At 66.1% G+C, this 55,811-nt stretch carries 54 protein-coding genes (2 of these 54 only partly in view); 11 read left to right on the top strand and 43 right to left on the bottom strand.

The genetic code is table 11. The features are described from left to right. From livM to IB275_RS27260, 5 genes are all read left to right on the top strand, one after another. On the top strand, positions 1-807 hold the 3' portion of the coding sequence (gene livM / locus IB275_RS27280; RefSeq protein ID WP_405307243.1) for a high-affinity branched-chain amino acid ABC transporter permease LivM. It extends 498 nt beyond the left edge of the window; 807 of the gene's 1,305 nt are visible here — the last part of the coding sequence; the start codon falls outside the window, past its left edge; its stop codon occupies positions 805-807. Continuing rightward, entirely contained in the window at positions 804-1,679 is an 876-nt protein-coding gene (locus tag IB275_RS27275) for an ABC transporter ATP-binding protein (protein ID WP_138524199.1), read from the top strand. Before livM ends, IB275_RS27275 begins: the two co-directional genes overlap by 4 nt. After that, positions 1,676-2,392, top strand: a complete 717-nt coding sequence (locus tag IB275_RS27270) for an ABC transporter ATP-binding protein (RefSeq protein WP_192225246.1) — start codon at positions 1,676-1,678, stop codon at positions 2,390-2,392. Before IB275_RS27275 ends, IB275_RS27270 begins: the two co-directional genes overlap by 4 nt. Before the next feature lie 206 nt (positions 2,393-2,598). After that, complete coding sequence (gene lhpI / locus IB275_RS27265) at positions 2,599-3,528, top strand: bifunctional Delta(1)-pyrroline-2-carboxylate/Delta(1)-piperideine-2-carboxylate reductase (RefSeq protein WP_192292916.1); 930 nt, start codon at positions 2,599-2,601, stop codon at positions 3,526-3,528. A 511-nt stretch (positions 3,529-4,039) separates the two neighbouring features. Then, entirely contained in the window at positions 4,040-4,804 is a 765-nt protein-coding gene (locus IB275_RS27260) for an SDR family oxidoreductase (RefSeq protein ID WP_045216306.1), read from the top strand. A 264-nt stretch (positions 4,805-5,068) separates the two neighbouring features. On the opposite strand, the gene IB275_RS27255 is transcribed toward IB275_RS27260, so the two are convergent. The 5 genes from IB275_RS27255 to IB275_RS27235 all read right to left on the bottom strand — a co-directional run bounded on the left by IB275_RS27255 (position 5,069) and on the right by IB275_RS27235 (position 8,360). Continuing rightward, positions 5,069-5,641: a HupE/UreJ family protein gene (locus IB275_RS27255; RefSeq protein WP_192292914.1), complete on the bottom strand. Its 573-nt coding sequence runs from the start codon at positions 5,639-5,641 to the stop codon at positions 5,069-5,071. A gap of 73 nt (positions 5,642-5,714) precedes the next feature. Further along, positions 5,715-6,329 carry an urease accessory protein UreG gene (ureG, locus tag IB275_RS27250; protein WP_045216312.1) on the bottom strand — a complete coding sequence of 205 codons (615 nt, stop codon included), beginning with the start codon at positions 6,327-6,329 and terminating at the stop codon, positions 5,715-5,717. A gap of 10 nt (positions 6,330-6,339) precedes the next feature. Continuing rightward, complete coding sequence (locus tag IB275_RS27245) at positions 6,340-7,008, bottom strand: urease accessory protein UreF (protein WP_192292912.1); 669 nt, start codon at positions 7,006-7,008, stop codon at positions 6,340-6,342. Next, positions 7,005-7,505 (bottom strand): urease accessory protein UreE, encoded by a 501-nt coding sequence (ureE, locus tag IB275_RS27240; RefSeq protein ID WP_192292911.1) that lies wholly within the window; start codon positions 7,503-7,505, stop codon positions 7,005-7,007. Before ureE ends, IB275_RS27245 begins: the two co-directional genes overlap by 4 nt. Before the next feature lie 219 nt (positions 7,506-7,724). Next, positions 7,725-8,360, bottom strand: a complete 636-nt coding sequence (locus IB275_RS27235; protein WP_081515573.1) for a TetR family transcriptional regulator — start codon at positions 8,358-8,360, stop codon at positions 7,725-7,727. A 154-nt stretch (positions 8,361-8,514) separates the two neighbouring features. Between IB275_RS27235 and IB275_RS27230 the strand changes: the two genes are divergently transcribed. Beyond that, on the top strand, positions 8,515-9,615 hold the full coding sequence (locus tag IB275_RS27230) for a flavin reductase family protein (protein ID WP_192292909.1): 1,101 nt from the start codon (positions 8,515-8,517) through the stop codon (positions 9,613-9,615). Positions 9,616-9,632: 17 nt separating this feature from the next. Continuing rightward, a complete protein-coding gene (locus IB275_RS27225) occupies positions 9,633-10,709 on the top strand; it encodes a fatty acid desaturase family protein (protein WP_192292907.1) in 1,077 nt (358 codons plus the stop codon). A 6-nt stretch (positions 10,710-10,715) separates the two neighbouring features. On the opposite strand, the gene IB275_RS27220 is transcribed toward IB275_RS27225, so the two are convergent. Together IB275_RS27220 and IB275_RS27215 are read right to left on the bottom strand one after the other, a co-directional pair. Continuing rightward, positions 10,716-10,931 (bottom strand): hypothetical protein, encoded by a 216-nt coding sequence (locus IB275_RS27220; protein ID WP_192225251.1) that lies wholly within the window; start codon positions 10,929-10,931, stop codon positions 10,716-10,718. Between the two features lie 112 nt (positions 10,932-11,043). Continuing rightward, positions 11,044-11,286, bottom strand: coding sequence for a DUF6868 family protein (locus IB275_RS27215; protein WP_192292905.1), 243 nt, complete (start codon positions 11,284-11,286; stop codon positions 11,044-11,046). Between the two features lie 219 nt (positions 11,287-11,505). On the opposite strand from IB275_RS27215, the gene IB275_RS27210 reads away from it, so the two are divergent. Further along, the gene (locus IB275_RS27210; protein WP_045216334.1) at positions 11,506-12,816 is read left to right on the top strand and encodes an MFS transporter; all 1,311 of its coding nucleotides are present in this window, start codon (positions 11,506-11,508) and stop codon (positions 12,814-12,816) included. A gap of 81 nt (positions 12,817-12,897) precedes the next feature. Here the strand turns inward: IB275_RS27210 and IB275_RS27205 are convergent, their stop codons facing one another. From IB275_RS27205 to IB275_RS27195, 3 genes are all read right to left on the bottom strand, one after another. Next, the gene (locus IB275_RS27205) at positions 12,898-13,404 is read right to left on the bottom strand and encodes a phage infection protein (protein ID WP_192292903.1); all 507 of its coding nucleotides are present in this window, start codon (positions 13,402-13,404) and stop codon (positions 12,898-12,900) included. A 331-nt stretch (positions 13,405-13,735) separates the two neighbouring features. Next, positions 13,736-14,449: a hypothetical protein gene (locus IB275_RS27200; protein WP_192292901.1), complete on the bottom strand. Its 714-nt coding sequence runs from the start codon at positions 14,447-14,449 to the stop codon at positions 13,736-13,738. A 334-nt stretch (positions 14,450-14,783) separates the two neighbouring features. Next, positions 14,784-15,317, bottom strand: a complete 534-nt coding sequence (locus IB275_RS27195) for a ferritin-like domain-containing protein (RefSeq protein ID WP_192292899.1) — start codon at positions 15,315-15,317, stop codon at positions 14,784-14,786. Between the two features lie 284 nt (positions 15,318-15,601). Here IB275_RS27195 and IB275_RS27190 point away from each other — a divergent pair, with 284 nt between their 5' ends. After that, entirely contained in the window at positions 15,602-17,686 is a 2,085-nt protein-coding gene (locus IB275_RS27190) for an AsmA family protein (RefSeq protein ID WP_192292897.1), read from the top strand. 101 nt (positions 17,687-17,787) lie between these two features. Here IB275_RS27190 and IB275_RS27185 read toward each other — a convergent pair whose 3' ends face one another. From IB275_RS27185 to IB275_RS27170, 4 genes are all read right to left on the bottom strand, one after another. Next, complete coding sequence (locus IB275_RS27185; protein WP_192292895.1) at positions 17,788-18,243, bottom strand: GyrI-like domain-containing protein; 456 nt, start codon at positions 18,241-18,243, stop codon at positions 17,788-17,790. 154 nt (positions 18,244-18,397) lie between these two features. Then, complete coding sequence (osmE, locus tag IB275_RS27180; RefSeq protein ID WP_138214086.1) at positions 18,398-18,742, bottom strand: osmotically-inducible lipoprotein OsmE; 345 nt, start codon at positions 18,740-18,742, stop codon at positions 18,398-18,400. Positions 18,743-18,829: 87 nt separating this feature from the next. Further along, the gene (locus IB275_RS27175; RefSeq protein WP_192292893.1) at positions 18,830-19,048 is read right to left on the bottom strand and encodes a hypothetical protein; all 219 of its coding nucleotides are present in this window, start codon (positions 19,046-19,048) and stop codon (positions 18,830-18,832) included. 72 nt (positions 19,049-19,120) lie between these two features. Next, the gene (locus tag IB275_RS27170; RefSeq protein WP_192292891.1) at positions 19,121-20,386 is read right to left on the bottom strand and encodes an Hsp70 family protein; all 1,266 of its coding nucleotides are present in this window, start codon (positions 20,384-20,386) and stop codon (positions 19,121-19,123) included. 209 nt (positions 20,387-20,595) lie between these two features. Between IB275_RS27170 and IB275_RS27165 the strand changes: the two genes are divergently transcribed. Next, on the top strand, positions 20,596-21,459 hold the full coding sequence (locus IB275_RS27165) for an isocitrate lyase/PEP mutase family protein (protein ID WP_017518216.1): 864 nt from the start codon (positions 20,596-20,598) through the stop codon (positions 21,457-21,459). 25 nt (positions 21,460-21,484) lie between these two features. Here IB275_RS27165 and IB275_RS27160 read toward each other — a convergent pair whose 3' ends face one another. After that, positions 21,485-22,129, bottom strand: coding sequence for a hypothetical protein (locus tag IB275_RS27160; RefSeq protein WP_192292889.1), 645 nt, complete (start codon positions 22,127-22,129; stop codon positions 21,485-21,487). Between the two features lie 176 nt (positions 22,130-22,305). Here IB275_RS27160 and IB275_RS27155 point away from each other — a divergent pair, with 176 nt between their 5' ends. Next, positions 22,306-22,572, top strand: coding sequence for a DksA/TraR family C4-type zinc finger protein (locus IB275_RS27155; RefSeq protein WP_192292887.1), 267 nt, complete (start codon positions 22,306-22,308; stop codon positions 22,570-22,572). A 71-nt stretch (positions 22,573-22,643) separates the two neighbouring features. Here the strand turns inward: IB275_RS27155 and IB275_RS27150 are convergent, their stop codons facing one another. The 28 genes from IB275_RS27150 to IB275_RS27015 form a co-directional block, all read right to left on the bottom strand. After that, complete coding sequence (locus IB275_RS27150) at positions 22,644-24,803, bottom strand: GAF domain-containing protein (RefSeq protein WP_192292886.1); 2,160 nt, start codon at positions 24,801-24,803, stop codon at positions 22,644-22,646. After that, positions 24,800-25,405, bottom strand: coding sequence for a biliverdin-producing heme oxygenase (locus tag IB275_RS27145; RefSeq protein WP_192292884.1), 606 nt, complete (start codon positions 25,403-25,405; stop codon positions 24,800-24,802). Before IB275_RS27145 ends, IB275_RS27150 begins: the two co-directional genes overlap by 4 nt. A 180-nt stretch (positions 25,406-25,585) precedes the next feature. Further along, complete coding sequence (locus IB275_RS27140; protein ID WP_494514451.1) at positions 25,586-27,145, bottom strand: autotransporter outer membrane beta-barrel domain-containing protein; 1,560 nt, start codon at positions 27,143-27,145, stop codon at positions 25,586-25,588. Positions 27,146-28,626: 1,481 nt separating this feature from the next. Beyond that, positions 28,627-28,953, bottom strand: a complete 327-nt coding sequence (locus IB275_RS27135) for a hypothetical protein (RefSeq protein WP_081515591.1) — start codon at positions 28,951-28,953, stop codon at positions 28,627-28,629. 113 nt (positions 28,954-29,066) lie between these two features. Then, entirely contained in the window at positions 29,067-30,767 is a 1,701-nt protein-coding gene (gene ureC / locus IB275_RS27130) for an urease subunit alpha (RefSeq protein WP_192292880.1), read from the bottom strand. 32 nt (positions 30,768-30,799) lie between these two features. Beyond that, positions 30,800-31,105, bottom strand: a complete 306-nt coding sequence (locus tag IB275_RS27125; protein ID WP_192292878.1) for an urease subunit beta — start codon at positions 31,103-31,105, stop codon at positions 30,800-30,802. Further along, positions 31,102-31,608: a GNAT family N-acetyltransferase gene (locus tag IB275_RS27120; protein WP_192292876.1), complete on the bottom strand. Its 507-nt coding sequence runs from the start codon at positions 31,606-31,608 to the stop codon at positions 31,102-31,104. Before IB275_RS27120 ends, IB275_RS27125 begins: the two co-directional genes overlap by 4 nt. Positions 31,609-31,681: 73 nt before the next feature. After that, entirely contained in the window at positions 31,682-31,984 is a 303-nt protein-coding gene (locus tag IB275_RS27115; protein ID WP_192292874.1) for an urease subunit gamma, read from the bottom strand. Between the two features lies 1 nt (position 31,985). Then, positions 31,986-32,819, bottom strand: a complete 834-nt coding sequence (locus IB275_RS27110) for an urease accessory protein UreD (protein ID WP_192292872.1) — start codon at positions 32,817-32,819, stop codon at positions 31,986-31,988. Between the two features lie 234 nt (positions 32,820-33,053). Next, entirely contained in the window at positions 33,054-33,506 is a 453-nt protein-coding gene (locus IB275_RS27105; protein ID WP_138214098.1) for a GNAT family N-acetyltransferase, read from the bottom strand. A gap of 77 nt (positions 33,507-33,583) precedes the next feature. Next, positions 33,584-34,282: an urea ABC transporter ATP-binding subunit UrtE gene (gene urtE / locus IB275_RS27100; protein ID WP_138214099.1), complete on the bottom strand. Its 699-nt coding sequence runs from the start codon at positions 34,280-34,282 to the stop codon at positions 33,584-33,586. 108 nt (positions 34,283-34,390) lie between these two features. Next, positions 34,391-35,245: an urea ABC transporter ATP-binding protein UrtD gene (gene urtD, locus IB275_RS27095; RefSeq protein ID WP_192292870.1), complete on the bottom strand. Its 855-nt coding sequence runs from the start codon at positions 35,243-35,245 to the stop codon at positions 34,391-34,393. Continuing rightward, positions 35,242-36,321, bottom strand: a complete 1,080-nt coding sequence (gene urtC, locus IB275_RS27090) for an urea ABC transporter permease subunit UrtC (RefSeq protein ID WP_192292868.1) — start codon at positions 36,319-36,321, stop codon at positions 35,242-35,244. Before urtC ends, urtD begins: the two co-directional genes overlap by 4 nt. After that, positions 36,318-37,904 (bottom strand): urea ABC transporter permease subunit UrtB, encoded by a 1,587-nt coding sequence (urtB, locus tag IB275_RS27085; RefSeq protein WP_192292866.1) that lies wholly within the window; start codon positions 37,902-37,904, stop codon positions 36,318-36,320. Before urtB ends, urtC begins: the two co-directional genes overlap by 4 nt. Positions 37,905-38,089: 185 nt before the next feature. Next, complete coding sequence (urtA, locus tag IB275_RS27080) at positions 38,090-39,358, bottom strand: urea ABC transporter substrate-binding protein (protein WP_138214103.1); 1,269 nt, start codon at positions 39,356-39,358, stop codon at positions 38,090-38,092. A gap of 236 nt (positions 39,359-39,594) precedes the next feature. Continuing rightward, positions 39,595-40,188: a MarC family protein gene (locus IB275_RS27075; RefSeq protein ID WP_192292864.1), complete on the bottom strand. Its 594-nt coding sequence runs from the start codon at positions 40,186-40,188 to the stop codon at positions 39,595-39,597. A 430-nt stretch (positions 40,189-40,618) separates the two neighbouring features. Continuing rightward, the gene (locus IB275_RS27070) at positions 40,619-43,414 is read right to left on the bottom strand and encodes a hybrid sensor histidine kinase/response regulator (RefSeq protein WP_192292862.1); all 2,796 of its coding nucleotides are present in this window, start codon (positions 43,412-43,414) and stop codon (positions 40,619-40,621) included. A 125-nt stretch (positions 43,415-43,539) separates the two neighbouring features. Continuing rightward, a complete protein-coding gene (gene purD, locus IB275_RS27065; RefSeq protein WP_192292860.1) occupies positions 43,540-44,829 on the bottom strand; it encodes a phosphoribosylamine--glycine ligase in 1,290 nt (429 codons plus the stop codon). A gap of 232 nt (positions 44,830-45,061) precedes the next feature. After that, complete coding sequence (gene purH / locus IB275_RS27060) at positions 45,062-46,669, bottom strand: bifunctional phosphoribosylaminoimidazolecarboxamide formyltransferase/IMP cyclohydrolase (RefSeq protein WP_192292858.1); 1,608 nt, start codon at positions 46,667-46,669, stop codon at positions 45,062-45,064. 87 nt (positions 46,670-46,756) lie between these two features. Next, a complete protein-coding gene (fis, locus tag IB275_RS27055; protein WP_024766365.1) occupies positions 46,757-47,077 on the bottom strand; it encodes a DNA-binding transcriptional regulator Fis in 321 nt (106 codons plus the stop codon). Then, positions 47,074-48,081, bottom strand: coding sequence for a tRNA dihydrouridine synthase DusB (gene dusB, locus IB275_RS27050; RefSeq protein WP_081515606.1), 1,008 nt, complete (start codon positions 48,079-48,081; stop codon positions 47,074-47,076). Before dusB ends, fis begins: the two co-directional genes overlap by 4 nt. Positions 48,082-48,302: 221 nt before the next feature. Further along, entirely contained in the window at positions 48,303-49,913 is a 1,611-nt protein-coding gene (locus tag IB275_RS27045) for a DUF3426 domain-containing protein (RefSeq protein WP_192292856.1), read from the bottom strand. A gap of 33 nt (positions 49,914-49,946) precedes the next feature. Then, positions 49,947-50,852, bottom strand: coding sequence for a 50S ribosomal protein L11 methyltransferase (prmA, locus tag IB275_RS27040; protein WP_192292854.1), 906 nt, complete (start codon positions 50,850-50,852; stop codon positions 49,947-49,949). 183 nt (positions 50,853-51,035) lie between these two features. Next, complete coding sequence (accC, locus tag IB275_RS27035) at positions 51,036-52,385, bottom strand: acetyl-CoA carboxylase biotin carboxylase subunit (protein ID WP_045216407.1); 1,350 nt, start codon at positions 52,383-52,385, stop codon at positions 51,036-51,038. 17 nt (positions 52,386-52,402) lie between these two features. After that, positions 52,403-52,867: an acetyl-CoA carboxylase biotin carboxyl carrier protein gene (accB, locus tag IB275_RS27030; RefSeq protein WP_192292852.1), complete on the bottom strand. Its 465-nt coding sequence runs from the start codon at positions 52,865-52,867 to the stop codon at positions 52,403-52,405. A 24-nt stretch (positions 52,868-52,891) separates the two neighbouring features. Further along, entirely contained in the window at positions 52,892-53,335 is a 444-nt protein-coding gene (aroQ, locus tag IB275_RS27025) for a type II 3-dehydroquinate dehydratase (RefSeq protein WP_015479055.1), read from the bottom strand. A 149-nt stretch (positions 53,336-53,484) separates the two neighbouring features. Beyond that, on the bottom strand, positions 53,485-55,338 hold the full coding sequence (locus IB275_RS27020; RefSeq protein ID WP_192292850.1) for a protein-disulfide reductase DsbD: 1,854 nt from the start codon (positions 55,336-55,338) through the stop codon (positions 53,485-53,487). A 145-nt stretch (positions 55,339-55,483) separates the two neighbouring features. Then, positions 55,484-55,811: the 3' end of a LysR family transcriptional regulator gene (locus IB275_RS27015; protein ID WP_192292848.1), read on the bottom strand. It continues 581 nt past the right edge of the window; 328 of the gene's 909 nt are visible here — the last part of the coding sequence; its start codon lies beyond the right edge, outside the window — the gene reads right to left on this strand; its stop codon occupies positions 55,484-55,486.

Here is a 55,811-nt window from a genome sequence, read left to right as displayed (position 1 = left end):
GGCCTCGCGCTGGGCTACCAGTACCTGGGCCTGGGCTTCTGGACGGTGCTGCCGCTGGCGGCCATCGTCGCCGCGCTGGCGGGGGCGCTACTGGGCTTCCCGGTGTTGCGGATGCACGGTGACTACCTGGCCATCGTGACCCTGGGCTTCGGCGAGATCATCCGCCTGATCCTCAACAACTGGCTGTCCTTCACCGGCGGCCCGAACGGCATGCCGGTGCCGTCGCCGACCTTCTTCGGCCTCGAGTTCGGGCGCCGGGCGAAAGAGGGCGGCACGCCGATCCACGAGTTCCTCGGCATCGATTACAACCAGAACTTCAAGTTCCTGTTCATCTACGTGGTGCTCTTCCTGGTGGTGCTGCTGGTGCTCTACATCAAGCACCGGCTGACCCGCATGCCGGTCGGCCGCGCCTGGGAAGCGCTGCGCGAGGACGAGATCGCCTGCCGCGCCATGGGCCTGAACCACGTGCTGGTGAAGCTCTCGGCGTTCATGCTCGGCGCCTCCACCGCAGGCCTGGCCGGGGTGTTCTTCGCCAGCTACCAGGGCTTCGTCAACCCGTCGTCGTTCACCTTCTTCGAGTCCGCGCTGATCCTCGCTATCGTGGTGCTGGGCGGCATGGGCTCGACGGTGGGAGTGGTGATCGCCGCCTTCGTCCTCACTGTGGCGCCGGAACTGCTGCGCAGCTTCGCCGATTACCGCGTGCTGCTGTTCGGTATCCTCATGGTGCTGATGATGATCTGGCGTCCGCGCGGGCTGATCCGCATCAGCCGCTCGGGCTTCGCCGTCCGCAAGGGGGTGGCGCCATGAGCGGTGACAAGATCCTCAGCGTCGAGCACCTGATGATGCACTTCGGCGGCATCAAGGCGCTCAACGACGTCAACCTCGACGTGGAGCGCGGCTCCATCACCGCGTTGATCGGCCCCAACGGCGCCGGCAAGACCACCGTGTTCAACTGCCTTACCGGCTTCTACAAGGCCACCGGCGGCAACATCCTGCTCAACACCCAGGGCGGCACCACCGACGTCATCAAGGTGCTCGGCCAGCCGTTCCAGGGCGGCGATTTCGTCAACCCGGCGCAGTTTGGTAACCGCCTTTACTACAAGATGTTCGGCGGCACCCACCTGGTGAACCGTGCCGGGCTGGCGCGCACCTTCCAGAACATCCGGCTGTTCCGCGAGATGTCAGTGGTGGAGAACCTGCTGGTGGCCCAGCACATGTTCGTCAACCGCAACCTCATCGCCGGCGTGCTCAACACCCCCGGCTACCGCCGCGCGGAAAGCGAGGCGCTGGACCACGCCTTCTACTGGCTGGAAGTGGTGGACCTGGTGGACTGCGCTAACCGCCTGGCCGGCGAGATGTCCTACGGGCAGCAGCGCCGCCTGGAGATCGCCCGCGCCATGTGCACCCGGCCCGAGCTGATCTGCCTCGACGAACCCGCCGCCGGCCTGAACCCGGCCGAAACCCAGGCGCTGGCGCGCATCGTGCGCTACCTGCGCGACCACCACGGCATCACCGTGCTGCTGATCGAACACGACATGGGCATGGTGATGAACATCTCCGACCACATCATCGTGCTCGACCACGGTGTGGTCATCGCCCGTGGCGCGCCGGACGAGATCCGCCACAACGAGAAAGTGATCGCCGCCTATCTCGGCGCAGACGAAGAGGAGCTGGCATGACGGCGCCGATGTTGGAATTCCGTGAGGTCGATGTGTTCTACGGGCCGATCCAGGCGCTGAAGAAAGTCTCGCTGACCGTCAACGAAGGGGAAACCGTGGCGCTGATCGGCGCCAACGGCGCAGGCAAGTCGACGCTGCTGATGTCGATCTTCGGCCAGCCGCGCGCAGCCGGCGGCGCGATCCTCTACAAGGGCCAGGACATCCGCCACAAGTCCGCGCACTACGTGGCCTCCAACGGCATCGCGCAGTCGCCGGAAGGGCGACGGGTGTTCCCCGACATGACGGTGGAGGAGAACCTGCTGATGGGCACCATTCCCGTCGGCATGGACCACGCCCAGGAGGACATGCAGCGCATGTTCGACCTCTTCCCGCGCCTGAAGGAGCGGCGCAACCAGCGCGCCATGACCATGTCCGGCGGCGAGCAGCAGATGCTCGCCATCGCCCGCGCGCTGATGAGCCGGCCCAAGCTGCTGCTGCTCGACGAACCCTCGCTGGGCCTCGCGCCCATCGTGGTCAAGCAGATCTTCCAGACCCTGCGCGAGCTGGCCAAGAGCGGGATGACGCTGTTCCTTGTGGAGCAGAACGCCAACCACGCGCTGAAGCTGTCCGACCGTGGCTACGTGATGGTCAACGGCGAGATCCGCCTGAGCGGCACCGGCGCCGAGCTGCTGGGTAACCAGGAGGTTCGCAACGCGTATCTGGGTGGGCACTGACGCGCCGCTGAGAATGGCGTCGGGTTCGCTCCTGATCGACAAGGGAGCGCTGCTCGCCTTCCGCCCTCTCCCTAACCCTCTCCCTGAAGGGAGAGGGGACCGTTCGGTGCAGGCTGAAACCGTGATGTCAGCCGGCACGGATAGCTCCCTCTCCCTTCAGGGAGAGGGCGGGGGAGAGGGGCTCTCAATTTGCGTACGAGGTCTCCATGCACGACCTTAAGTTCCTCACCAACGCCGACGTCGCCGCACGCCTGAGTTATCCCCAGTTGATCGAAGCCCTGCGCATCGGCCTCGCCGGACCCTGCGAAGCCCCGGTTCGCGGCTGCCATGAATTGCCCGGCAACGCCTCGCTGCTGACCATGCCGGTGTGGCGGCCGGGGCAGGACATCGGCGTGAAGCTGGTCACCGTGTTCCCCGGCAACGGCGCGAAGAACCTGCCAGCCGTGGCCGCGCTGTTCTGCCTGTTCGACGGCGAGACGGGGCACCCGCTGGCGATGCTCGAAGCCTCGGAAATGACCGCCCGGCGCACTGCCTGCACCTCTGCGCTGGCCGCCGATTACCTGGTGCGCCGCGATGCCCGCCGGCTGCTGGTGGTCGGCAGCGGCACCCTGGCGCCGCACATGGTCCGCGCCCACTGTTCGGTGCGCGAATACGAGGACGTCGCCGTCTGGGGCCGACACGAAGACAAGGTGCATGCGCTGGTGAAGCAGCTGCAGGACGAAGGCTATCCCGTCCATGCCTGCGTCGATCTGCGCGGCGGCGTGGCGGCGGCGGACTGCATCAGCTGTGTCACCACCTCGCGCGAACCCATCGTCCATGGCGCCTGGCTGCGCTCGGGCTGCCACCTCGACCTGGTCGGCGCCTTCCTGCCGTCCATGCGCGAGACCGACAGCGAAGCCGTGCGCCGTGCGCGCATCGTGGTCGATACCCGCGAAGGCGCGCTGGAAGAGGCGGGCGACCTGCTGATCCCGATAAGCGAAGGCGTAATCGACGAGAGCGCGATCCTTTGCCAGTTGGCCGACCTCCTGCGCGGTCGCGGCGCACGCCAGGACGACAGCGAGATCACCCTGTTCAAGTCCGTGGGTTATGCACTGGAAGACCTGATCGCCGCGCGCCTGCTGCTGTCGGTGAATTAATCCAGTAAATCTGTGGGCCGGCCTGTGGATAACGTCTGGGAGAACCTCGCCAGGCCCCGTGGCCGCAGGCGCCGCTCGAGGCGGTCGTTTTCTGTTCGATCACCCCGCAACCCCTGTATGGATGGACAGGTACGGCTTCGCGGAAAAGTTCCGCAGCTCCGATAGTTGTCCCCGCCAGCCGTTGAAAGACTTGTGGATAACCTTGGGAAGAACTTCTCCAGCGCAGCGGTGGCGCGGCCTGCGGCGGGGCGCTTGAAAAACGTCCAGGAGGAAATCGGCGTTCAGCTTGCCCACAGAATCCGTGGAACAGCCTGTGGACAAGGTGGGCGCAACCTGCGGCAGGCCAGTGGCGGTGGGGCTTTCAAGCGGCTGTTCGGGTTTTATCCAGTGCGGCTGTAACGCAACGCGGCGGGTTCGGGCTGTTATGCTCGGCCGACCGACAAGAACGCGCACCGTACGATTCCCCGGCATGTATCGGCGACGGCAGTGCCCAGCATGAGGATTTTCAGTGATGACCACTCCCACTCTGTTCATTACCGGCGCCACCTCCGGCTTCGGCGAAGCCTGCGCGCGGCGTTTCGCCCGTGACGGCTGGTCGCTGGTGATCACCGGCCGTCGCGAGGAGCGCCTGAATGCGCTGGCCCAGGAGCTTTCCGCCGAGACCGACGTGCTGCCGCTGGTGCTCGACGTGCGCGACCGCGCGGCGATGACCGCCGCCGTGGACAGCCTGCCGGAGAAGTTCGCCAAGCTGCGTGGCCTGATCAACAACGCCGGCCTCGCCCTGGGTACCGACCCGGCGCAGAACTGCGAGCTGGATGACTGGGACACCATGGTGGACACCAACATCAAGGGCCTGATGTACGCCACCCGCCTGCTGCTGCCGCGCCTGATCGCCCATGGCCCGGGCGCGAGCATCCTCAACCTGGGTTCGGTGGCCGGCCACTGGCCCTATCCGGGCGGTCACGTGTATGGCGCGACCAAGGCCTTCGTCGAGCAGTTCTCGCTGAACCTGCGTTGCGACCTGCAGGGCACCGGCGTGCGCGTCACCAACCTCGAGCCGGGCATGTGCGAGAGCGAGTTCTCCCTGGTGCGCTTCGGCGGTGACCAGGCGAAGTACGACAAGACCTACGCGGGCGCCGAGCCGATCCAGTCCGCGGACATTGCCGAGACCATCCACTGGATCATGAACCAGCCGCCGCACATCAACATCAACACCCTGGAAATCATGCCGGTGAGCCAGGCGTGGGCAGGGTTTGCGGTGCATCGCAAGGGGTGATGTGCGGTCGGCTAACCGTCGTACTCCGGGGTGTCCGTGCCGGGACTTCTCCCTCACCCCAGCCCTCTCCCAGAGGGAGAGGGGGCCGTCCGAGCCGGCTGACATCGAGGCTTCATCCTGCACCAAACTGCCTTCTCTCCCTCTGGGAGAGGAGCCGTCCGTACCGGCTGACGCCGAGGCTTCAACTCGCGCCGAACGATCCCCTCTCCCGCTTGCGGGAGAGGGTTAGGGTGAGGGGCTGTTGATCTTGTAGAAACGAGCAGGTCAGCCCGCGAGCAGCCAGGCACCGGCACCCGCCGAAGCCAGCCCGGCGAAACGCACCAGCGGTGCGGCAGCCTGCGGCAGCAGGCGAACGATCCCGTAACCCGCCGCATGCAGCGCCGCAGTCGCGCCGACGAAGCCGGCGGCGTACAGCCACGGGCTGCTCAGCTCCGGCAGTTCCAGCCCGTGGGCCACGCCATGGGCGAGGGCGAACAGGGCGGTCGCGCCCATCGCCAGGAACAGCGGCGGACGCACCGCCAGTGCAACGCACAGGCCCAGCGCCAGCACGGAAGCGGCGATGCCGGTCTCCATGAACGGCATCTCCAGCCCCTCGAAGCCCAGCAGCCCGCCGATCAGCATGGTTACGACGAAGGTGCACGGCAGTGCCAGCCGCGCCGCACCTTTCTGCTGCGCGGCCCAGAGCCCGACGGCAAACATTGCCAGCAGGTGGTCGAGGCCGGTGAGGGGATGGGTGATGCCGGCAATCAGGCCGTGGTCGCCGTGGCCTGGATGAGCGAAGGCCACGGCCGGGGTGAGGAACAGCGCCAGGCTGTAGAAGGCTTTGCGCAGCTGCATGGAAAACTCCCTGGTTCTTGTGATGGAGCGTCTGGTCATGGAACGGCCGGCATCCGCGGCCGCGGAGAAGGCATCAGGCTGCGCTCAGCAGGCCCTGGCGTTCGATGAAGGTGATGATCTCGGCCAGGCCCTGGCCGGTCTTCTGGTTGCTGAAGACGAAGGGCTTGTCGCCGCGCATGCGCGAGGCGTCCTGGTCCATCACTTCCAGCGAGGCGCCCACCAGCGGGGCGAGGTCGATCTTGTTGATCACCAGCAGGTCGGACTTGCAGATGCCCGGCCCGCCCTTGCGCGGGATCTTGTCGCCAGCGGAGACGTCGATCACGTAGAGGGTCAGGTCCGACAGCTCGGGGCTGAAGGTGGCCGAGAGGTTGTCGCCGCCGGATTCCACCAGGATCAGGTCGAGGCCGGGGAAGCGGCGGTTGAGCTGGTCCACGGCCTCGAGGTTGATCGAGGCGTCCTCGCGGATCGCCGTGTGCGGGCAGCCGCCGGTTTCCACGCCGATGATCCGCTCCGGCTCCAGCGCCTCGTTGCGCACCAGGAACTGCGCGTCCTCCTGGGTGTAGATGTCGTTGGTGACCACAGCGATGTTGTAGCGCTGGCGCAGGGCGCGGCACAGCGCCAGGGTCAGGGCGGTCTTGCCGGAGCCCACCGGGCCGCCGATGCCGACGCGAAGAGGTTGAGAGTTCATGGCAGTTCTCCTAGGAGCGGAACAGACGGCTGTATTGGGTTTCGTGGGTCATGCAGGCCAGCGCGAGGCCGAAGGGCGCGCCGCCGTGGGGATCGTTTTCCAGCGCGGCCCGGCAGGCGGCGTCGAGGTCGGGGAGCAGTTGCGAGGTGAGCTTCTGCGCGGCCATCTGGCCCAGCGGCAGGGTCTTCATCAGCACCGCCAACTGGTTCTCCAGCCAGCTCCACAGCCAGGCGCCGAGTGCCTGCTCCGGGGAGAGCCCCCAGGCGCGGGCGGCCAGGGCCCAGGCGGCGGCGAAGGAGGGCTCGCCTTGCCCTGCAAGCCACTGGCGGGCGGGCTCGTCCAGCTCGGGCAGGGCCTCGAGCAACTGGCCGAGGGAGAAGCCCATCTGCCGGTTCTCCAGGCCCAGCTCACGGGTTTCGCGGCTGGCACGATGACGCTCGGCGGCGTCGCGCAGGGCGTCCCAGTCAGCGACTTGTGCGGCACGCAACAGTTCGGCCAGCAGCGGGCCTTCGAAGCGTGCGAGGTTCAGCTGCAACTGGTCGGCGAGCCAGGTACGGGCACCGTCGGCATCCCCCACCTGGCCCTGGTCGATGGCGCTTTCCAGGCCCTGGGAATAGCTGTAGCCGCCGATGGGCAACTGCGGACTGGCCAGGCGCAACAGCGACCAGATGGCACTCACCGGCGCACTCCGAACTGGTGCAGCTTCGGTGCGTAGTTGAATTCTTCCTCGCCGTGGTGCGAGTGGTGGTGGCCGCCGCCGTAGGCGCCGTGTTCGGGCTGGAAGGGCGCTTCGATGGCCTCCACCGTGGCGCCGAGCTGATCGAGCATGGCCTTGAGCACGTAGTCGTCGAGCAGGCGCAGCCAGCCATCGCCGACCTGCAGGGCGACGTGGCGGTTACCCAGGTGATAGGCCGCGCGGTTGAGCTCGCGGGCGTTGGTGCAGGTGACGTGGAGGAGTTTTTCCGGCGCGGCGCAGACGCGCACCACGCGGCCATCGTTGGCCAGCAGGCACTCGCCATCGGTCAGCGGCGACTGGCCGCGCTCGAGGAACAGGCCGACGTCTTCACCGGTGCTGGTGAAGCAGCGCAGGCGGCTCTTGCTGCGCGCCTCGTAATTCAGGCGCAGCTCGGCGTCCCAGTGTTCGCGGGGTTCGATTCGTTGGTGGATGACCAGCATGGCAGCGTCCGGCAGTAGCAATGGCGGTGCTACAGCAAGGGGCTTGCCAGCGCGGGGCTGCGTCAGCGCTGGCGCGGGCTGCAGCGCTTGTCCGAACGGTCAGCAATGGTGCGTGCGCGCAAGGATGGTGCGCACGAAAACGGTGCGCACCAAGGCGGGGCGCTGCGCAGGGTGCATAACCCGGAACGGGTTATCCGCCTTACGGTTTGCGAAGCCCCGTCAGGGCCGCGAACCGATCCCGGTCCAGTGCTTGGCGCCGATCATGATGAAGCGCAGCTGCTGGGTGATCTTCGCCTGGGGCGAGAGGTGAGTCGGCAGGCTGTCGGCCGGCGGGTCGATCAGCTCGGGCAGGGTGGCGAACACCGTCTTCACCACGAGGTCGGCGATCACGTCGATGTCCTGGGTGGTGAGGTGCGGCAGCTTGTTGAGCAGCGCGAGGTCGGCGGCGAGGTCGTCGGTGATGCGCTGGCGCAGGGCACCCACGGCCTGGCGGATCGGGTGCGAGCCGCCGTACTGCTCGCGGGCGAGGAAGAGGAACTGGGTGCGGTTGGCGGTGACGGCGTCGAGGAAGATGCGCACCGAGGCCTCGATCACGCCGCCAAGCTCGAACTCGTTGCGACGCACCACGCGCAGGGTCTCGCGGAAAGTCTCGTCGACATCGGCGACCAGGGCCAGGCCGAGCTGGTCCATGTCGGTGAAGTGCCGGTAGAAGCCCGCCGGCACGATGCCCGCCGTCTTCGCCACTTCCCGCAGGCTCAGGCTGCCGAAGCCGCGGCCGCTGTCCATCAGGCCGCGCGCGGCATCCATCAGGGCCAGGCGGGTCTGTTGTTTCTGTTCGGCGCGGGGAGTGGCCATACGGCAGTGCTATCCAGGGCAAAGGCGCAGGCACTCTAGCAAATGCCGGTCGGCGCGGGGGAAGTTCCTGTGGAAAATAGTGAACGAGTGTTGACTGAAAACTCCTGCTCGTGAGATTTTAAGTGAACACATGTTTACTGTTCGGTGTTCTCCCATGTCCCTGCTTCCCTTTGCCGGCCTGCGTTTCCTCTCGCCGCTGTTGTCGCCGCTGCGCGCCCTGGTGCGCGGCCAGTGGCTGCGCGAGTCGGATGTCGATGTCGCGTTGCGCGCCTGCAACCGTGGCTGGTCGCTGCGCCGCGTGTTCGCGCGGGTCGAGGCGCGGCAGTGGGTGGCGGACGACATGCTCGAACTGCGCCTGCGCCCCAACGCGCACTGGCGCGGCGCGCGGCCCGGCCAGCACCTGCAACTGTTCGTCGAGCGCGACGGTGTGCGCCACAGCCGCAGCTACAGCCTGACCCGCGTCGCCGAGGACGGCTGCCTGGAGTTCGCCGTGAAGCTGCAGCCGGGCGGGCGGATATCCACCTTCCTGCTGCAGCAGTTGTGCGTCGGTGAAGTGCTGGAGCTGGGCCTGCCGGACGGTGACCTGAGCTGGCCGGCCGATGACCGGGGCGTGTTGCTGCTGGCTGCGGGCAGTGGACTGACACCCTTGCTCGGCCTGCTGCGCGAGGCGCTGGCGCGTGGCTACGGCGGCCCGGTAACGCTGCTGCATTACGTTCGCCAGCGCGGCCAGAAGGCCTTCGTCGATGGACTTCAGGCGCTGGCGCGGCAGTACCCGAATCTCGAACTGCGCTGGGCGCTGAGTGGCGACGCTGCGCTGGACGGCGAGTTGTCCGGGCGCTTCCAGCGCAATCACGTGGCCGACCTGGATGGCCGCCACGTGCTGGCCTGCGGCCCTGGCGGCTTCGTCGAAACGGTACGCCAGGCGCTGGGCGCGAGCAGCCGCAGCCTGCAGGTGGAAAGCTTCAGCCCGCCGGCCTGGGACGAACAAGAGCCGGCAAAGGCCGTGAGCCTGCGCTTCGCCCGTAGCGCGCTGCAGGTGACTGGTGATAGCCGCCGCAGCCTGTTGGAGCAGGCCGAATCCCACGGCCTGCGCCCGGTGCACGGCTGCCGCCAGGGCGTCTGCACCAGTTGCACCTGCACGCTGGTCAGCGGCTGCGTGCGCGACTTGCGCAGCGGCGAGCTGTTCAGCGAACCGGGCCAGCCCATCCGTATCTGCGTCAGCGCGCCCCAGGGCGACCTGACCGTCGATCTCTGATCTTCAGGAGAATGACCATGCGCGAAGATCGCGACCTCAGTGCCGCCGAACTGGCGGCCTTCGGTGACGAGCTGGACGCCCTGCGCCAGCGCACCCTGCATGACCTGGGCGAGAAAGACGCCCGCTACATCCGCCGCATCCGCGCAGCGGTGCGCTTCTGTTGCTGGAGCGGCCGTGTGCTGCTGATGGCCGGCTGGTTCCCGCCGACCTGGCTGCTGGGCACCTTTCTGCTCGGGCTGGGCAAGATCCTGGAGAACATGGAGCTGGGCCATAACGTCATGCATGGCCAGTACGACTGGATGAACGACCCGGAATTCTCCGGGCGCAACTACGAGTGGGACATCGTCGGCCCCGCGGACTTCTGGCGGCACACGCACAACCATGTGCATCACACCTACACCAACGTGCTGGGTATGGACGACGATGTGGGCTACGGCGTGGTGCGGCTGTTCCCCGAGCAGAAGTGGAAGCCGTTCTACCGCTGGCAGCCGCTCTGGGTGACGCTGCAGGCGTTGCTGTTCCAGTACGCCGTGGCGGTGCAGCACCTGCGCCTGGACAAGTACGTGAAGGGACGGATGAGCAAGGAAGAATTGCGCCCGCTGTTGCGCCAGTTCAACGCCAAGGTCGGACGCCAGTGGGTGAAGGACTACCTGGTGTTCCCGCTGCTCGGCCTGTTCACCGGCGCATTCGGCGCGGTGCTGCTGGGCAACGTCATCGCCAATCTGATGCGCAACCTGTGGACCTTCACCGTGATCTTCTGCGGCCACTTCACCGAGAAGGCAGCGGTATTCCCGCCCGAGGTGGTGCAGGACGAGACGCGTGGCCACTGGTACCTGCGCCAGCTGCGCGGGTCGAGCAACCTGGAAGGCGGCCGGCTGTTCCATATCCTCACCGGCAACCTCAGCCACCAGATCGAGCACCACCTCTATCCGGACCTGCCAGCGCGCCGCTATGCGCAGCTGTCGAAGGAGGTGCAGGCGATTGCCGCGCGCTACGGCCAGACCTACAACAGCGGCCGCCTGTCGGCGCAGTTCGCCACGGTGCTCAAGCGCATCTGGATCCATCGCCGACCGACACAGCCGGCGATCGCCTGAGGCAAATCAGGCGCGGCGGGTCAGCGGCGAGGCGATGTCCTCACGCAGGGCGCGCAGGTCGGCGGCGTCCTGGTTGAGGTGGTGGATGGACTTCAGCAGCTTCTGTCGGAGCAGGTCATCCTGGACCTGTTCGACCGCCCGCATGACTTCCAGGGCCGTGGCCTCGTTGTTGGCGGCGACGGCGTCGAGAGTCTTTCGCAGGCTGCGGGTTGCGTGGTGCACGTTGGTGATCTCCTGAAAACTGCGTGCACCCTACGACCCGAGTATTTCCAATAAATTTCAACAAGTTGCTTTCCGATCGACGGTCATGATGTCGCATCGGTGGCAGATCGATTCAGGAAAGCATGCACAGCGCCAGCAGCGGCACCAGGTTGAGCAGCAGGACGCCGATCTTGTAGACGGCCATGCCGCCGTAATGAATCGCGTCGAACCGCTCGACTGGCAGGGCGAACCAGCGCGAATGCAGGCGGTAGACGAAGTCGTGGGCGAGGGTGAAGGCGGCGAACCAGACCAGCAGGACGACGTAGTCGATCAGGGTGCAGTAGAGCAGGAAGGGCTTCAGGTCCAGGAGCGGCATGAGGATTCTCCGGCCACATACTGCATTGGAGTAGCCGCCGGGCGCAGGGTTTCACCGGTTTGCCGGCGGGCGCGCGTCCGATAGCCGGCGCACTGGCCGGCGGCCATAATGCGCACCTGCTGCAAACCATGTGATCTTTGCTGCATGACCGCTGTCCGATGTGCGGACGGCTAACCTTGCCGTAACACCCTCCTTCCTCCTCTGCCTGCCGGACTCGCCATGTTCAGCCCGCTCGTCACGTTTCCCGCGCTCTACACTGCCACGCTGCTGATGCTCGCCGGCTCCGGCCTGTTCACCACCTATATGGGCCTGCGCCTGACCCAGGAAGGCGTCAGCGACCTCTGGGTCGGCGGCCTGATGGCGGCGTACTACTTCGGCCTGGTCTGTGGTGGCAAGTTTGGCCACAAGCTGATCGCCGGCTTCGGCCACATCCGCTCCTACGTCGCCTGCGCCGGCATGGCCACGGTGATCGTGCTGATCCACGCGCTGGTTTCGCAGCTGGAGGTGTGGATCGTTCTGCGCTTCGTGATGGGCGCGGTGATGATGAACCAGTACATGGTGATCGAGAGCTGGCTCAACGAGCAGGCCGAAGGGCACCAGCGCGGCAAGGTGTTCGCCGGCTACATGGTCGCGGTGGACGCTGGCCTGGTCGTTGGCCAGGGCTTGCTGGCGCTGAGCCCGGCGCTGGATTACAAGCCGCTGCTGCTGGTCGCCATGTGCTTCTCGTCGTGCCTGATCCCGCTGGCGCTGACCCGTCGCGTCCACCCGGCCAAGCTGGTGGCGGCGCCGCTGGAGATCGGCTTCTTCTGGAAGCGCGTGCCGCAATCGCTGGGCACCATCTTCGTCGCCGGCCTGATGGTCGGCGCGTTCTACGGCCTGGCGCCGGTGTACGCGGCGCGCAACGGCCTGGACACCGCGCAGTCGAGCTTCTTCGTCGGCATGTGCATCGTCGCCGGCTTCTGCGCGCAGTGGCCGCTGGGCTGGTTATCGGACCGGGTCAACCGCAGCTGGCTGATCCGCGCCAACGCCTTGCTGCTGTGCCTGGCCGCGGTGCCGATGTGGGGGCTGATCGAACTGCCCTATACGCTGCTGCTGGCGAACGGTTTCGTCACCGGCATGCTGCTGTTCACCCTCTATCCGCTGGCGGTGGCGCTGGGCAACGACCACGTCGAGCAATCGCGCCGGGTGGCGCTGTCGGCCATGCTGCTGACCACCTATGGAGTCGGCGCCTGCATCGGCCCGCTGTTCGCCGGCGCGATGATGCGCCACTTCGGGCCGGGCATGTTCTACATGCTGGTCTCGGCCTATGCGCTGATCCTGATCTTCTGGGTGCAGCCCAAGCGCGTTACCGGTGTGCACCGCGTCGACGAGGCGCCGCTGCACCACGTGGCCATGCCCGACACTGTCAGCCCGATGGCGGCCGCGCTGGACCCGCGTGTCGAGGAAGTGCCGGAGGAACTGGTGGTGGAAGCGCCGGCGAGCATTGGTCGCTCCGATGGCGAGCCGGATGCTGGCGAGACGAAGCACTGATCGAATTGCGCTAACGCAGAAATGAGAAAGCCCGGCAGATGCCGGGCTTTTCTTTCGCCTGTCAGGCGTATTTCGTCTGGATCAGGAAACACGCTTGAGGTGGGCATCGAACACGGTGTCACCACCGGACTCGGCGACCATGTTGCTGTGCAGCTTGTCGATGGTGTGCTCGGAGCCGTTCTCGGCTACACGGGCGTCATCCATCTGCTTGTGCAGGCGGTCGATGGTGCGCTCGGAGCCATTGTCGGCAACGCGGGCGTCGTCCATCTGCTTGTGCAGGCGGTCGATGGTGCGTTCGGAGCCGTTGTCGGCAACGCGGGCGTCGTCCATTTGCTTGTGCAGGCGGTCGATGGTGCGTTCGGAGCCGTTGTCGGCAACGCGGGCGTCATCCATCTGCTTGTGCAGGCGGTCGATGGTGCGTTCGGAGCCGTTGTCGGCAACACGGGCTTCAGCGCTCTTCTGCTGCAGTTGGTGTTCGTGTTGCGGGAGAGTGCGCGGGCCGTTGTTGAGGATGGCCGGGGCGGCGAAGACGGCGCTGGCGGACATCAGGGAAGTGAGTGCAAGGCTGAGGGCGATCTGGCGTTTCATGTTGTGTGGCTCCGAAAGGGGGGCGGTATGTTTTGGCTACAGGGTTATTTTCCCTTCGGATAAATCGATTTAAAAACGATGCCGGGTAATACAGAGCATCAGTGTTGTCGATTATTTAGCCGGCTAATTTCTACTATCGCCGTTAATGATGTCGCGACGAAAACCGCTCTAGGGCGGTGTTTTCAGGCGTTATTCAGGAGGTTTCAGGCAAGACGCCGTTACAAATCACGGCTGGCCTGTTATCGATGGCGGGGTTTCGCGGATTTCCAGCGATAAGAAAGCCCGGCGGAGCCGGGCTTTTCTCTCACCTTGCGGTGTACTGCCTTGGGCATCAGGCCTTCAGGTGGGCGTCGAAGACGGTGTCGCCACCGGACTCGGCGACCATGTTGCTGTGCAGCTGGTCGACGGTGTGCTCGGAACCGTTCTCGGCCACGTTCATCTCGCTGTGCAGACGGTCGATGGTTTTGCTCGAGCCGTTTTCAGCCACGCCCAGTTGCTTGTGCAGGCGATCGACAGTCTGGCTGGAGCCGTTCTCGGCGACGTTCATTGCCTGGTGCAGGCGGTCAACCGACTGGCTCGAACCGTTTTCGGCAACGCTCATCTCGCTGTGCAGACGGTCGACGGTTTTGCTCGAACCGTTTTCAGCCACGCCCAATTGCTTGTGCAGGCGGTCAACCGACTGGCTCGAACCGTTTTCGGCAACGCTCATCTCGCTGTGCAGACGGTCGACGGTTTTGCTCGAGCCGTTTTCAGCCACGCCCAGTTGCTTGTGCAGGCGGTCGACGGTCTGGCTGGAGCCGTTCTCGGCCACGTTCATTTTCTGGATCAGGCGATCGACCGACTGGCTGGAGCCGTTTTCGGCGATACGGGCTTTGGCCGCGTCCAGTTGTTTCTGCTGCTGACCCAGGCTGCGTTCGGCGCCTTCCTGAACCAGGATCTGGGTCTGGCTGGCGTTGATGACAGGGGATTCCTGCTGGGAGCCGGCGAAAGCGGCATTGGCAGCAAGTACGGAGAGGGCAAAGCCAAGTACGAGGGTGCGTTTCATGATGCGGCTCCAGAAAGAGTGGGGAGTTCGTTGGACACGGACTCAGTATCTGTTCTGGATTATCGATTGGAAAACGATGCCGAAAGATAGTCGCTATCGATGTCGATGATTGTTGAATAGTATCTTTAAAATCAGATACTTGGTTGTGAAAATTGACTTCTATCAACGCCTTTGATGGGCAATATCGGTGTGATTGGTAGTATCTGATTATTCGATGTATTTGTGGGGCAGATCTGGCTCAACGGCTCTGGGATGCGGGTCTTCGCCGAATGGCAGGGCGCGCAAGCACGAAGCCCGGCCGGAGCCGGGCATCGATGAGGGCGATGGAGAGGGGTTACTTGAGGTCCTGCAGGAGGTCGGCCATGTCGTCGGCGTGCTCTTCCTCCTGGGCGAGGATTTCCTCGAACAGGCGGCGCGTGGTCGGGTCGTCGTCGCCCAGGTAGACGACGATCTCGCGGTAGCTGTCGATGGCGATGCGTTCGGCGACCAGGTTCTCGGTGATCATCTCGCGCAGGTTGGCGCCGGCCACGTATTCGGCGTGGGAGCGCTCGGTCAGCCCGTGGGGGTTGAAGTCCGGCTCGCCGCCCAGCTGCATGATGCGCTCGGCCAGCTGGTCGGCGTGCTGCAGCTCCTGGGTGGCGTGCTCGAGGAATTCGGCGGCAGCCACGCTGGCCTTCAGCCCGGTGGCCATGAAGTAGTGGCGTTTGTAGCGCAGGTAACAGACCAGTTCGGTGGCCAGCGACTCATTGAGCAGACGCAGCACGGTCTTGCGGTCGGCATGGTAGCCCTCGGTCACCGCGCCGTCCTCGATGTTCTGGCGCGCCCTCTGGCGCAGGGTCTGGACGTCGGTCAGTTGTGCCTGGTTCATCAGGTATCTCCTTAACGGCGGGCCGGCGCTGCGATGGCGCGCGGCTTGGTTCGGGTCTCAAGGGTGTGAGTCGCGGGCCGCCTTGAAAGTTTGGTTTTTTTGCCCGGCAACACCGTGGCGCACAATTGCCGCGCAGATTGCGGGAGCCATCACCTCGCTATGCTGGTCCAAGACGACAGGCCAAGGGAGAATGCCGGCCCGGCATGCTCAGGCGGCCGATGATGACCGGCAGCGGCGTGGGGACGTCGCTGCTTCCACCGACGCGGCCAGCAGGGAGTTCAGGTATGACGCGCGGGAAACGAATCTGCCTCTGGAGCTTCACGGGTTTCATCGCGGTGATCGCCGCGCTGGTGGTGTTCATCGCCACCTTCGACTGGAACCGGGTGAAGCCGACCATCAACGAGAAGGTCTCGGCCGAGCTGGGCCGCCCCTTCGCCATCAACGGCGACCTGCAGGTGTTCTGGCGCACCGAGCCGGAAGAAGGCGGCTGGCGTGCCTATGTGCCGTGGCCGCACTTCAGCGCTGCGGACATCACCCTGGGTAACCCCGACTGGGCGGCCGGCAAGACGCGTTCGACGAACTTTGCCAGCCTGGAGAAGGCGGAGTTCCGCCTCGCCCCGCTGCCGCTGCTGTGGCAGACCGTGAACATCCCGCAGATCGTCCTCACCCGCCCCAGCGCCGATCTGCTGCGGCTCGCGGATGGGCGGGCGACCTGGACCTTCGAGCTGCCGAAAAAGGAAGAAGACCCCAACGCCCCGCCCGAGCAATCGTCGTGGAAGCTGGATATCGGCGAGATCGGCTTCGACAAGGGCAGTGTCACCCTCGATGACCAGCGCCTGAAGACTCGCCTGGAATTGCTGGTGGACCCGCTCGGCAAGCCGGTCCCGTTCGGCGAACTGGCGGGCAAGGCGCTGGCCGGCGGCGACAAGGCCGAGACCCAGGACTATGTGTTCGGCTGGAAGCTCAAGGGCCAGTACAAGGGCCTGCCGCTCAACGGCTCGGGCAAGGTCGGTGGCATGCTCGCCCTGCAGGATGCGGCCAAGCCCTTCCCGGTGCAGGCCGACGTCTCCGCCGGGAGCACCCGCGCGAGCATCGTCGGCACGCTGGTCGACCCGCTGAACCTCGGCGCGCTGGACCTGCGCCTGAAACTGGCCGGCACCAGCATGGCCAATCTCTTTCCGCTCACCGGCGTGACCCTGCCCGATACGCCGGCCTACGAGACCGACGGCCGCCTGAAAGCCGAGCTGCACGATTCGGCCGGCGCGCAGTTCCACTACGAGAACTTCAACGGCAAGGTCGGCGACAGCGATCTGCATGGCGACCTGGTGTTCGTCAATCGCCAGCCACGGCCCAAGCTCTCCGGCAAGCTGCGCTCGGACCAGTTGCGCATGGCCGACCTCGGCCCGCTGATCGGCGCCGACTCCAACAAGGAGAAGCAGGCGCGCGGCCAGAGCACCCGCCAGCCGGCGGACAAGGTGCTGCCGGTGGAAGAGTTCCGCACCGACCGCTGGCGCGCCATGGACGCCGACGTGGAGTTCACCGGCAAGCGCATCGTGCACAGCGACAAGCTGCCAATCAGCGATCTCTACACCCACCTGGTGCTCAACGACGGCCTGCTGACCCTGGAGCCGCTGCGCTTCGGCGTGGCCGGCGGCACGCTGGACTCGCACATCCGCCTGGACGGCAGCAAGACGCCGTTGCAGAGCAAGGTCCAGCTGCAGGCGCGCAGCTTCAAGCTCAAGGAGCTGTTCCCCAGCTTCGCGCCGATGCAGTCGAGCTTCGGCGAGCTGAATGGCGACGCGGCCATCAGCGGCACCGGCAATTCGGTGGCGACCATCCTCGCCGGTGCCAACGGCGAGATGAAGCTACTGATCAACGACGGGCGCATCAGCCGCAGCCTAATGGAGATTGCCGGGCTCAACGTGGGTAACTACGTGGTGAACAAGCTCTTCGGCGATGACGAAGTGAAGATCAACTGCGCCGCTGCCGACGTGGGCATCACCCATGGCCTGGCCAAGCCGCGGGTGTTTGCCTTCGATACCGAGAACGCGATCATCACGGTGGACGGCACGGCCAACTTCGCCACCGAGCAGCTGGACCTGGATATCACTCCGCAGAGTAAGGGCGTACGCATCTTCTCTCTGCGCTCGCCGCTCTATGTGCAGGGCACCTTCAAGAACCCGAAGGCGGGTGTGCATGTGCTGCCGCTGGCGGCCCGCGGCGCGGGGATGGTCGCCCTGGGCGTGGCAGTTGCCCCGGCGGCAGCGCTGCTGGCACTCGTCGCCCCGAGCAAGCAGGACGACAACCAGTGCACCGCGCTGCTGGAACAGATGAAGCAGCCGGTGAAAGCGCCCACGAAGGGCAAGTGAGCTCCTGCCGGTGACGCCAGTGCGCAGGGCGCATAACCCGGTACGGGTTATCCGCCATTCTGGCGGATAACGCCTTAGGCGTTATGCGCCCTACCGGCTGATCAGTAGATCGGGACGTACAGATCGGTTTCCGACGCCGGATCTTCCGGGCCGAGGAAGCGTTCGGTGTAGCGCTCCAGGTCCACGCCTTTCCTCGGCTCCAGCCCGTGGCGCGCCAGCAGGCTGGAATAGATGGCCTGGAAGCTGTCGGCGATGGCGCTGACCGGGCCGATGTGGGTGAACACCGCGTACTTCTGCGCAGGCACCGTGAAGCTGATCATGCCCTCGGGCACGGCCGCGCCGGCATCCACCGGCAGGCCGGCGATGTAGTGGAACTCACCGCCCGGCAGTTGAGTGCAGACGCCATAGGCGGTCTTGTCCGTCGCGCTGGCCGAGACTTCCTGCTCGCGTGGCAGGAAGCGTTGCCACAGCTGGCCGATGCTGTCGCCCGGCGCGCTGCCGCGGAAGTCCATGCCCACCACGTCGAAGGCGGGCAGTTCGATGATGCGGTATTTCATGGGCGGCTCCTGAGATGGCTGCGGGGATGATAGACCGTCAATGCGCGCGGGGAACAACCTCGCGCAAGCCCGCGACGTGTTGCCCGATGAAGGTGCCAGACGAAAAAGCCCCCGCCAGTGGGCGAGGGCATTTTCTTCACCGCTCAGGCCTTGGCTACGGCTGGTAATCACGCTCGTGGCGGTCCAGCTCGGAACAGGTCATGAACCCTGACCCGTCCACCCGGCCACTGCCGTCGAAGCTCACGTAGAAGGGCTGTTGCTGCCCGTCCTTGCTGAGGATGTAGCTGTTGCAGCTGCCCGGCTTCATCAGGCGCTTCTGGGTCGCCGACGGCGTGCCGCCGATCTTCAGGACTTCTTCCTGGCTCATCCCCTTCTCGACATTGCGCACCAGCGGCTGGTCGCGGAAGGTGATGTAGTTGACCGGGTTCTGCACCTTGGTGGAAGCGCAGCCCGCCACCGAGGCCAGTACCAACAGCGCCAGCAGTGATCGCTTGTACATGGTGTTCTCCTTGGTTGAGCAACTCACTCGCTCAACTTGGAGCCTAGGCCATGATCCGGCGTTCAAGAAATCTGCAAGGTGCAGGTCTCACTGGGCTTCTTTCAGGGCATCGTCCAGGCGCTGCTGGTTCTGCACGTTGGCCGCATCGATCTGCTGCTTGAGCTGCTGCATCTGCTGCTGGGCCCCTTGCGCCTGCTGGGCCTGCAGGTTGCCAGTGGTGGCCGCCGTGGCGGCGGTCTCGCCCAGGCCGCAGGCGGAGAGCGCGGCAGCCAGGAGCAGCAGAAGGGGCAGTTGGAGGGGGCGCATGGCGGACTCCGGGCGCGAGGGGTATTACCGCCACACTAGCGCATGGCGGCATTCGCGTCAGTGAGCGGCTGCTCAGCCGTAGCGCTTCATCGCTTCGATGGCCAGGCCGTTGCCGATGCCGCCGAAGCGGTCGCCGTCGACGTGGCGGGCGTTGGGCAGCATCGCCGCCACGCTCTGGCGCAGGGCTGGCACACCGGAGGAGCCGCCGGTGAAGAACACGGTGTCCACCCGCGCCGGGTCGACGTCGGCGCTATGCAGCAGGTCGGTGATGCTGCCCCGCACGCGCTCCAGCAGCGGGCCGATGGCGCCCTCGAACAGCTCGCGACTCAGCTCTGCGACCAGCCCGGTTTCGATGCGGGCGAGGTCAATGTCGCGGCGCTCGGTGTCGGACAGTTCGATCTTGCTGGCTTCCACCTGCATCGCCAGCCAGTGGCCGGCGCGCTGCTCGATGAGCTTGAACAGGCGGTCGATGCCGGTGGCGTCGACGATGTCGTAGCGCATGTTCTGCAGCGCCAGCTGGGACTTCTGCGCGTACACCGCATTGATGGTGTGCCAGGTGGCGAGGTTGAGGTGGTAGCTGGTCGGCATGAAGGCGTCGCTCTTCATCTTGCTGCCGTAGCCGAACAGCGGCATCACGCCCTGGATGCTCAGCTGCTTGTCGAAGTCGGTACCGCCGATGTGTACGCCGCCGGTGGCGAGGATATCGCTCTGACGGTCAGCCACTTCGCGGCGCTCCGGCGACAGGCGCACCAGCGAGAAGTCGGAAGTACCGCCGCCGATGTCGACGATCAGCACCAGTTCTTCACGCTCGATGCTGCGCTCGTAGTCGAAGGCCGCGGCGAGCGGTTCGTACTGGAACGACACGTCCTTGAAACCGAGCTTCTGCGCCACGGCCACCAGGGTGTCCTGGGCTTCCTGGTCGGCCTTGGGATCGTCGTCGACGAAGAACACCGGACGGCCCAGCACCACGGAGTCGAACTCGCGCCCGGCGACGTTCTCGGCGCGCTTCTTCAGCTCGCCGATGAACAGCCCCAGCAGGTCCTTGAACGGCATGGCGCTGCCCAGCACGGTGGTCTCGCTTTTCAGCAGCGAGGAGCCCAGCAGGCTTTTCAGCGAGCGCATCAGGCGGCCTTCGTAGCCTTCCAGGTACTCGTGCAGGGCCAGGCGGCCGTATACCGGACGGCGTTCCTCGACGTTGAAGAAGATCACCGAGGGCAGGGTGATCTTGTCGTCCTCCAGGGCGATCAGCGGTTCGCTGTCCGGACGCCACCAGCCGACGGTGGAGTTGGAGGTGCCGAAGTCGATGCCCAGGGCGCGGGCCGCAGTGGTCGGGAACATGATGCGGAGGTGTCCGGAGAAAAAACGGCCGCGCAGTGTACGCGAGTGTTCGCCGAAATTCAGGGTATCCGTCGGAAGACTATGGTGGCAAAGAGGGCTTGGGGAGTAGCTTGTAGTTTTGCTACATTGTGTTCCTGTAGTTTTCCTACAAGAGTTCTCCACTATCTGATTTCCGTTCTCCCACCCCGTACAAGCAGTTGGATCCCACCATGCACAGAGCCTCCTTCCACGAATTGCGCAAGGATTTCCGCGCCTTACTGAATTCTTCAGCCTGCTATCACACCGCTTCGGTGTTCGACCCAATGTCCGCGCGTATCGCCGGCGACCTGGGATTCGAAGTGGGCATCCTGGGCGGTTCTGTAGCTTCACTACAAGTTTTGGCGGCGCCTGACTTCGCGCTGATCACCCTGAGCGAATTCACCGAGCAGGCCACCCGCATCGGTCGTGTCGCCCGCCTACCGGTGATCGCCGACGCCGACCACGGCTATGGCAACGCGCTGAACACCATGCGCACCATTGTCGAACTGGAACGCGCCGGCGTGGCCGCGCTGACCATCGAGGACACCCTGCTGCCCGCGCAATTCGGCCGCAAGTCCACCGACCTGATCCCGGTCGAGGAAGGTGTCGGCAAGATCCGCGCGGCGCTGGAAGCGCGCATCGACTCGGAAATGGCGATCATCGCCCGCACCAACGCCGAAGTGCTGGAAGTGGACGACGTGATCCGCCGCACCCTGGCCTACCAGGCTGCCGGCGCCGACGGCATCTGCATGGTCGGCATCCGCGATTTCGACCACCTGGAAGCCATCTCGCGCCACCTGTCCGTGCCGCTGATGCTGGTGTCCTACGGCAACCCCGAGCTGCGCGACGACGCGCGCCTCGCCGAGCTGGGCGTGCGCATCGTGGTCGACGGTCATGCTGCCTACTTCGCGGCGATCAAGGCCACCTACGACTGCCTGCGCGAGCAGCGCGGCGTGCATGCCTCCGACCTGACCGCTTCGGAGCTGGCGAAGAAGTACACGCTGCCCGAGGAGTACCAGATCTGGGCGCGCGAATACATGGAAGTCAAAGAGTAGGACCGCCTGTTCTGTCCTGTGCCGCTCAGCGACGCGGCAGATGCGCCAGCAGGTATTCGACCTGGGCGTTGAAGGGATAAAGCAGAGTGCCCTCGGGTTTCTCCGCCTTGCGCAGGTAGCTCCAGCGCGAGAGCAGGGAGTCCCGGCTGGCACCGGCGGGTAGCGCTGCCAGACGTTCGTCGATCAGCTCCTGCAGTTCCCCGATGCGCGCTGCATCGCCCTCACTTTCCTTCCCCAGCAAACGCCCGTTGGCCCGCCGTGCCTCCAGCAGCGCCAGCTCGCGCAACTCGTCTTCAATCCCCTGCGATGCCGGCTCCCGCGCGAGGATGAAGGTGTCGAACAGCCCGGCCACTTCCCGCGTCTGCGCCACTGCATTCTGCAGATTCGCGTCCTTCTGCGAGTATGCCGCGCGCACCTGTTCCAGGGTCTGCCGATAGAGCTGCCAGAGGTCCTGCAGGTTGGCCGCATTCTTCTGCTGCGACAGCTGTTGTTCGAAACCCGGCCCGAGGCGCTCCAGCCGCGCCAGGAAGCGTTCGTCGCCGGTGGCGCTGTACAGCAGCAGGTAGCGCTCCATGTCGCGCAGGCTGGCATCCACGGCATCGGCATTGGCAGCGCGCGGCAACAGGCCGGCGAGCAGGAGGCTGGCGATCAGGGTGCAGGCTTGGCGCATGGCGGGGTTCCGATAGTCAGAGGTCTCCTGATTCTCGGCAGGCATGCCGGTGCGGACCATCAGACGTATCTGGTTTCCCGGCGACGCACTCGTCGCTTCCCGCGCCATCGCCCTTGCAATCACCGCCGCCGCCCTGCATATCTTCAGAAGACACGACTATTCCACGGGAGGTCGCCATGGCCAGCGGCTGGGCAAACGACGGAGCGGTTCAGGAGCAGATCGACAGCACCATCGAGGATGCCATCGCACGGGCGCGCAACCAGATGCCCAAGGGCGAGAGCCTGACCCATTGCGAGGAATGCGATGCGGCTATCCCCGAGGCTCGGCGCAAGGCCATCCCCGGCGTGCGCCTGTGCGTGAACTGCCAGGCCGAGCATGACAAGGAGCAGGCGACCTATGCCGGCTACAACCGCCGGGGCAGCAAGGACAGCCAGTTGCGTTGAGAGGCTCTCGCTCGACAGGAAAACGGCGCCCATGGGGCGCCGTTTTTCGTGGGGAGTTATCGGCACGCGGGTCAGGCCTTGAGCGGCACCAGCACGCTGAAGGCGATGATACCGTCGGCCTGCTCCACTTCGATGCGGCCGCCGTGGGCGCTGACGATGGCCTGGGAAATGTACAGGCCGATGCCCAGCCCGCTCTTGTTGCGGGCATGGCCGCCGGCGTCCTGCTTGAATGGTTCGAAGAGGTTGGCGATGCGCACCTCATCCAGCGCTTCGGCTTCGTTGAGGATGCTCAGCCGCGCCAACTCGCCCTGGCGGCGCAGTTCCACCAGCACCGGACGGCCGGGGCGGCCATGGTGACGGGCGTTGCTCAGCAGGTTGGCGATCACCTGCAGGTAGCGGTCCGGGTCGACTTGCGCCTGCACGCCCTCCTCGATGGCGGTCTCGATGGACAGGCCCGGATAGGCCACGTCGGTTTCCTGGACGATATCGCGCACCAGCCGCGAGAGGTCGGCGGCCACCGGCTTCACGGTCATCCCCGCACCGCTCTGCAGCCGGCTCATCTCCAGGATCTGGCTGATCAGGCGTTCCATGCGGCTGCTGGAGTAGGTGATGTGCTGACGCAGTTCGGCGTTGCGCACGTCGCTGGAGGAAAGCATCGCCGCCGCCATGGAGATCGACTGCAACGGGTTGCGCAGGTCGTGGCCGAGCACGGCGATCAGGCGCTGGCGCATGCGGTCGATCTCGCCGGCGCGGTTCAGGCACAGCTCCACCAGTTCGGTGCGCAGCTTCTCGGCGATGGAGAGGTCGATGCCGGTCCAGGGCATGGAGCGCCCGCGCACGACTTCTTCCCAGGCTTCGAACGAGCCGCGCGGGGTCAGGCGCGCGCCGGAGGGGCCGGTCTTGATGATCTTCTCCGGCTTGCCGCCCCAGCGAATGCGGTGCACCTGCTCCAGGCGCAGCCAGACGATCCAGCCCGATTCCTGGCGATGGAAACGGATCGCCATGACGCCGCAGTAGCGCGGGTCGTGCGGGCCATCGGGCAGTTCCAGGCGCTGGTCGCTGTGGAACAGGTCCAGTTCTTCGTCCTGCTGCAGTTGGGCGACCATGGCCACCGCCAGGTCGTCGAAGTCACCGCCGATGCTGCTGGCGCGCCCGCCGAGCATCACCACCGCGCCGTCGCACGGCAGCAGGTCGGCGATGCTGGCGCCGGGGCGTGACAGCGCGCTGAGCAGGTCGTCGGAGTCGCGGGTGCGGCGCAGCAGCGCCTGCTGGCGCTCGGAGGCCTGGCGCAGCAGTTCGCTGACGCGGCTCTGCTCCAGGCGTTCGACCATGGCGCTGCACACCTGGGAAAATACCTGGAACGACATGCGGATCGGGTAGGGCACCACCTTCGGGCTCATGTGGTGGCAGGAGAACAGCCCCCACAGGCGCCCGCCGACCACGATGGAAATGCTCATCGACGCGCGCACGCCCATGTTGGCGAGGTACTCGCAATGGATCGGCGAGACGCTGCGCAGGGTGCTGAAACTCAGGTCGAACGGCTTGCCGCTGCCCGGGTTCAGCGTGGGGCGCACGGCCACCGGCTGGTAGGCCGCGTCGCCGATCAGGCGCACCGGGTTCTGCAGGTACAGGCGCCGCGCCTGGGCGGGAATGTCCGAGGCCGGGTAGCGTTGGCCGAGGTAGCTTTCCAGGTCCTCGCGGCGGGATTCGGCGACCACCTCGCCGGAGTCGTCCTCGTTGAAGCGGTAGGCCATCACGCGGTCGTAGCCGGTCATCCGCCGCACTTCCTCGGTGACGCTGACCAGCAGGCTCTCGACGTCGTTGCGCAACTGCAGCTGGCTGACCAGGCGCTGGGCGTTGAGGGCGAAGGTGGTGAAGGACGCGGTCCCGGCAGCGCGCCTCTCGAATTCCAGGTAGCGCACGCCGTCATGGCTGTGGCCGATCACGTCGAAGAAGCGCCGGTTGATCCGCGCTTCCACGCTGTTGACCCAGGGGCCTGCTTCATTGAGCCCTTCAGCGAGCATCGCCAGCACGCCGGGGCCGACGTCCGCCTCGGCCAGTGGCTCGCCCAGCGTCGGGGCGATGCCCAGCAGGGTGCCGAGGTTGTCGCTGAAGCCGAGCACGCGGCCCTGTTCGTCGAGGGCGATCAGCGCGCCGTGGGGCTGGATCGCGCCCGGCACATGGATGGGTTCGTCCTCGCAGTTGGCGAGGGTGACCGTCTGCTCGCTCATGCCGGGACCGCCCGGTTCGGGGCGACGTCCAGCACCCAGTCGCGGAACGAAGTGAAGGCGCACACGGCGGCAGCCTGGGCGCGGGAGATGTCCTCGGCAGTGGTGACATGCTCGCCCAGCAGGCGCTGGAAGGCGCTCCAGCGTTTGCCGGTGTGTTCGCCGTAGCCCTGCAGCCAGTGCAGCGGCAGCGGTTCCAGCGATGCCTTGAGACGCTTGTAGAGCACCCGGCCGCCCAGGGTCGCGCCCTCGGCGACGTAGGCGATGCCGAAGGCTTCGGCGAGGTTGATCGCGACCGGCGCGGCGGGGCAGTCGGGCAGATCGGCGCAGGCCTGCGAGCCGGCCTGCAGATCGGCTTCCAGCCATTGGCTCTTGCCGCGTCGCAGCCGCGCATCTTCTGCGTCAGGCCAGAGCGGCCAGAGGGCTTGCTCCAGCGGGCGCATCCAGCCCAGCACGCGGGCAGCGTGGTCGAGGTAGTCGGCCTGGGTCAGTGCGGCAGTGAGCGGGGAGCGACTGTCGAGGTCGGCATGCAGCTCATGGGTGGCGGCGCGCAAGGCAGCCAGCGCGGGCGAGATGCCCGGGCGTTCGTTCGGTTGCGAAGTCATCGCCGTCATCGCGGGTCCACCTTTTTCTTCGAGCTGCAGAGCATAGCAGTTCGGGTTGTACGACCGGGGCGATAGGGGAAAAGTTGATCGAAATGTCAGGCTCCCGGCTCTGCCAGGGGCGTCGTACGCACGAAGAAAAGCCGCCACGCATTGCGCGCGGCGGCCCGGTTCACGGCGCGGTCAGAAGTTGACCTTCAGGCCCAGCGTCACCGCCTGGTCGCGGTAGCCGTTGTCGCCGAACTGCTTGCCCACTTCACCCCAGACGTTGACCCGGCTGTTCACCTTGCTGGTGGCGCCGAGTTTGACTTCGAAGATGTCGCTGGCGCCGTCCATTTCGAACTTCGTGCTGCCCATCTTCGCGCCGAAGTCGTCGGTGTTGTGGATCCAGTTGGTTTCCACGTAGGGCTCCACACCGTAGGTGTTGGCGAAGCCGCCTTGCTGGTTGCTGCGCACGGCGGCGCGGGCACCCAGGCGGGTCATGATGTTGCCGTCGCCCTGGCCGGTGACCTTGGTGCCATTGGCCTCGCGGTGGGTGTCGGCCTTCACGCCCATGTAGACGATCTGCGCCTGCGGCTGGACGTAGTAGCTGGCGCTTTTGGTCTTCGCCACGGTGAAGGTCTTGCCGGCCTCGAGGGAGGCGGTGATGCCCTTGGCGTCGTATTTCTCCTTGGCCAGTTGCTCGCCGCGCACTTCAGCATCGAAGTCATTCCACAGCACCCAGCTGTCGACGTAGGCGCCGTTCTCGTCCTCCTTGTTCTCGTACCAGGTGCCATAGACGCCGAGGCTGTAACCGTCGATCTCGCCGCGCGAGCGGTAGCCGGTAATTCGCGATCTGGTCGTGGAGTTGCCGTTGGCGTAGCCGGCCATCACGCCGACGACCCAGTCGCCGTTGTCGGTCTGCTTGCGGTACAGGTCGCTGCCCAGTTGCAGCACGTAGCGGTTGGACTCGGTCTTCAGCTGCCCGGTGCTGTCTTCCCAGCGGCTGGAGCCGTCGACGTTGCGCATCCAGAGCATCGAAGTGACCTGCTTGCCGGTGTCCGGATCGACGTAGGTCAGGTTGCCGGTGCGGTCATGCAAGCGGTGCAGGAACATCGTGTTGGCCGCCGCGAGGTTGGCGGTGTAGCTGCCGCCTTCGGGCTGGCGCACGCGGTCCTTGTCGCTTGGGGCGGGTTGCTCTGGCACCGGGTTGGTCGGGCCCGGATCGACGGGGCCTGGCTCTTCGGGGCCGGGATCGACAGGACCGGGATCTTCCGGACCCGGATCGACGGGGCCCGGCTCTTCAGGGCCGGGATCGACAGGATCGGGATCTTCCGGCTCCGGATCGGGCCCAGGGCCGGGGCCCGGATCGATCGGGTCCGGATCTTCCGGTTCGGACGGCTTGTAGGAGGTCAGGTACCAGTCGCTGTCCGCGCCGGTGGAGCCGACGAAGCTGCCGCCACGGCGGAGCATGTACTCGTAGCCGCCCTCGGTTACCCGGCTGGAGGTGAACTCGCCGGCGGAGGTGCCGCCGACGGTGATCATCTGGATGCCCTCCAGGGTCTGCGCGCCGGGGCCGCCGGTGTTGTTGACTGTCACCAGCGTCTCGCCCGAGGTGCTTCCGGTGACGGCCAACTTGTCGGTCTCGGAGCTGTCGTCGCCCAGGTAGGTGTTCATCACCAGGTGGCCGCCGCCGGTGAAGTCGCCATCCACCGTCAGGGTCTTGTAGGTGTACTCGCCGTGCTCGTCGTGGCGGTCGTAGATCAGCTGCGCGCCATTGGTCAGCGAGAGGTTGGTGAGGTTGGCGTTGCCGGTCATGAACCACTGGCTGGCGGCTCCGTCCATGGCCAGGTCGATCACCCCGTCGGTGGCGGTGCTGGTGGTTCCGTTGAGGTAGGAGCCGGCGGCCATCTTCAGGTCGAGCCTGCCCTGGTTCTCGGCATAGAGCGCAACGCCCTTGCGGTTGGCGAGGTCGTCTGCGGCGCTGCTGTCGAGCACGTAGATCGCGGCGTTCTCCGAGACGATGCTGGAGTCCGCACCGTTGGCGGCCATGGCGCGGTTGCCGTCGGTGACGGTGACTTTCGTGTCACCGAGCAAGTGAACCTGGCCGCCTCGATCACCGCTGGCTGCTGCCAGGGTTTGCACATAGATGCCGTACGCGGCGGAGTGACTGGTGGAAATATCGGTGCTGCCCAGGGTTATCTCGCCGCCGCGGTTGGCGAAAACGCCATGGGCCGCGCTGCCGGACGTTCGGATCACGCTGTCATCACCCACGGTGACCGTGGCATCCCCGGTGAAGGTCGCTGCACCGGTATTGCGGTTGCCGGCATACACAGCGTAGCCATTACCGTCGGAGGAGTTGCCTCCGGCCCCGGTGGTGGTGATCTGTGCGCGGTCACCGAGGGTGATGCTGTTGGTTCCACCGTTCTTCGAGGTATTGGCGCGCACGCCAATGCCGGATGTGCTGATCACCGCGTCGTCGCCAACGGTCACGGATGAGTTATAGGCGTTCTCGGTGACGTTGATACCGTCGGCGGAGAATCCGGTGGTCTTGATAGTCAGGCTATCGAAATTGAAGACGTTGGTGCCGTTGTTGGCCTGGATGGCATCGGCATAGATACCGCCGGTAGTGATCGATAGCGTGTCGATGCTTTGCCGGGTGCTGTTGCCGTAGATGCCGAAACCACGCAGCCCGCCGGTGCCGCCGGTGGCGCCAATTGTGGTGCCGGTGTTGATCACGACATTCTTGTAACCCGTGGGGTTGCCGTAATACAGCGTCACATCGCAGGTATAGGTATCGCCACTGCCTGAGCAGCCGGCAGCTGCCATGCCGGCCTGCCCCGCCAGGGCGATGGCCAACGCGATGTGCGAGGCCAGAAGGGTCTTGGTAAAGCGCATTGCAAACCTCCTTGCACCGCTCGCCGTGGGGCGATGCGGGGCGGGTTTCCAGCGCCTGTGTGAGCCTGTCCTGGCGGGAGATCGGAGGGTTCCGGATCGGGGTCCTGCTTTCGCTGGAAGTTGCTTTGGGGAGGCGCGGTCGCGAGTGTTTGCGCCACGCCGGACCCGCGGCCGGTAAGGGCTCTGGCGGATCAGTGGGCACATTGTTCAGCGCGCGTTCAGGTTGCCGAATAAGACGAATCTCAATCGGCGGCCAGCGGGGCGGGGGATGGGGAAAAGCTTGATTTATGGCAAGGGTGGAAGCCGGACCGCGCATTGCGCACCGGTCCGGAAAAGCGCAGAGGGCCTTACTTGTTCAGCTTGACCACGTCACCGGAAACGGTGGTGGTGTAGCCGCTCAGGACCCAGGCCCAGAACCAGTTTTCCTGGACCTGGGTGTTGATTAGCGCGTCGCCGCCCTTGGCTTTGACGGCGGCATCCTGGGCGCGCACGAAGCGGTTGTTCTGCTGGATCGGAATAACGCCGAACAGCATGATCCCAGTGGCCTTGCCTTCACCGTGACCGATCACGGTGTACTGCTCGGGGCTGTAGTTCTGGGTCTTCATCGGGGTGCCGGTGCAGCCGGCGATGGCGGCGGTGGCCAGCAGGGTGGCGGCGATACGGGAAAACTTCACATGACTCTCCTGAGATACAACCCCCGGGACTCTTTCCCAGGGGGAGCGCAGGGTAGCCATCATCGCGCGGCAACGGAAGCCGGCAATGCGTCGCGTCTCACGAGGGGCGCTCTTCAGAAGAGGAAGTACCGCTGCGCCATCGGTAGCACGTTGGCCGGTTCGCACCACAGCAACTGACCGTCCGCGCGCACCTGGTAGTTCTGCGCATCGACCTCGATGTGCGGCAGGTAGGCGTTGTGGATCAGGTCGGTCTTCTGCACGCTGCGGCAGCCCTTCACCACGCCGATGGCCTTGCGCAGGCCCAGTTCGTGGTGCACGCCGAGGTCGAACGCGGCCTGGCTGAGAAAGGTCAGGCAGGTGGCGTGGCGGCTGCCGCCGAAGCTCGCGAACATCGGTCGGTAGTGCACCGGCTGCGGCGTCGGAATCGACGCGTTGGCGTCGCCCATCAGGCTCGCGGCGATGGCGCCACCCTTGAGGATCAGACTTGGCTTCACGCCGAAGAACGCCGGGCGCCAGAGCACCAGGTCAGCCAGCTTGCCCACTTCGATGCTGCCCACTTCATGGGCCACGCCATGGGTGATTGCCGGGTTGATGGTGTACTTGGCGATGTAGCGTTTCGCGCGGAAGTTGTCGTTGCGCGCGCCGTCGCCGTCCAGTGCGCCGCGCTGTTTTTTCATCTTGTCGGCGGTCTGCCAGGTGCGCGTGATCACTTCGCCGACGCGGCCCATGGCCTGGCTGTCGGAGCTGATCATGCTGAAGGCACCAAGGTCGTGGAGGATGTCCTCGGCAGCGATGGTCTCGCGGCGGATGCGCGATTCGGCGAAGGCCACGTCCTCGGCGATGCTCGGGTCCAGGTGATGGCAGACCATGAGCATGTCCAGGTGTTCGTCGATGGTGTTGCGGGTGAAGGGCCGGGTCGGGTTGGTCGAGCTGGGCAGCACGTTGGCGAAGCCGCAGGCCTTGATGATGTCCGGCGCGTGGCCGCCACCGGCGCCTTCGGTGTGGTAGGTGTGGATGGTGCGGCCCTTGAACGCGGCGAGGGTGGTTTCGACGAAGCCGGATTCGTTGAGGGTGTCGGTGTGGATCGCCACCTGCACGTCGAGGCGATCGGCCACGGTCAGGCAGTTGTCGATGGCCGCCGGGGTGGTGCCCCAGTCCTCGTGCAGCTTCAGGCCGATGGCGCCGGCGCGCACCTGTTCCTCCAGCGGCAGCGGCAGGCTGGCGTTGCCCTTGCCGGTAAAGCCGATGTTCATCGGGAAGGCATCCGCGGCCTGGAGCATGCGCGCCATGTGCCAGGGACCGGAGGTGCAGGTAGTGGCGTTGGTGCCGGTGGCCGGGCCGGTGCCGCCGCCGATCATGGTGGTGACTCCGCTCATCAGCGCCTCTTCGATCTGCTGCGGGCAGATGAAGTGGATGTGCGTATCGATGCCACCGGCGGTGAGGATCATGCCTTCGCCGGCGATCACTTCGGTGCTGGCGCCCAGGGCGATGGTCACGCCGGGCTGGATGTCCGGGTTGCCGGCCTTGCCGATGGCGGCGATGCGCCCATGCTTGAGGCCAACGTCGGCCTTGACGATGCCCCAGTGGTCGAGGATCAGCGCGTTGGTGATCACCGTGTCGACGATCTGTGCGGCGCACAGCTGGCTCTGGCCCATGCCGTCGCGGATGACCTTGCCGCCGCCGAACTTCACTTCCTCGCCGTAGACGGTGAAGTCCTGCTCCACCTCGATCCACAGGCCGGTATCGGCCAGTCGCACGCGGTCGCCGACGGTGGGGCCGAACATGTCGGCGTAGGCTTGTCTGCTGATCTTCATCCAGCGCTCCTTGGCTGTTGTCCTGCGGGCGCTCAGAGGCTGCCCATCACCCGTCCGGCGAATCCGTAAACCTTGCGCTCGCCGGCCAGCTCGACCAGCTCCACTTCGCGGCTCTGCCCCGGCTCGAAGCGCACGGCGGTACCCGCCGGGATGTTCAGGCGCATGCCGCGCGCCGCGTCGCGGTCGAACAGCAGCGCGTCGTTGGTCTCGAAGAAGTGGTAGTGCGAGCCGACCTGGACCGGCCGGTCGCCGCTGTTGGCCACCGTCAGGGCGAGGGTGCGGCGGCCAGCGTTGAGTTCGATCTCGCCGGGCAGGATGTCGTATTCGCCAGGGATCATGGGGAGCTCCGTGGGTCGAGGATCAGTTGCATGAAGGTCAGGTCGAGCCAGCGGCCGAACTTCTGGCCCACCTGCGGCATCTGCCCGCTGGTGATGAAACCCAGGCGTTCGTGCAGACGGATCGACGCGATGTTGCCGCTCTCGATGGCCGCGACCATCACGTGCAGGCCCTGGGCGCGGGCGCGCTCGATCAGCGCCTGCATCAGCAGCGGGCCGAGGCCCTTGCCGCGCTGGTCGGCACGCACGTAGACCGAGTGTTCGACCGTCTCGCGGAAGCCGTCGAAGGCGCGCCACGGGCCGTAGCTGGCGTAGCCCACCACTTCGCCGCCGTCATCGGCCACCAGTACCGGGAAGCCTTGCTGCGCGCGCATTTCCAGCCAGGCGCGGCGGTTCTCCAGGTCGATGGCGACCTCGTTCCAGATGGCGGTGGTGTTGAGCACGGCGTCGTTGTAGATGTCGCGCAGACTGCCGAGGTCGGCTTGGCTGGCGTCGCGGATGAGCATGTCGGTTCCTCAGGTTCGTCGGGCAAATGAAGCGGTACGCTTCATTTGCCATTGTCTTTGCACCGCTGTGCGATCAGGCGATGGGCTGGTGCACGGTGACCAGCTTGGTGCCGTCCGGGAAGGTGGCTTCCACCTGGATCTCCGGGATCATTTCCGGCACGCCTTCCATCACCTGTTCACGGGTCAGCAGCGTGGTGCCGTAGTGCATCAGGTCGGCGACCGTCTGGCCATCCCGCGCGCCTTCGAGCAGCGCGGCGGAGATCAGCGCCACGGCCTCCGGGTAGTTGAGTTTTACACCACGGGCGAGGCGGCGCTCGGCGACCAGGCCGGCGGTGAAGATCAGCAGCTTGTCCTTCTCGCGGGGAGTCAGGTCCATGTCAGGTGCTCCAGATTCGGGGAGGAACGGCCTCGCGGCCGAGCAGCGCGGGCCGCAGCCGGCGCCAGAGTTCGATGAGCCAGGCGCGGGCGTGCAGCGCCTCATGGGCGAGGCTGCGGGCGACCACCAGGCCGGGCAGTTGGGTGAGGTTGCCGCGGCCCAGGCAGGGGATGGCGCGGCAGGCTTCGAGCAGTTCGGCGTCGATCTGCCCGCTGGCGATCAGCGTCGCCATCACCGGGTGGCCGGCCAGACCGATGGGCGAGTCGAGCAGGCGGTCGTTGCCGGTCACGCGCTGGCGTTCATGCCACAGGCGCTGGCCGTCGCGGCAGATATCCAGGGCTGCGGTGAAATGGCCACTTTCGAAGCGTTCGCCACTGGCGGGGCGGCCGAGAGCGACGACGTCCCAGTAGAACAGCCGGGCGTCCGCTTCGAGGTCGATGCGGGTGGCCAGCTCGGTCTGGGCGCCGGAGTAGACGATGGTTTCCTGCGGCAGCCATTCCAGCGTGGCGCCGGAAGCGACGCGGATGTCCAGCTGCTGCTTCGCCGGGCAGCCGGCGCGGTACCACTTGGCCGCGCCGGGGCTGGTGAGCTGCGCCCAGCTGTCCTGGCCGGTGTGGATATCGAGGTTCAGCGTATCGCCTCCGGCGATGCCGCCGGGCGGGTGCACGACGATGTGCTGGCAGACCTGCGGCCCTTCCGCGTACAGGTGCTTCTGCACCCGCAGCGGCCCGAGGTGACGCCGGGTGACCGGCCGCGTGCCGTCGCCGATGCGGGCGTAGGCCAGCTCAAGCTCGGCATGCCAGGCGGGGTGAAAGAGGGTGGCTGGTGCGTTCATGGGCAGCTGCGAAACCAGGGATGCTCAGGACAGAGCAATCAGCGTGCCGGGATGCGCCAGGATAGTGCGTCGCGCACTTCAGACGTGCGGAAAGACAGCGTCGACGCGGGTTCGACGAAGGTCGAGGCGATTGTCCGATCGGTCAGGTATGGGCGCGGTTGCGGTGCATTGAGGGGTTAGGCGCACCGCATTGGTGCGGAGTTTTCCTGCAGGACCGCCAGGTCGTGGGGTCGCTCAGCCCAGCTGCTTGCGCATGTACACGCGGCGGAAGCCGTTCTCCAGCCGGCGCGCGTATTCCTGGTAGCCGTTCTTCGCGTACAGCTCGATGTTCTCCACCATGCGCTCGTTGGTGTAGAGGTACAGCGACTGGTAGCCCAGTTGCACGGCGGCCTCTTCGGCATGCACCAGCAGTTCGCGGCCGATGCCTTGCCCCGCGCACTCAGGCAGCACGGCGATGTTGTCGAGCAGGAAGCCCTCGTCGGTCTCGCGCATCACCAGCAGGCCGACCGGTGCGCCGTCCTGTTCGGCGATCAGCACGCGGTCCTCGGCGATCACCGCGTGGTAGTCGTCGAGCATCGGCCCTGGCTTGCGGCCCAGCTTGGGAATCCACTGGGCGTAGGCCGCCGCCACGCAGACCGCGGCGAATCCGGCGTCGTCGTTGACGGCGGGGCGCAGGGTGATCGGCATGGCAGGCTCCAGGAAAAACGGATACGGGGCCTGGCAGCTTGCCACCCGCCGCCGTCATCCGCCAGTGACAGGTCGTCTCAGATGGTCACCAGCCCGCGTACGCCGTCGCTTTCCATGTCTGCGCCACGGCCCTGCTGGACGATCTCGCCACGGGACATCACCAGGTACTGATCGGCCAGTTCGGCGGCGAAATCGTAGAACTGCTCCACCAGCAGGATGGCCATGTCGCCCCGTTCGGCGAGCTTGCGGATCACCGCGCCGATCTCCTTGATCACCGAGGGCTGGATGCCTTCGGTGGGCTCGTCGAGGATCAGCAGGCGCGGCCGGCTGGCCAGCGCGCGGCCGATGGCGAGCTGTTGCTGCTGGCCGCCGGAAAGATCGCCGCCGCGACGCTGCTTCATCTCCCGCAGCACCGGGAACAACTCGTAGATGAACTCGGGCACGGCCTTGGCTTCGCCGGCGCTGAAGCGCGACAGGCCCATCAGCAGGTTTTCCTCCACCGTCAGGCGCGGAAAGATTTCCCGCCCCTGTGGCACGTAGGCGATGCCGGCATGCACGCGCTGGTGCGGCTTGAAACCGGTGATCGGCTTGCCCTCCCAGCTGACCTTGCCGTCCTTGGCCGGCACCAGGCCCATCAGGCAGCGCAGCAGCGTGGTCTTGCCCACGCCGTTGCGCCCGAGCAGGCAGGTGACCTCGCCGATCTTCGCGTCGAACGACAGGCCACGCAGGATGTGGCTGCCGCCGTAGTACTGGTGCAGTTTGTCGACTTGCAGCATGGCGTGTTCCTTGGAATCGGGCTGCGGCGGATAACGCTGCGCGTTATGCGCCCTACGGTTGGCTCTGGCGTAGGGCGAATGAAGCGGAACGCTTCATCCGCCATCGTTCTAACGCCCCAGATAAACCTCGATAACCTGCTCGTTCGCCTGCACGTCCTCCAGCGAACCCTCGGCCAGTACGTGCCCCTGGTGCAGCACGCTGACGTGGTCGGCGATGCTGCCGACGAAGCCCATGTCGTGCTCCACCACCATCAGCGAATGCTGGCCGGCAAGGGACTTGAACAGCTCGGCGGTGAACTCGGTCTCGGCGTCGGTCATGCCGGCCACCGGCTCGTCCAGCAGCAACAGTTGCGGCTCCTGCACCAGCAGCATGCCGATCTCCAGGAACTGCTTCTGCCCGTGGGAGAGCAGCCCGGCGGGGCGGTTGCGCGACTCGTGCAGGCGGATGGTGGTGAGCACTTGCTCGATGCGGTCCTTCTGCTCGCCGGAGAGCTTCGCCCGCAGGCTGGCCCACACCGACTTGTCGGTCTTCTGCGCGAGCTCCAGGTTCTCGAACACCGAGAGCGCCTCGAACACCGTGGGCTTCTGGAACTTGCGACCGATGCCGGCCTGGGCGATCTCCACCTCGCTCATGCGGGTGAGGTCGAGGGTTTCGCCGAAGTAGGCCTTGCCGTTGTCCGGACGGGTCTTGCCGGTGATCACGTCCATCAGCGTGGTCTTGCCCGCGCCGTTGGGGCCGATGATGCAGCGCAGTTCGCCGACGCCGATGTACAGCGTGAGGTCGCGCAGGGCGCGGAAGCCATCGAAGCTGACATTGATGTCTTCCAGGGTGAGGATGGTGCCGTGGCGCACGTCCAGCTGGCCGCTGGCGCTCGAGCCGATGCCGATGGCATCGCGGCTCGCGCCCGGGTCGCGGTTGGGATCGTAGGCCGGTTCCAGCATCAGGTGGGGGACCGCTCTCATTGCTCTTTCTCCCGCTTGATCAGGCCGAGGATGCCGCGCGGCAGGTACAGGGTGACGATGATGAACAGCGCGCCGAGGAAGAACAGCCAGTACTCGGGGAAGGCCACCGTGAACCAGCTCTTCGCGCCGTTCACCACGCCTGCGCCGAGCAGCGGGCCGATCAGCGTGCCGCGCCCGCCGAGGGCGACCCAGACGGCGGCCTCGATGGAGTTGGTCGGCGACATTTCACTGGGATTGATGATGCCGACCAGCGGCACGAACAGCGCACCGGCGAGACCGCAGAGCACGGCGCTCAGGGTCCAGACGAAGAGCTTGTAGCCGCGCGGGTCGTAGCCGCAGAACATCAGGCGGTTCTCGGCATCGCGCAAGGCGGTGAGCACCCGGCCGAACTTGCTGCGCGCCAGGGCGAAGCCAATGGCCAGGCTCGCCGCCAGCAGCAGGACGATGGCGATGAACAGCGCCGCGCGGGTGCCCGGCGCGGTGATGGAGAAGCCGAGGATGCTGCGGAAGTTGGTGAAGCCGTTGTTGCCGCCGAAGCCCGTCTCGTTGCGGAAGAACAGCAGCATGCCGGCGAAGGTCAGCGCCTGGGTCATGATCGAGAAGTACACGCCCTTGATCCGCGAGCGGAAGGCGAAGAAGCCGAACACCAGCGCCAGCAGGCCGGGCGCCAGCACCATCAGGCACAGGGCCCAGAGGAAGTGTTGGGTGCCGGCCCAGTACCAGGGCAGCTCCGTCCAGGAGAGAAAGGTCATGAACGCAGGCAACTGGTCGCCGGCCGCCTCGCGCATCAGGTACATGCCCATGGCGTAGCCGCCGAGGGCGAAGAACAGCCCGTGACCCAGCGACAGCAGGCCGGCGTAGCCCCAGACCAGGTCCAGTGCCAGCGCGACGATGGCGTAGCAGAGGATCTTGCCGGTGAGCGTCAGGCCGTAGGCGGAAAGGTGCAGCGCGTGGCTCTCCGGCAGCAGGTGCAGCAGCGGCAGGATCAGCAGCGCGACGAGGGCGGCGCCGACGAGTCCGGCGGTGAGTTTCGGGCCGGCCTTCTGCGCGGCCGTCACGGTGAGTGGCTGGTTCAATCGATGACCCTCCCTTTCAGAGCGAAGAGCCCCTGCGGACGTTTCTGGATGAACAGGATGATCAGCGCGAGGATCAGGATCTTGCCCAGCACGGCGCCGATCTGCGGTTCGAGGATCTTGTTCGCCACGCCCAGGCCGAAGGCGGCGAAGACGCTGCCGGCGAGCTGGCCGACACCGCCGAGTACCACCACCAGGAAGGAGTCGATGATGTAGCTCTGGCCCAGGTCCGGGCCGACGTTGCCGACCTGCGACAGCGCCACGCCACCGAGGCCTGCGATGCCCGAGCCGAGGCCGAAGGCGAGCATGTCCACGCGGCCGGTGGGCACGCCGCAGCAGGCGGCCATGTTGCGGTTCTGGGTGACGGCGCGGACGTTCAGGCCCAGCCGTGTACGGTTGAGCAGCAGCCAGGTGAGTGCCAGCACGAACAGCGCGAAGCCGATGATGACGATGCGGTTCCACGGCAGCACGAGGTTGGGCAGCACCTGGATGCCGCCGGACAGCCAGGCCGGGTTGGCCACCTCGACGTTCTGCGCGCCGAACAGCACGCGCACCAGTTGGATCAGCACCAGGCTGATGCCCCAGGTAGCGAGCAGGGTTTCCAGCGGGCGGCCGTAGAGATGACGGATCACCGTACGCTCCAGCGCCATGCCGATGCACGCGGTGACCAGGAAGGCCACCGGTAGCGCGAGCAGCGGGTAAAGCTCCAGTACGCCGGGCGCATAACGCTGGCAGAGCAACTGCACCACGTAGGTGGAGTAGGCGCCGAGCATCAGCATTTCGCCGTGGGCCATGTTGATCACCCCGAGCAGGCCGTAGGTGATGGCCAGGCCCAGGGCGGCGAGCAGCAGGATCGAGCCCAGCGACAGGCCGCTGAAGGCCTGGCCGAGCAGGTCGCCCATCAGCAGCCGGCGCTTGACCTGGCCGAGGCTGGTGGCGGCGGCGGTGCGTACCGAATCGTCGGGTTCGACGGCGGGATCGAGCAGATTCTCCAGGCGAGTGCGTGCCTGCGGGTCGCCGGACTCGCCCAGCAGGCGCACGGCGGAGAGGCGCACCGCCGGAGCCGGGTCGGCCAGCTGCAGGTTGGCCAGGGCCAGTTGCAGGGCGGCTTTTACGCCGTCGTTGGATTCTTCGTTGAGGCGATATTCCAGCAGCGTGCGTTGCGCCGGGCGGGCGCTCTTCTGCAGCTGGCGGGCGGCTTCAAGACGCACGTCGACGCTGTCGGCGACCAGCTGGTGGCTGGCCATGGCGGTGTTCACCAGGCCGCGCAGGCGGTTGTTCAGGCGCAGCTTGTCGGGCTCGCCGACCGGCGCGGCGCCGCCATCCGCGGGCTGGTATTGCCCTGCGTCACCGAGGAGGAAGGCACGGCCCTGCGCATCGACGGCGAGGCGGCCGGACTGGATAGCTTCCAGCAACGGCAGGCGGTCGGCGTCGGGCGCGGCGGCCCATTGTTCGAGCAGTCTGGCGCGGGCGTCGTTGTCGGCGCTGGCGAAGTCCTGCGCGGGGCCGGCGACGGCGAGCTGCGGTAGCAGCGCGACTAGCGTCATGGCGCAGAGGCGGAGCAGGTGGAGCAAGGCAGTGGGCATCTTCGGAGTTCCCTGGGCAGCCGTGTGGGGCGGTTTGCCCTCTCCCTGCCCCTCTCCCTGAAGGGAGAGGGGACGTTCAGCCGACCTCGGGAGTGGTCGATTGCGCCGTGCCATCGGCTACGCGCCGAACGGCTCCCTCTCCCTTCAGGGAGAGGGCTGGGGAGAGGGGCTTTACAGACGGGTACTCAGTTACTGCGCACCGCGTAATCCGGCTTCTTGTCGTTGCCCGGAATGAACGGGCTCCACGGCTGGGCGCGGATCGGCTCGGGGGTCTTCCAGACCACGTTGAACTGACCGTTGTCCTCGATCTCGCCGATCATCACCGGCTTGTGCAGGTGATGGTTGGTCTTGTCCATGGTCAGGGTGAAGCCCGACGGCGCCTTGAAGGTCTGCCCGCCCATGGCCTCGCGGACCTTGTCGACATCAGTGCTGCCGGCTTTCTGCGCGGCCTGCGCCCACATGTGGATGCCGACGTAGGTGGCCTCCATCGGGTCGTTGGTCACCGCAGTGCTGTAGTTGGGCAGGTTCTTGGCCTTGGCGTAGGCCTTCCAGTCAGCGACGAACTTGCTGTTCTCCGGATTCTTCACCGATTCGAAGTAGTTCCACGCGGCAAGGTTGCCCACCAGCGGCTTGGTATCGATGCCGCGCAGTTCTTCCTCGCCCACGGAGAAGGCCACCACGGGTACTTCGGTGGCTTCCAGGCCCTGGTTGGCCAGCTCCTTGTAGAACGGCACGTTGGAGTCGCCGTTGACGGTGGAGATCACCGCGGTCTTGCCGCCGGCGGAGAACTTCTTGATGTCGGCGACGATGGTTTGATAGTCGCTGTGGCCGAACGGCGTGTAGACCTCCTGGATATCCTTGTCGGCCACGCCCTTGCTGTGCAGGAAGGCGCGCAGGATCTTGTTGGTGGTGCGCGGGTAGACGTAGTCGGTGCCCAGCAGGAAGAAGCGCTTGGCGGCGCCGCCGTCCTCGCTCATCAGGTATTCCACCGCCGGGATGGCCTGCTGGTTCGGCGCAGCACCGGTGTAGAAGACGTTGGGCGACATTTCCTCACCCTCGTACTGCACCGGGTAGAACAGCAGGCCGTTGAGCTCCTCGAACACCGGCAGCACGGATTTGCGCGACACACTGGTCCAGCAGCCGAAGACCACCGCGACCTTGTCCTGGGTCAGCAACTGGCGCGCCTTCTCGGCGAACAGCGGCCAGTTCGAAGCCGGGTCGACCACCACCGCCTCGAGCTGCTTGCCGTTCACCCCGCCCTTGGCGTTGATCTCGTCGATGGTCATCAGCGCCATGTCCTTGAGCGAGGTCTCGGAGATCGCCATGGTGCCGGACAGCGAATGCAGGATGCCGACCTTGATGGTCTCGGCGGCCTGGGAGCTGAACGGGAACAGACCGGTGAGCAGCAGGGCGCTCATGGCCAGCGTACTTTTCAACAGCGGACGACGTTTCATCGCGGCAGCCTCCTTGGCTATCCAGGGGCGGGGAGTTGCCGGTGCGGCAGCTTCCCCGGAAATGGGGCGATCCCGCGCGGGATCGAAGCTGCCATCGCAGCATCCGTGCCAAACAGGCAAAAGCCTTGGCGCAGATGGGCTGCACGCGATTTTCTGTCGTAATGGTGAGGTTTTTCAGTGCGCAGCTTTGGTGCGCCGAACGCTCTTTGGTGCGCGGCGCTCCCCAAAGGAGCGCGTCATTGCGGGAGGAAGTAGCCGCGCACGCCGGTCATGATGATCTGCGCGGCGAGGGCGCAGACGAACAGCCCCATCAGGCGGCTGACGATCATCAGGCCCTGCTCGCCGAGGACCTTCTCGATCTTGTCGGAGAGGTACAGCGTGACGCCGACGGTCAGGCAGGCGAGGAAGATCGCCGCCAGGGCCTGCAGCTTGTGCTCCCAGTCCTGGTTCACGCCCATCACCAGCAGCGCACCGATGGTGCCGGGGCCGACGGTGATGGGGATGGTCAGCGGGACGATGGTGACGTCCTGCTGCACGTTGTCCGCCTGCACCGCCGAGCGCCCCTGGGCCATCCCCAGCGCAGAGATGAACAGCACGCTGCCCGCGCCGATGCGGAAGGCGTCGGCGGTGATGCCGAACAGGGTGAAGATGTAGCGCCCGAACAGGTACAGCAACACGCTGGCGATCAGTGCCGCCAGGGCCACGCGCCAGGCCATGCGCTTGCGGTCGCGCGGGGCGAAGCCGCGGTTGAGGCTGATGAAGCAGGACAGGACGAAGAAGGGGCTATAGAGCACCAGCATCTTCAGGTACACGCTGAACATCACTTGCATGGGAACGACTCGTCCGGATTGAGAGGGCGCGGCAGGGCAAAGCATAGCGGCTGGGGCTGCCGAAGGCATTGCGGCGGGGCAAATGCTGCTCAGCCCTGCGGGCTACGTTGGAGCAACTGTCTTTCCTCGCTAGCCCGTGTTTGTGCTTTCCCCCCTCACCCCAGCCCTCTCCCTCAGGGAGAGGGAGCAGATCGTGCCGGCTGATGCTGTGGATTCATCCTGCACCGCACAGTCCCCTCTCCCTTTGGGAGAGGGTTAGGGTGAGGGCCGATCCGAGCACAGGAGTATCTGTTAGGAGCGGATTTATCTGAGATAGCTTCCGGCGCGATGCGGATCTATCGCGGACGGACTCCGCTCCTACCCAGGGACGTAGCTCGGTGGTGGACGTCCGATGTAGAAAAACAACGCGCCGGTGGGGTAAGGAAAGCTATCAGGACGGCAGCGCGTCGCTCTGCTGGCGCAGGCGGCGCTCGCGTTCGCCGACCCAGTAGGCCACCAGTTCGCGCAGCTGTGACAGCTCCACCGGCTTGGCCATGTGGCCGTCCATGCCGACCAGCCGCGCGCGCTCCTTGTGTTCGCTGAGGATGTGCGCGGTGAGCGCCACCACCGGGGTGTGCGGTCGGTGTTCGCTGGCCTCCCAGGCGCGCAAGCGCTCGGTGGCGGAGAAACCGTCGAGCACCGGCATTTCGCAGTCCATCAGCACCAGGTCGTACTGGGTGGACTTCATCGCGGCGAGGGCTTCCTCGCCGTTGCTGGCGGTATCGGGCTGCAGGTTGAGCTTGCTCAGCATGCCGCGGATGACCTTGGTGGAGATGCTGTTGTCCTCGGCGACGAGGATGCGGAAGTCGCTGGGCGGCACGTTTGAAGCCGGCTCGCTGGCCGGCGAGAGGTAGTTGCTCACGCCGCTCGGGCCGCGGCGGGAGAGTTCCTCGGCGAGGGTCGCCTTGAGCGTGTAGCCGGCCACCGGCTTGGCGAGGATGCGCTTGATCCCGGCGTTGCGCGCGATGATCTTGCTCGGCGCGTTGCTGATACCGGTGAGCATGATCAGCAGGATGTCGTGGTTGAGGTTCGGGTCTTCCTGGATCTTGGTCGCCAGCTGCATGCCGGTCATGCCAGGCATGTCCTGGTCCAGCAGGACCACGTCGAAGTACTCGCGCAGGTGTGCCTTGGTGCGCAGCTGGGCCAGTGCTTCCTTGCCCGAAGACACCGCGCTGACGTTCATGCCCCAGGCGCTGCATTGCTGCACCACCACCTTGCGGCAAGTCTGGTTGTCGTCCACCACCAGCAGGCGCGCGCCCTGCAGCGGGCTGTCGAGGTCGGCGCCGGCCTGGTCGATCTGCTGCGGGTCGAGCGGCAGGCTTAGCCACAGCAGGTTGCCCGAATCGCCGCCGCCGTCACCGCTCTCTATTCCAAATTCCCCGGACATCAGGCGGATCAGCTGGCGCGCAATGATCAGGCCGAGGCGGCTGCTGATGCGGGTGGCAGAGAGGAAGTCGCGGCTGTGCAGTTCGGCGGTGAGCAGGGCCTGGCGGTCGGCGCTGTCCAGCGGGCGGCCGCTGTCCTGCACGGCGATGCGCAGGCGCGGACGTTCGGCCGGGCCGTCGAGGGCGACGACGAGGAGGATTTCGCCCTCGTCGGTCTGCTTGAAGGCGTTGTCCAGCAGGCTCAGCACCGCTTGACGCAAACGCGTCGGGTCGCCGCTGACGATGCGCGGCACCTGCGGCTGGGTGAAACTGATCAGCTCGACCTTCTGCTGCTCGGCCTTGGCGCGGAAGATCGCCAGGCAGTCCTCGATCAGCGCGCCGAGGTCGAACTGCACCTCGTCCAGCTCGATCTGCCCGGACTCCAGCTTGGAGATGTCGAGGATCTCGTTGATCAGCGAAAGCAGCTCGTTGCCCGCGCTGTGGATGGTCTGCACATAGTCGCGCTGCTTGGCCGAGAGCGGTGTGCCGAGCAGGAGTTCGGTCATGCCCAGCACGCCGTTCATGGGGGTGCGGATCTCGTGGCTGATCTTGGCCAGGAAGTCGCCCTTGGCCTTAAGCTCGGCGACGTTGGCGGCGCGCTGGCGGCTGGCGGCGAACTGGTCGTTCTGGATTTTCCGCTGGCGCTCGGCGAGCGCCAGGCTGAGCAGGAAACCGACCACTGCCGAGAGGCCGAGCAGGCCACTGCCGAGCCATTCCGCCCGGGTCGCCACGTAGCCAAGCAGCGATGGCAGGCTCAGGCACCAGACCACCACGAAGAGGCCCATGCCGATGGCGAAAAGGCGCGCCGGGCGGTAAGCGTGAATCCAGTAGTAGACCGCCACGCCGAGAATGCTCAGGGTCACCAGGGTGATCAGCCCGTAGACCAGGCTGCTGATGGACAGGTCGAGTAGCAGGTTGAGCGCCACGCACAGCACCACCAGCCCGGCGGTGCCACCCAGCAGCAGGCGCTTGAGCGGCAGGCGCGGGGTGAGGTCACGGAAGAAGCTGGCGGTATAGCCAAGACCGCAGATCAGCGTCACCACCAGGCAGCCCAGCGCAATAATCGGTTGTAACGACTGGTTGTTGCCGTACCAGGGGCTGAGCAGGCCGAACAGGTTGAGGCAGGCCAGCAGCAGGCTCGCATGCACGCCGGCCAGCCACAGGCCGCTGGCGACGCGGGTGTAGGCAAAGCGCACGAGGTTGTAGAGCAGCAGCATGGCCAGGCAGCCGATCAGCACGCCGAAGTGCAGCGGGCGCTGGTCGTTGCTCGGCTGGCCGGCGGCCTCGATGCTGATGTTCGGGCGCAGCGGCAGGGTCGAGGCGAGGCGCAGGTAGAGATCCAGCGGCTCGGCGGCGGTGCGCAGGGGGATCACCAGATCACTGTTGAGCAGGGGGCGTTGCACCGGGGAAAGGTTGCCGGCGCTCTTCTGTTCGAGGACTTTCTGCCCATCGAGGATGAACATCTCGAAGCTGTCCAGGCTCGGCGCGAACAGGCGCAGTTGCTGGGGCTCGTCGTTGGCGGGCAGGCGGAAGTGCAGCCAGGTCGCGCCGGGGCCGGCGGGGGCGTGCAAGTCGCTGATGTCGAGGGGGCTGAAGAGGGTGCGGTAGCGCGGGGAGATCACGTCCTGCAGCTGCAGGCGGGCGTCACTGTCGTGGAGCTGGGACCAGCCGGGATCCTGGCTTGCCGCATAGGTCGGAAGACAGACCAGAGCGGCCAGCAGCAAGCTGACGAGGAGTCCTGTGGCAGTCCAGAGCCGACGCACGGCGAAGTCCCTTCGGTAGTGAGTGGGCGGATTATAGCCAAGTGTGCTGAAGGCCGTAATCCACCCGTGCACGCCGGGACCGGTGTGGAGGAGGCGTCCGACGGGGGACGCCTCCACCTGTCGGATCAGCCCTCGCCGCGCTCGCGGGCGATGGCGCGATAACCGATGTCCTTGCGGTAGAAGCTGCCGTTCCAGCGGACCTTCTCGGCCAGACGGTAAGCCTGTTCCTGGGCCGAGGAGACGGTCGGGCCGATGGCGGTGGCGCACAGTACGCGGCCGCCGGCGGTGACGATCTGGCCGTCCTTGAGCGCGGTGCCGGCGTGGAAGACCTTGCCGTCGAGCTGGGCGGCATCGTCCAGGCCGAAGATAGCGTCACCCTTGGCGTAGTCGCCCGGGTAGCCGCCGGCGGCGATCACCACGCCTACGGTGGGACGCGGGTCCCAGGTGGCTTCGACCTTGTCCAGCGCCTTGGCCAGGGCGGCCTCGACCAGCAGGACCAGGGACGATTCCAGGCGGACCATGATCGGCTGGGTTTCCGGGTCGCCGAAGCGGCAGTTGAACTCGATGACCTTGGGCTTGCCGCTCTTGTCGATCATCAGGCCGGCGTAGAGGAAGCCGGTATAGACGTTGCCTTCCTCGGCCATGCCGCGCACGGTCGGGTAGATCACTTCGTCCATCACGCGCTTATGCACGTCGGCAGTTACCACCGGAGCGGGGGAGTAGGCACCCATGCCGCCGGTGTTCGGGCCGGTGTCGCCGTCGCCGACGCGCTTGTGGTCCTGGCTGGTGGCCATGGGCAGCACGTTCTGGCCGTCGACCATGACGATGAAGCTGGCTTCCTCGCCGTCGAGGAACTCTTCGATCACCACGCGCGATCCGGCGTCACCGAAGGCGTTGCCGGCGAGCATGTCACGCACGGCTTCCTCGGCTTCGGCCAGGGTCATGGCGACGATCACGCCCTTGCCCGCGGCCAGGCCGTCAGCCTTGATCACGATGGGCGCGCCTTTCTCTTTCAGATAGGCCAGCGCCGGCTCGACTTCGGTGAAGTTCTGGTAGTCGGCAGTGGGGATCTGGTGGCGTGCGAGGAAGTCCTTGGTGAAGGCCTTGGAGCCTTCCAGCTGGGCGGCGCCGGCGGTGGGGCCGAAGATGTCCAGGCCGCGCGAGCGGAACAGGTCCACTACGCCTTTGACCAGCGGAGCCTCGGGGCCGACGATGGTCAGCTGCACGTTCTTCGCGGCGAAATCGGCCAGTTCTTCCAGGGCCAGCACGTCGATGGCGACGTTCTCGCACTTGGCTTCGGTGGCGGTGCCGGCGTTGCCCGGCGCGACGAAGACCTTCTGCACGCGCGAATCCTGCGCGACCTTCCAGGCCAGCGCGTGCTCGCGACCGCCGCTGCCGATGATGAGTACGTTCATTGGAGTTCTCCTGAACAGTTCCGGCTTTGCCGGATTGTTGGGTATCACTTCGCTCGCGGAGCGCCGCCCGACCCAACCTACGAGTGCTTTTTTCCAGCCTGTGCGAGGGCGCAATGGAGTGGCTGGATGCAAGGCGCGGACGGCTTCGACAAGCGGAGTTGCCTATTGGCAATGAGCATTGGCGAAGTCGTCCGCAACGCAGCAGACGGCCGCTACAGTGCGGCCGTCCCGGTTAATGCCTAAAGTGGCGCATGCCGGTGAAGACCATTGCAATGCCGGCTTCGTCAGCGGCGGCGATCACTTCATTGTCGCGCATCGAGCCGCCCGGCTGGATCACCGCGGTGATACCGGCCTTGGCAGCGTTGTCGATGCCGTCGCGGAACGGGAAGAAGGCGTCGGAAGCCATGACCGCCCCCTTCACTTCCAGGCCGGCATGCTCGGCCTTGATGGCGGCGATGCGGGCGGAGTTCACGCGGCTCATCTGGCCGGCGCCGACGCCGACGGTCTGGCGCGCCTTGGCGTAGACGATGGCGTTGGATTTCACGAACTTGGCGACTTTCCAGGCGAAGATCAGGTCGTGGATTTCCTGCTCGCTCGGGGCGCGCTGGGTGACGATCTTCAGGTCATCGGCGGTGATCATGCCGATGTCGCGGCTCTGCACCAGCAGGCCGCCGTTGACGCGCTTGAAGTCCCAGCCCGGCGCACGCTCGGCCGGCCACTCGCCGCACTCCAGCAGGCGCACGTTGGCCTTGGCAGCGACCACGGCACGGGCGGCTTCGGAGATTTTCGGGGCGATGATGACTTCGACGAACTGGCGCTCGACGATGGCCTGGGCGGTCTCGCCGTCCAGCTCGCGGTTGAAGGCGATGATGCCGCCGAAGGCCGACTCGGTGTCGGTGGCGTAGGCCAGGTCGTAGGCCTTGCGGATGCCGCCTTCGTTTTCCGGTACCACGGCCACGCCGCACGGGTTGGCGTGCTTGACGATGACGCAGGCCGGCTTGACGAAGCTCTTCACGCACTCCAGCGCGGCGTCGGTGTCGGCCACGTTGTTGAACGACAGTTCCTTGCCCTGCAGCTGGATGGCGGTGGAGACGCTGGCCTCGCCCTTCTTCGCTTCGACGTAGAAGGCCGCGCTCTGGTGCGGGTTCTCGCCGTAGCGCATTTCCTGCGCCTTGATGAACTGGCTGTTGAAGGTGCGCGGGAAGGCGCCGCGGTCTTCGGTGGACAGGGTGTCGCGCGCCTGGTCGATGGTGCCCAGGTAGTTGGCGATCATGCCGTCGTAGGCCGAAGTGTGCTCGAAGGCCTTCAGGGCCAGGTCGAAGCGCTGGGCGTAGGTCAGGCCACCGGCTTTCAGGGCACCGACGATGCTGGCGTAGTCACCGGCGTTGACCACGATGGCAACGTCCTTGTGGTTCTTCGCCGCGCTGCGGACCATGGTCGGGCCGCCGATGTCGATGTTCTCGATGGCGGTCGGCAGGTCGCAGTCGGCCTTGGCCACGGTCGCTTCGAACGGGTACAGGTTGACCGCCACCAGGTCGATCGGCTTGATGCCGTGCTCTTCCATCACTGCGCCGTCGAGGTCACGACGTCCGAGGATGCCACCGTGGATCTTCGGATGCAGGGTCTTCACGCGGCCATCCATCATCTCCGGGAAGCCGGTGTAGTCGGCCACTTCCACGGCGGCGATGGCGTTGTCCTTGAGCAGCTTGTAGGTGCCGCCGGTGGAAAGAATCTCCACGCCAAGGGCTGCCAGCTCACGGGCGAAATCGACGATGCCGGTCTTGTCGGAAACGCTGATCAGCGCACGGCGGACGGGCAGGCGGGTGGTTTGGTCGGTCATAACGGCTTCCACAAAGGCTTCGGGCTTTTCGCGTGTCAGGCGTCGGCCCGGCTGACCTCGAGGTCGCGGGCCCGCGCCTGCCACCTGTCAGAGAAGATCGTACTGCTTGAGTTTCTTGCGCAGGGTCCCGCGGTTCAGCCCCAGCAGTTCGGAGGCTTTGGTCTGGTTACCCTTCACGTGGTTCATGACGGTTTCCAGCAGCGGCGCTTCGACTTCGCAAAGCACCATGTTGTATACGTCCGTGACCGGCTGCCCTTCGAGATGGGCGAAATAGTTGTGCAGTGCCTTTTCCACGCTGTCGCGGAGGGTCTGGCCCTCCTGCGTCGGAGTGGTCAGGTGCTGTTTAAGGTTGGCGTTGTCGCTCACGGGTGTCATTCCACTCACTAATGTCTCGGTCATCGTTGTCATGCGGCCACCCCTTCTCCGTTATTGTGGCGCTCGGCGAAGAACTGCCTGACGCTGGCGCTCTGTGCATCCGTGTCCTGCAAACGATTGAACTGGGAACGGAACTCCGCCGCTCCCGGTAGGGTTGCGAGGTACCAGCCCACATGCTTGCGGGCAATTCGCACACCCATTTCCTCCCCATAAAACGCATGCAATGCAGCGAGGTGCTCGAGCAGGATGCTCTGTACCTCGTGCAGACTCGGCGCCGGCAACAGCTCGCCGGTGCTCAGGTAATGATCGATCTCGCGGAAGATCCAGGGATTGCCCTGGGCGGCGCGGCCGATCAGCAGGGCATCCACGCCCGTCTGCTCGAACACCTGCCGTGCCTTGCGCGGTGAATCGATATCACCATTGGCGAAGACCGGAATCGAAACCGCCTGCTTGATCGCCGCGATGGTTTCGTACTCCGCTTCGCCGGTGTAGAGGTCGGCACGGGTCCTGCCGTGTACCGCCAGCGCCTGGATGCCCGACTGCTCGGCGATCCGCGCCACCGTCACACCGTTCTTGTTCGACCGGTCCCAACCGGTGCGAATCTTCAGGGTGACGGGAACCTCTACCGCCGCGACCACCGCCTCGAGGATGTCGGCCACCAGCCGTTCATCTTTCATCAGCGCGGAACCCGCGGCCTTGTTGCAAACCTTCTTCGCCGGACAGCCCATGTTGATGTCGATGATCTGGGCGCCGAGCTCCACGTTGCACCGTGCGGCTTCCGCGAGCATCTGCGGGTCGCCGCCGGCGATCTGCACCGAACGCGGTTGATCCTCGTGGTCGTGCTGCAGGCGCAGGCGCGACTTGCGGCTGTTCCACAGGCGGACGTCGCTGGTGACCATCTCCGAAACCACCATGCCGGCGCCGAGGCGGCGACAAAGCTGGCGGAACGGACGATCGGTGACGCCGGCCATCGGGGCCAGGATCAGTCTGTTGGGCAGTGTGTAGGAGCCGATGCGTACCACCGACTGGTTTTCCATGGTCAATGGGGCGGGAACACCGAGGCGCCGCGCGTTACAAGACTCGCGGGTGCTTTCGGGGCCTGCCACCGGTGCTAGCAAAAAAGGGAGGGCATGATACCCGCTCTCGATGACCGGATAAAGGCGATTTTGGATAAATTCTGAACAATCCCGGGCTTAGTACCCCAGGTTGGAAGACGAGCGGAACTGGCGCTCTCAGGCGCTTTGAGCTACTCGCCGGGTTATTCCGGCGAGTGGAAGCTCAGGCTGTAGTTCACCGCTTTGGGACCCGGATCGAGGATGTCCAGGGAGATGTGGATCGGCGTCTGCGGCGGCATCTCGCTCTGCCCGGCCAGCTCGCCCGAGAGGTACTCGCTGGGCTTGAAGCGGCGGCTGGCGATCAGCTGGCCGTTCAGGTCGGCGAAGCGCATCTCCAGCAGCGGGAAGGGCTGGGAGAAGTTGGCGCGGTTGTAGATGATCGCGTCCACCACCAGCGCACCGCTGAAGTCCGGGTGGCTGCGCACCACCAGGTTGCTGCTGCGGATCTGCTCCACGTCGACCTTGGAGGGCAGGGTGCAGCCCAGCTCCGGGCAGGCCTGGGCGAACCAGGGGCGGTACTGGTCCTGGCGGGCCAATTCGTCGAAGTGATAGGCGATGTACTGGCCGGCGAGGCCGGCCAGGGCCAGCAATACCAGCAGCAGCCAGAACAGACGGCGACCCCAGCGGCTCTTCGGTTTCTGCCAGTCGAGTTGCAGGGGTTCATCGCTGAGGTCGTTCAGGCCACCATTGCCAAGGCCTGGATCGGCGCGCCGGCTGTCGCCGCGCTGGTCGGCCAGCGGCGGCTCCTCGTCTTCATCGTCAGGCTCATCGTCATCACGGCGGGCGCTGAAGGCTGGAAGTTTCTCGTCGTCGCTCTCAGCGCGAAGGGGGGGCGGGTCGATGCGCGGTTCGTGCTCCGGCTCTTCCTCGGGCTCCTCCGGCTCGGATTCCTTGTCGGCCACCAGGCGCGCCTTGGCGGGCGGCTCCTCTGGTTCCTCGACGGGCAGCCGGCCGAAGCTGGGCTCCTGACGGGAAGTGCGACTTGTGCCGTTCTGTTCCTCTTCGATCAGGGCTTCGGCCCAGCGCTCGTCGTGCGGGTCGCGCTTCTCTTCCTGGCGGGTCTGCAGGGCTTCGCTGGGGCGCGGTGCGCGGTCGATGCTGAGGAATTCCTGGGACAACTCGAACTCGTCGAGCTTGGCCAGTTCCTCGTCGAGGTTGAGGCTGTCCAGGTCGAGATCGTCGTGAATCCACAGCGTCTCGTCTTTTTTTCCGGCTGCCGGTGCAGGAGCAAGCTTGGGTGGCTCGCTGGTCACGGTCGCTGCCGGGGCGATCACCATGGTCGCGGCGACGGCCGGGGCAGGTTCGGCAACCGGTGCCGGTTTTGCTTCTACCTTCGGCTCGGCGACGGCGGGCTTTTCCGCCACATCGCTGGAGTGCCGCGCGGCGTGGGGTGCCAGCGGCCAGCCGAGGGTGGCGGTGCCAGGAGCGCTCGGTGCGGCCGGCTTTTCGGGAGTGAAGGTGTCGAAGGCCGGCGCGGGAGCGGGCGCGGCTGCGATCGGCTCCGGGGCTTTCGGTGGCGCAGGCGGCGCGGCCGGCTCCGGTGCCGGGGCAGCTTTCGGGGCTGCGGCGGTCGGTATCGCCGCAACTGCCGGCGCCGGAACCTGGGTCGGCTCGCCGACCATGTTCTGCGGCGCACTGAAGACTTTCAGGCAGGTTCCGCAGCGCACAGCACCGCTGGCCGCGCCCAGTTGCGCCGAGTTGACGCGGAAACGGGTCTGGCAATGGGGGCACTGTGTGATGAAGCTTTCGCTCATGCGGCGGTCCGGCGGAAAAATCTGGCGGTTAGTCTAACTCAAGCCCCGTACGGCGGGCACTCTGCGGCGGCGGCCGCTGATGCGGATCCAGCCATCGCGCTCGGCGGTCGGGTCGAGGTCGAAGGCGTCGGCGTAGGCAGCGCGTACTTCCTCGGCCTGCTCGGCGAGGATGCCCGAAAGGGCCAGCAGGCCACCGGATTTCACCAGCCCGGTGAGCTGCTCTGCCAATGTGACCAGCGGACCGGCCAGAATGTTCGCCACCAGCACGTCCGCCTGCGCCTTGGGCAGATCAGCGGGCAGGTAGACGGGGAATTTCGCCGGGTCGATGCCGTTGCGCGAGGCGTTGTCGCGGGAGGCTTCCAGCGCCTGCGGGTCGATGTCGGTGCCGACCGCCTGCTCGGCGCCCAGCAGCAGCGCGGCGATGGCGAGGATGCCCGAGCCACAGCCGAAATCCAGCACCTGCTGGCCGGCCAGCTCCTGGCCGTCGAGCCATTCCAGGCACAGCGCGGTGGTCGGGTGAGTGCCGGTGCCGAAGGCCAGGCCCGGGTCGAGCAGCAGATTCACCGCTTCCGGCTCCGGAGCCTCGTGCCAGCTGGGGACTATCCACAGGCGGCGGCCGAAGCGCATCGGCTTGAAGTTGTCCATCCAGCTGCGTTCCCAGTCCTGGTCCTCGATGCGCTCGATCTGGTGCTCTGGCAGTTCGCCGCCGGTGAGCAGGGTCAGGTGGGCGATCAGCGAAGTTTCGTCGGTGTCGGCCTCGAACAGTGCGAGCAGGTGGGTGTGGCTCCACAGCGGGGTGGTGCCCAGGTCCGGCTCGAAGATCGGCTGGTCTTCGGCGTCCATGAAGGTCACGGAGACGGCGCCGACTTCCAGCAGCGCATCTTCATAGGTTTCCGCCTGATCCGGGGTGATGGCGAGTCGGACTTGAAGCCAGGGCATGGGGCGGTACCTCGATCGTGCCGGGATGGAGCTGGAAAAGACAACGGACCGCCTCGGCGGCCCGCAGATAAAGGCGGCAAGCTTACTGCACGGCACCCTGCCATGCCAGCGTGCAGGGGCCGCAAAGCACAAGGGCCGCCCGGAGGCAGCCCTTGTGGTGGAGCGAGGCGGAGCAGGGCAGGCTTAGTGCTTGTCCATGCCCAGCTTCTTCTCCAGGTAGTGGATGTTCACGCCACCCTTGCAGAACTCCTTGTCGCGGACCAGCTCCTTGTGCAGCTCGGTGTTGGTCTTGATGCCATCGACGATCAGCTCGTCCAGCGCATTACGCATGCGCGCCATGGCTTCATCGCGGTCCTTGCCGTAGGTGATGATCTTGCCCACCAGCGAGTCGTAGTTCGGCGGTACGGCGTAGCCGCTGTACAGGTGCGAGTCCACGCGCACGCCGTTGCCGCCCGGTGCGTGGAAGTGCTTCACCTTGCCGGGGCTGGGCATGAAGGTCTTCGGGTCTTCGGCGTTGATCCGGCATTCCAGCGCATGGCCACGGATGACCACGTCTTCCTGCTTGATCGACAGCTTGTTGCCCGAGGCGATGCTGAGCATTTCCTTGACGATGTCGATACCGGTGACCATCTCCGACACCGGATGCTCCACCTGCACGCGGGTGTTCATCTCGATGAAGTAGAAGCGGCCGTTCTCGTAGAGGAACTCGAAGGTGCCGGCGCCACGGTAGCCGATTTCCACGCAGGCCTGGACGCAGCGGGCCAGCACTTCGGCGCGGGCCTTCTCGTCGATGCCCGGGGCTGGGGCTTCTTCCAGCACCTTCTGGTGACGACGCTGCAGGGAGCAGTCGCGGTCGCCCAGGTGGATGGCGTTGCCCTGGCCGTCGGAGAGGACCTGGACTTCCACGTGACGCGGGTTGGTCAGGAACTTCTCCAGGTAGACCATCGAGTTGCCGAAGGCCGCGCCCGCTTCGGTGCGGGTCAGCTTGGCGGACTTGATCAGGTCTTCTTCCTTGTGCACGACGCGCATGCCGCGACCACCACCGCCACCGGCGGCCTTGATGATCACCGGGTAGCCAACCTCGCGGGCGATGGCCAGCGCGGTTTCTTCGTCCTCGGGCAGCGGGCCGTCGGAGCCCGGTACGGTCGGCACGCCGGCTTTCTTCATGGCGTCCTTGGCGGACACCTTGTCACCCATCAGGCGGATGACGTCGGCGCTGGGGCCGATGAAGGTGAAGCCCGAGCGCTCGACCTGCTCGGCAAAGTCGGCGTTCTCGGCGAGGAAGCCGTAGCCGGGGTGGATACCCACGGCGCCGGTAACCTCGGCCGCGGCGATGATCGCCGGTATGTGCAGGTAGGACTGCGCGGCCGGGGCCGGACCGATGCAGACCGCTTCGTCGGCCAGCGACAGGTGCATCAGCTCGCGGTCGGCGGTCGAGTGCACGGCCACCGTCTTGATGCCCAGCTCCTTGCACGCGCGCAGGATGCGCAGCGCGATTTCGCCGCGGTTGGCGATCAGTACTTTTTCCAACATCGCAGGTTCCCCGCGGTTTAAACGATGGTGAACAGGGGCTGGTCGAACTCGACCGGCTGGCCGTTCTCCACGAGGATCTGACCGATCACGCCGCTGGTCTCGGCCTCGATGTGGTTCATCATCTTCATGGCTTCGACGATGCAGAGGATGTCGCCTTTCTTCACGCTCTGACCGACTTCGACGAAGTTGGCGGAGGTCGGCGAGGCTGCGCGGTAGAAGGTGCCGACCATCGGCGAGCGCACGGCGCCGGCGAGGTTCTGGGCAGCCGGGGCGGCTTCAGCGGTCGGGGCGGCGGCAGCGACCGGAGCGGCAGCGGGGGCCGGGGCCGGAGCGTAGGCCGGGGCGGCAGCGTAGATCGGCTGGGCGGCGGTCTTGCTGTGACGGCTGATGCGTACGGACTCTTCGCCCTCTTTGATCTCCAGTTCGTCGATGCCGGATTCTTCGAGCAGTTCGATCAGTTTCTTGACTTTACGGATGTCCATCAGTGTTCGCTCTCCCAGGTGAGGTCACGGGCGTTCAAGTTGTTCGAGGGCGGATTCCAGGGCCAGGCGGTAGCCTGTGGCTCCCAGACCGCAGATCACCCCTACCGCCACGTCGGAGAAGTAGGAGTGATGCCGGAAAGGTTCACGTTTGTGCACGTTGGAGAGGTGCACTTCGATGAATGGGATGCTCACTGCGAGCAATGCGTCACGTAGAGCGACACTTGTATGCGTGAAAGCGGCCGGATTGATGAGGATGAAGTCCACACCTTCGTTGCGCGCGGCGTGAATCCGGTCGATCAGTTCGTACTCGGCGTTGCTCTGCAGGTGCATCAGGTGGTGGCCGGCCTCGCGGGCGCGGCGCTCCAGGTCCTGGTTGATCTGCTCGAGGGTGACGGAGCCGTACTTGTCGGGCTCGCGGGTGCCCAGCAGATTGAGGTTGGGCCCGTGCAGTACCAGTAAGGTCGCCATCTGGATGCGGTAGTCCTTGTTCTTGGCGGGAAAAGATAGGGCGGGACTATGCCGGAAAGCTGGCGTGACTGTCCAGTCATGCGGGTTTTGCCGTAGATGTCAGCATGTTGCCAGCCGATTACGGCAAAACCATTGCAATCAAATTGTGATCAGGAGCGCGTTCCAGCCTGTTTCAGACGGTCGGCGAGGGTGGCGGCGTCGGTCTCGCCGATGATGCGCAGGTCGCTCCATTCGTCGCCTTTTGTCGAGAAGAACAGCAGCGCGGGCGGGCCGAACAGGTTGTAGCGGTCGAGCAGGGCGCGCTGCTCCTCGGTGCTGGCGGTCATGTCGAAGCGCAACAGGACGAAGCCGGGCAGCTGCGACTGCACTTCCGGCGCCGGCAGTACCTGGCGCTCGATGATCTTGCAGCTGATGCACCAGTCGGCGTACCAGTCCAGCAGCACCGGCCGACCGGCGGCCTGGGCGCTGGCCAGCGCGGCGTTGAGCTGCGCCGGGGTGGTGATGTTCTGCCAGTCGCCGGGGGTGGAGCTGGGCGGGCCGGCGTGGACGCTGACGCCGCTGCGGCCCAGCGGGTGCAGCGGATCGGATTCTCCGCGCAGGGCGCCGGTCCAGGCGGCCACGGCGTAGACCAGCAGCATCAGGCCGAACAACTGGCCGAGGCGCTGCAGCGGCTTCTTCGGCCCCAGTTCGAGGGTGCCGATGGCCAGGGCGATGCCGCCGGCCAGGGTGCCCCAGAGCGTTAGCGAGACCGGGCCAGAGACGATGCGGTCGAGCATCCAGATGGCCACGGCCAGCAGCATCACGCCGAAGACGTTGCGCACGCCGTTCATCCAGGCGCCGCTCTTGGGCAGCAACGCGCCGCCGCCGACGGCGAAGATCACCAGCGGCGTGCCCATGCCCAGGCCCAGGGAGAACAGCAGCAGGCCGCCGCCCACCGCATCGCCGGTGCTGCTGATGTACAGCAGCAGGCCGGCCAGCGGGGCGGTGACGCAGGGCGATACCAGCAGGCTGGAGAGCACGCCCAGGGTCGCCGCGCCGGCGATGGAGCCGCCGCGTGTGTTGTTGGCCATCTTGTCCAGACGCTCGCGCACGAAGCCCGGCAGGCGCAGCTCGAAGGCACCGAACATGGCGATGGCGAAGACCACGAAGAACGCCGCGAAGGGGATCAGCACCCAGGGCGACTGCAGCATCGCCTGCAGGTTGAGCTTGGCGCCAAACAGGCCCATCAGGGTGCCGAGCACCGCATAGCAGGCGGCCATCGGCAGCACGTAGGCGAGCGACAGCGCCAGGCCGCGCATGCCGCCCGGACGACCGCGCAACACGACGCCGGAGAGGATCGGCAGCATCGGCAGTACGCAGGGGGTGAAGGTCAGCGCCAGGCCCAGCAGGAAGAAGATCGCCAGCGCGCGGCCGAGTTTCTTGATCTTGCCCGGCTCGTGGTCGCCCAGCAGGCTGGCCAGCGGGTTGGCCGAAGTGGCGGAGGATTTGGCAGCGGCGGAAGGTGCGGGGCCGGTCACCACGCTGGCGGCCTGGCCGTCGGCGATCTGCAGGCGGGTGGTTTCCGGCGCATAGCACAGGCCCTTGTCGGCGCAGCCCTGGTAGCTGACGACCAGGGTGAAGGGCTTGTGCTGCGGGTTCACCAGAGGCACGTCGATGTCGGTGATGGCGTAGTAGACCACCGTGTCGCCGAAGTAGTCGTCGTGGTGCTGCTTGCCTGGCGGCAGCTTCACTTCGCCGACGCTCACGCCGCTGTCGGCGGGCTCGACCTTGAAGCTGAAACGATGCTGGTAGAGGTAGTAGCCGTCGGCGTTGATGAAACGCAGCTTCACCTGCTGGCTGTCGCTGTCCTCGACGCTGACGCGGAAGGCCTCGGCCACCGGCAGGAAGTCGCCCTTGGCTGGTTGCCCGACGGCGAAGCCGCCCTTGTCGGCGGGTTTGTCGAACAGGCCGGCGGAAGCGGGCAGGGCGACCAGGAGCAGAAGCAGGGTGAGCAGGCGGCGCATGGACATCTCGCGGACTACAGGGTGGCGGGCATGATAGCGGAAAGCTTCCGGCGCGGCCCGAGGCGTTGCCGGATCAGCTGTCACAAGAAGTGATAGACGCTGTGGGACTGCGCCTGCGAGTCCCGGTTCCCGCGACGCCGCTGCGTCAATCGGCCGCGTGCTGGCCGAAGGCTGTCAACAGATCGCTGACGAAGGCCTGCTCGGCGTCGCCGGGATGGCGGCCGCGGTGGCGGGTCAGGCTGAAGGCCACGTCAAAGCCCAGTTCGCCGGGCAGCAGTTCGCGCAGCTGGCCACGCTCGATCCACGGCTGGGCGACATGCTTGGGCAGGTAGCCGATGTGCGCGCCGGAGAGGATGAACGCCAGGCTGCCGTCCACCTGCTCGCAGCGCGCGCTGCTGCGGCTGGTTTGCAGCGGCTCGTCGGCGGCGATGAAGCGGTAGGGGTGCAGGACCTGGTCGGCGTCGGCGAGGGAG

The sequence above is a fragment of the Pseudomonas sp. PDM21 genome (genome assembly GCF_014852505.2).
GTDB lineage: Bacteria > Pseudomonadota > Gammaproteobacteria > Pseudomonadales > Pseudomonadaceae > Pseudomonas.
The sequence above is the reverse complement of the archived record's forward strand: the minus strand, read 5'-3'. Positions and strand labels throughout refer to the sequence as shown.

What these genes read in the sequence shown, in the direction of transcription:
- IB275_RS27275 (WP_138524199.1), top strand. Translation starts at nt 804, where the DNA reads ATGAGCGGTGACAAGATCCTCAGCGTCGAGCACCTGATGATGCACTTC.
- IB275_RS27270 (WP_192225246.1), top strand. Translation starts at nt 1,676, where the DNA reads ATGACGGCGCCGATGTTGGAATTCCGTGAGGTCGATGTGTTCTACGGG.
- lhpI (WP_192292916.1), top strand. Translation starts at nt 2,599, where the DNA reads ATGCACGACCTTAAGTTCCTCACCAACGCCGACGTCGCCGCACGCCTG.
- IB275_RS27260 (WP_045216306.1), top strand. Translation starts at nt 4,040, where the DNA reads ATGACCACTCCCACTCTGTTCATTACCGGCGCCACCTCCGGCTTCGGC.
- IB275_RS27255 (WP_192292914.1), bottom strand. Translation starts at nt 5,641, where the DNA reads ATGCAGCTGCGCAAAGCCTTCTACAGCCTGGCGCTGTTCCTCACCCCG.
- ureG (WP_045216312.1), bottom strand. Translation starts at nt 6,329, where the DNA reads ATGAACTCTCAACCTCTTCGCGTCGGCATCGGCGGCCCGGTGGGCTCC.
- ureE (WP_192292911.1), bottom strand. Translation starts at nt 7,505, where the DNA reads ATGCTGGTCATCCACCAACGAATCGAACCCCGCGAACACTGGGACGCC.
- IB275_RS27235 (WP_081515573.1), bottom strand. Translation starts at nt 8,360, where the DNA reads ATGGCCACTCCCCGCGCCGAACAGAAACAACAGACCCGCCTGGCCCTG.
- IB275_RS27230 (WP_192292909.1), top strand. Translation starts at nt 8,515, where the DNA reads ATGTCCCTGCTTCCCTTTGCCGGCCTGCGTTTCCTCTCGCCGCTGTTG.
- IB275_RS27225 (WP_192292907.1), top strand. Translation starts at nt 9,633, where the DNA reads ATGCGCGAAGATCGCGACCTCAGTGCCGCCGAACTGGCGGCCTTCGGT.
- IB275_RS27215 (WP_192292905.1), bottom strand. Translation starts at nt 11,286, where the DNA reads ATGCCGCTCCTGGACCTGAAGCCCTTCCTGCTCTACTGCACCCTGATC.
- IB275_RS27210 (WP_045216334.1), top strand. Translation starts at nt 11,506, where the DNA reads ATGTTCAGCCCGCTCGTCACGTTTCCCGCGCTCTACACTGCCACGCTG.
- IB275_RS27205 (WP_192292903.1), bottom strand. Translation starts at nt 13,404, where the DNA reads ATGAAACGCCAGATCGCCCTCAGCCTTGCACTCACTTCCCTGATGTCC.
- IB275_RS27200 (WP_192292901.1), bottom strand. Translation starts at nt 14,449, where the DNA reads ATGAAACGCACCCTCGTACTTGGCTTTGCCCTCTCCGTACTTGCTGCC.
- IB275_RS27195 (WP_192292899.1), bottom strand. Translation starts at nt 15,317, where the DNA reads ATGAACCAGGCACAACTGACCGACGTCCAGACCCTGCGCCAGAGGGCG.
- IB275_RS27190 (WP_192292897.1), top strand. Translation starts at nt 15,602, where the DNA reads ATGACGCGCGGGAAACGAATCTGCCTCTGGAGCTTCACGGGTTTCATC.
- IB275_RS27185 (WP_192292895.1), bottom strand. Translation starts at nt 18,243, where the DNA reads ATGAAATACCGCATCATCGAACTGCCCGCCTTCGACGTGGTGGGCATG.
- osmE (WP_138214086.1), bottom strand. Translation starts at nt 18,742, where the DNA reads ATGTACAAGCGATCACTGCTGGCGCTGTTGGTACTGGCCTCGGTGGCG.
- IB275_RS27175 (WP_192292893.1), bottom strand. Translation starts at nt 19,048, where the DNA reads ATGCGCCCCCTCCAACTGCCCCTTCTGCTGCTCCTGGCTGCCGCGCTC.
- IB275_RS27170 (WP_192292891.1), bottom strand. Translation starts at nt 20,386, where the DNA reads ATGTTCCCGACCACTGCGGCCCGCGCCCTGGGCATCGACTTCGGCACC.
- IB275_RS27165 (WP_017518216.1), top strand. Translation starts at nt 20,596, where the DNA reads ATGCACAGAGCCTCCTTCCACGAATTGCGCAAGGATTTCCGCGCCTTA.
- IB275_RS27160 (WP_192292889.1), bottom strand. Translation starts at nt 22,129, where the DNA reads ATGCGCCAAGCCTGCACCCTGATCGCCAGCCTCCTGCTCGCCGGCCTG.
- IB275_RS27155 (WP_192292887.1), top strand. Translation starts at nt 22,306, where the DNA reads ATGGCCAGCGGCTGGGCAAACGACGGAGCGGTTCAGGAGCAGATCGAC.
- IB275_RS27150 (WP_192292886.1), bottom strand. Translation starts at nt 24,803, where the DNA reads ATGAGCGAGCAGACGGTCACCCTCGCCAACTGCGAGGACGAACCCATC.
- IB275_RS27145 (WP_192292884.1), bottom strand. Translation starts at nt 25,405, where the DNA reads ATGACTTCGCAACCGAACGAACGCCCGGGCATCTCGCCCGCGCTGGCT.
- ureC (WP_192292880.1), bottom strand. Translation starts at nt 30,767, where the DNA reads ATGAAGATCAGCAGACAAGCCTACGCCGACATGTTCGGCCCCACCGTC.
- IB275_RS27125 (WP_192292878.1), bottom strand. Translation starts at nt 31,105, where the DNA reads ATGATCCCTGGCGAATACGACATCCTGCCCGGCGAGATCGAACTCAAC.
- IB275_RS27120 (WP_192292876.1), bottom strand. Translation starts at nt 31,608, where the DNA reads ATGCTCATCCGCGACGCCAGCCAAGCCGACCTCGGCAGTCTGCGCGAC.
- IB275_RS27115 (WP_192292874.1), bottom strand. Translation starts at nt 31,984, where the DNA reads ATGGACCTGACTCCCCGCGAGAAGGACAAGCTGCTGATCTTCACCGCC.
- IB275_RS27110 (WP_192292872.1), bottom strand. Translation starts at nt 32,819, where the DNA reads ATGAACGCACCAGCCACCCTCTTTCACCCCGCCTGGCATGCCGAGCTT.
- IB275_RS27105 (WP_138214098.1), bottom strand. Translation starts at nt 33,506, where the DNA reads ATGCCGATCACCCTGCGCCCCGCCGTCAACGACGACGCCGGATTCGCC.
- urtE (WP_138214099.1), bottom strand. Translation starts at nt 34,282, where the DNA reads ATGCTGCAAGTCGACAAACTGCACCAGTACTACGGCGGCAGCCACATC.
- urtD (WP_192292870.1), bottom strand. Translation starts at nt 35,245, where the DNA reads ATGAGAGCGGTCCCCCACCTGATGCTGGAACCGGCCTACGATCCCAAC.
- urtB (WP_192292866.1), bottom strand. Translation starts at nt 37,904, where the DNA reads ATGCCCACTGCCTTGCTCCACCTGCTCCGCCTCTGCGCCATGACGCTA.
- urtA (WP_138214103.1), bottom strand. Translation starts at nt 39,358, where the DNA reads ATGAAACGTCGTCCGCTGTTGAAAAGTACGCTGGCCATGAGCGCCCTG.
- IB275_RS27075 (WP_192292864.1), bottom strand. Translation starts at nt 40,188, where the DNA reads ATGCAAGTGATGTTCAGCGTGTACCTGAAGATGCTGGTGCTCTATAGC.
- purD (WP_192292860.1), bottom strand. Translation starts at nt 44,829, where the DNA reads ATGAACGTACTCATCATCGGCAGCGGCGGTCGCGAGCACGCGCTGGCC.
- purH (WP_192292858.1), bottom strand. Translation starts at nt 46,669, where the DNA reads ATGACCGACCAAACCACCCGCCTGCCCGTCCGCCGTGCGCTGATCAGC.
- fis (WP_024766365.1), bottom strand. Translation starts at nt 47,077, where the DNA reads ATGACAACGATGACCGAGACATTAGTGAGTGGAATGACACCCGTGAGC.
- dusB (WP_081515606.1), bottom strand. Translation starts at nt 48,081, where the DNA reads ATGGAAAACCAGTCGGTGGTACGCATCGGCTCCTACACACTGCCCAAC.
- IB275_RS27045 (WP_192292856.1), bottom strand. Translation starts at nt 49,913, where the DNA reads ATGAGCGAAAGCTTCATCACACAGTGCCCCCATTGCCAGACCCGTTTC.
- prmA (WP_192292854.1), bottom strand. Translation starts at nt 50,852, where the DNA reads ATGCCCTGGCTTCAAGTCCGACTCGCCATCACCCCGGATCAGGCGGAA.
- accC (WP_045216407.1), bottom strand. Translation starts at nt 52,385, where the DNA reads ATGTTGGAAAAAGTACTGATCGCCAACCGCGGCGAAATCGCGCTGCGC.
- accB (WP_192292852.1), bottom strand. Translation starts at nt 52,867, where the DNA reads ATGGACATCCGTAAAGTCAAGAAACTGATCGAACTGCTCGAAGAATCC.
- aroQ (WP_015479055.1), bottom strand. Translation starts at nt 53,335, where the DNA reads ATGGCGACCTTACTGGTACTGCACGGGCCCAACCTCAATCTGCTGGGC.
- IB275_RS27020 (WP_192292850.1), bottom strand. Translation starts at nt 55,338, where the DNA reads ATGCGCCGCCTGCTCACCCTGCTTCTGCTCCTGGTCGCCCTGCCCGCT.